We start from the raw sequence: 57,671 nt of genomic DNA on the forward strand, positions 1-57,671 counted from the left end.
AATTAATAGTTGAAAAATGGGAAGCACTCACCAGTCATATTGGGCGGAGAAGTTTTGCAACCAACTTTTATGGGAAAATTCCCACTCCTTTACTAATGCAGGCAACCGGACATACTACAGAGCAGATGTTTATGAAATATATTAATCCTGTTGATGAAAGCCATACTATCAGTTTGGGTAACTATTTTGACAAAACATATAAGGAAAGTTATTTTGGAGGCATGGCCGCCAGTTAACTCAATAATTGGAGGAAGCAATCTTCTTTAATTTAATATTTACAGCAATCTAATCAACGTTTTACTTGCAGACGGTTTAACATGTCTTATTGATTACTGATTTTTCAATATTATCATTTCTGGTTCACAGGTGTATATAAATTGAGAAGAATAAAACTATAACCCCACATGAAGTTTCATGCTGGGGACTGACAGGCTATCTTATTTTTTTAACCACTCTTAAGCCTTTTTCAAAACCTTCTTTTTCTTATCTATTCACGAGGCTTTCATTGTCATATAATTAGATTCTGGTAATAAATTTTAACATTAAAAAAACAAAATCTTTTCGTTACTACGAAAAACTAGTGATTTTATATGATTTCTGTTGTTCAATTTTATATCACCAGCAATCATAAAAATCACAGTTATGAATATTGAAAGAACAGAATTTATAGCCTGGATGGAGAAAATCATGGAAAGATTTGATCTACTGAAAGAGCAAATGATTAAGAACCAATCCAGATTTATAGAAGTAGACGGAGAGCAGCTTCTGGATAACCAGGATGTTTTACAGCTTTTAAAGATAAGTTCACGATCATTACAGAGGTATAGGACTGATAAAAAGCTGCCTTATTATACCATCAGCGGAAAGCTGTACTATAAGCTTTCGGATGTCCATCAATTGATCAGAGAATGTTTGAACTCTTGATAGTAACAAGACATCCACAGCCAAACCATTCATCACCATTCCAATCTTCAGGATTTTCTTAATTGAGCCCATACCTTGGTTCCATTAAATGAAATACAATGGAAAATGAATTGATAACCCCTCAGGAACCTAGTGAACTCAAACCGGCAACAGATACACTCCTTGTTCTGAACATTCATACCAATCAGATTGAGATGGTTAAAGGAATTGATAAAGAAGGTAATCTTCAAAAAGTTCCTCCACAAGAAAAAAGGATAATGAGCCGCTGATCAGAGTAGATAAGCACGGCGATCTATTCTCTAACTTCTTTTCCAATTTTTATCGGCAGCTTAAAAATCCCACGCATTTCAACTTTTTCAAAGTTTCGGAATATGATGCTGTTAATACTGCTAAGGATCTTCAAAAATATGTTGATCAGGCATCACCTGAAGAAAAAGAAAAGCTGAAGGACTACGAAGTTTTACCTCAACATAACAACAATCCCAAAAATAAAAATACAATGGACAACAACACAGACAATCAGGAATATCGTTTTCAGCCTGAGCAAATCGACTGGAAAACGATGGAAAAGTTCGGACTTAATCAGGAGAAGCTTGAAAAAATGAATGCGATGGATTCATTACTCAGAGGTTTTAAAACCAATACGTTAATCCCCATCACCATTAATCTGGGAACGGCAGTGAGCAAAATGGATGTTCGATTATCTCTTCAAACAGGAGATACAGGACAGGTTGCCGTTCACCTGCATGGAATCCGAAAAGAGCCCAACCTCAATAATACATTCTTAGGTCATCAGTTCACGGATGAAGACAAGAAGAATCTGAAAGAAAGCGGGAATATGGGTCGGGTAGTAGATCTTGTCAATCTTAAAACTGATGAAATCATTCCATCAGTGATCAGCCGTGACCGTTTAACCAATGAATTGGTAGCCTATAGAGCGGAGTACATGAAAATCCCTGATGAAATTAAAGGCATAAAACTCGATGAACATCAGAAACAAACCCTGCTGGAAGGAAGACCGCTTTATCTTGAAGGTATGACCTCTAAAAAAGGAGAACCTTTCGATGCCACCGTACAATTCAATGCGGATAAGCGGTATGTAGAATTTCTATTCAATACTAAACCGTCTCAGCTGCAAAGTCAACAACAGTCCCAGGAGCAAAAGACATCCAACCAGCAACCTCAGCATACGGATAAAGAAGCACCAAAGGTTTTCAGGGGAAAGGAGCTGGACGATTCACAGTATGAAAAATTCAAAGCCGGACAAACCATTTACATTGACGGACTTACCGATGCTAAAGGTAAAGCCTATCAGGGCTATATTACCTTTAACAAGGAAACTTCAAAAACCGACTTTTCATTCACTCATCCTAATAAGCTCAAAGAAGAGGCAAAACCTACAGTAGATCATAAAACTCAAACTGCGGTTAACACCCAAGGTAAAACCAATGAAGCTACTAAAAATCTGAAGGAGCCTTTAGAATCAAAACAGCAGCAGCCCGCCAATAAACAGCAGGAGGATCAACAAAAAAAGGTTAGAAAACCAAGAGGACAAAAACTATAATAAACATCTAAATCCATCATATGAAAGCAATCATCGCAGAAAAACCCAGCGTCGCAAGAGAAATTGCCCAATTGTTAGGAGCCCATGAAAAAAAAGATGGCTATCTGTCCGGTAATGGATACTGTGTCACCTGGGCATTAGGACATCTGATCGCGTTAGGAATGCCGGAAGATTATGGTATAAGAGGCTTTAACAGAGCCTCTTTGCCTATCTTTCCCAACCCTTTTATTCTAACTCCTAAAAAGCTAAAGAGAACAAAAGGCTATGAGTCTGATCCTTCCGCTTTAAAACAACTCAACACCATACAACAAGTCATCAGTCAATGCAGCAGTATTATTGTTGCCACCGATGCAGGAAGGGAAGGAGAGCTGATCTTCCGTTATATCTATCACTACCTACAATGCAACAAACCTTTTGAAAGACTCTGGATCAGTTCCCTGACAGAAAAAGCAATACAGGACGGTTTTAAAAACCTTCAGCCAGGCGATGCCTTTGAAGGTTTATATCAAGCAGCTAAAGCCAGAAGTGAAGCGGACTGGCTGGTAGGCATCAATGCCACCCAGGCATTAACCATCGCAGGAAACCAAGATGTATATTCTTTAGGCAGGGTGCAGACGCCAACCCTTGCTTTGATCTGTCAACGGTTTCTTCAGCATCAAAACTTCACCAAGCAAAAATACTTTCAGATCCAGCTCAGCCATAGAAAAGAATATACAGATTTCACCAGTGTTTCACTATTACAATGGGAAGAGAAAAAGCAGGCAGAACAAATCCAAAAATCCATAGAGCGGGAGGGAAGAGCTGTTGTAGAAGATGTATCCATTACAAAAGTACAGGAACAATCTCCATTACTTTTCGACCTCACAGAATTACAGAAAGAAGCCAACAGAAAACTGGGGCTTTCTGCTGATGAGGTTTTACAAACAGCCCAAAGCCTCTATGAGAAACAGTTCATCACTTACCCCAGAACCGGCAGTAAGTATATTCCTGAAGACTTATGGACTGATATACCTGAGCTGGTCAGAATACTGAATCAGACCGAACCCTTCAAAGCCGCCATAACCCATTTAAAATTCGGAAACTTCAACAAGAGGATTGTGAATGATCTAAAAGTTACCGATCATCACGGATTACTCATAACCACTAAAATACCTTCTGCACTTTGCACTACGGAAAAAGCCATTTACGAGATGATTGCTTACCGATTATTGGAATCCCTATCCCACACCTGTACAAAGCAAGTCACCCAAATCCAGATAAAAGTCCATCATTATGAATTCCAGATCAAAGGCTCTACAATCCTAGAGAAAGGCTGGCGAGCCATCAAAGGAATTCTCACTGACAATGAAAATTCCGATAATAAAAATGAAGTCCTTACTGAACTTCCGGAATTCAAAACCGGAGATGAGCTCAAAATATCAAAAACAGAATTATTAGAAAAAGTAACGCAACCTCCCAAGCTTTATACAGAGGCCGACCTTTTATCGGCGATGGAAAATGCAGGCCGATCTATTGAAAATAAAGAAGAACAGAAAGCACTATCCAATATCGGCATCGGAACCCCGGCTACCAGAGCTTCCATTATTGAAACCCTGCTCAGCAGAAACTATATCATCAGAAAAGGCAAAATACTGCATCCGACCGATAAAGGTTTACAAGTTTACAACCTTGTCAAAGACAAAAAAATAGCCAATGTCCAAATGACCGCAGAATGGGAAATGGCACTGGATAAAATTGAAAAGGGGGAAATAGACAAAGCCCAATTTATGAACGAGATCCAACATTATACAAATGAAATCACCAATGAACTCTTATCTCTTCATATTCCTCAGGAAAACATACCACAATTAAAATGTCCAAAATGCCAAAAGCATCATCTTATCATTAAAGAGAAAATCGTCAAATGTCCAGATGAGCAGTGCAACTGGATTTTATTCAGAATGATATGCGGAATACAAATCAGTAGTAAAGATCTTACGTTACTATTAACTCAAAACAAAACATCACTCATCAAAAACATGAAAAGCAAAAACGGTAAAAAGTTTGATGCTTACCTATTACTGAAGGATGATTTCAGTACATCATTTGAATTTATAAACAAGAATTAATTTAAAGAAAATAATAATGTAAAGAAGCAGCCAATAAGCTGCTTCTACATTTTACATTTTATCCAAGTCTAATCCCCTTTTTCGTGCTCGTGAGGTTTTAGCTTTGGATGCTTAGGTTGATTGGGAGGGGTTACCCTTCTTCTTCTGTCAGGTTCTCCATCTGGTTTTTTAGGCTTGGGGCCTGGCTTGATTGCTTCGATTGTATTCATAGTACAATAAAGATTAATTAATAATTATTTTGATATCAAAACAGATTAATACCAGATCAAAAGTAAATTTTTGGTCACCATTTTCATTACGGAAAGCCGTAACCGCTGGTTTCTGAAAAGATGGATAACGTATTTTTAGACAATCAATTTTGATTGCAATTACCTCCTTCTAGGAGCGCTTCTTGTATGTGGTCTAACATAAGTTCCATCTTTTCGCGTATAACCTTTAACATGTACTGATCCGCCTGAATTTGATTGAGAACTGTAACTAGAGGATGATCTTACTGATGGAGAAGAATACGATGAGGTTTTAGAATAGTCACTATAAGCTGTGTAGCTGGGCTTATAGGCCCACCCGTAATAATTTCCCCATTTAAGTTTGCTGTAATTTTTCTTACCAGCTTTTGAAGACAAGAAAACTTCCGTATCTTTAGGAATAGTGGTAACTGATTTGCTGCTGTCACTGCTGTAGTAAAGAGGCGTGTCTTCCTGTAGTCTAACAGTGTAATAGTTGGTACATGAAATAACGGAGAGAAGTAATACAAGATAAAGTAATGATTTTTTCATTGTAGTTAATTTTATATCTGCAAATCTAAATTAACTTTAAAGGAACTAATTACGGTTTTCCGTAGTCTTCTGAATCTTACAATTTTAGTTTTGTTAAAGCCGAAATTAACCTCTCTTTCTCCCCACTTCCCGTCGTCGAAAACCTTACCAACGGAATTCCATACTTCTCCAAAATCTCATTCTTCATATGATCTCTTTCAGCTTGTCGGCTTTCCGTTTTATGATATTCATAACCATCAACTTCAATAGCCAATACAGAATTTTTCCCCAACTTGTTATAAATCAGAAAATCAAGATGTGTGGCATGATGTCTAGCATATTTTTCTTCTTCAGTATTTAATTTGGAAAAATCTAACAGTAAATTTCTCAATGGATGGTGTAGAATGACGCCATACTTTGAAAATTGATCGTCGGACAAAACTTCCTTAATTAACGCATACATTAGATTCTCACTGTCGAAAACAGATTTCTTTTTTTGATCTGATAAAAGGGCTCTTCTTTTTTCTTCATATCCTTTGTACAGGTAATCAAAAATAGAATGTACTTCACTATTGATCGTGCTAAAATTATTGTAATCAATATAACGGATCAGATCTGAGATGTTGGTGTCGTTGTCACTTTCATTTCCGTTCACCAATAAAATCAGTTGATCTTTGGCTCTGGAAATGGCTACATTCAGTCGGTTCGGGTTGTCGGTGAATTCAGAGATTTCATTATCTACTGTAGAAAGAATGATCACATCATTTTCTCTTCCCTGAAATTTATCTACCGTGTCGGCTTTGACATCTGTTCCCTGAAATGTTCTTTGCAGTGCGATGGTCTGATTACGGTATGGGGTTACAATTCCGAGATTCATGCCTTCCAGCTTTTGCTGTGGAATGATTTCCTGAACAATCACATCAATCTGCCGCTGATTCTCTCTCTGCCGGGCATGGTTGCCTTTAGTTGTTTTATATACTAATAAAGGTTCTCTTTCCGTCTGTCCCTCCGAAAGTATGATTAACTGATCATTATAAAACTTACGGTTACAAAAATCAATGATTTTAGGATGACAGCGATAATGTTCCTTTAACAATGTTTTCGGTACTTCTGGAAATACTTCTATTATAGAAGAAAGGAGACTATGATTGGAATACCGATAAGATTCCGGAATATCATAGTTCTTAAAGATCTGATCCGTATTTTCTGCTGTTGCAGAATCCACTACATTGGGAAGCTGTTTTAAATCTCCTACAATGACAGCCTGCTTCGCGCAGGATAATGCGAGTACACCCGTTGCAAGATCCACCTGTGAAGATTCATCAACAATTACATAGTCGTAGACTACGTTTTCAGCAAGACTTCTTCTTAATGAGTAGGTAGTACTCATAATGACAGGATAATCTTTAATAAATTCTTCTGATTTAAAACGAAGATCCCATTCCGTATATTCTGAACGTTTTTCTCCTTTATATTTTTGGTAGAGTTTGTTTTTAAAGAGCTGCATAGATCCCTCAGTATATTCTTTCATTTTATCATGGAAGGAAAAATGCTGCAAGGTATTTTGCAGTTCTTGTTTTCTGAGCTCAAGCTCTGAAATTTTCACCCCATAGTATTTTGACTGAACAATCCTGATCATTTCTTCATACGATAAGCTATAAAAAATCTTATCTCTTACCCCATACAGAAAAGGAAATATCAATTTGCGCCACCAGTAAAATCTCTTCCCTGTTTTCTCATAGTCTTCCAACGTAACCCATAATGAAAGCAGCTGATCTGAACTGACATTCTTTTTAAAACGGATTTCAGTTGCCAAAGTGACATCATCTGTAAAATGCTGATGTTCTGTTTTGATCTTATCTATTTCGAGTGTAAGTAAAGCCAGTTCATTCTTTAGTTCCAACTTTTCAGCAAGCTCAGCAAAAAGAAGGGGAGTAGACTGAATAAGGGATTGTTCCTGTTCTTGCTCTAATCTAAAATCTGACAGATCAGGGATTTCAGTCTGAGCATCGATAAATTCTTTTTTATTTTGACTGCTTCCCAATAATGCTGCTATAAAATAAATTCCATTGCTCTCCAGTTTCTCAAAAACATTTTTTGTTGCCGAATTATTGCTTGAAACAACAGCCACACTCTGATTATTCATTACCGCATTGGCAATAATATTAAGAATAGTCTGTGTCTTTCCTGTTCCGGGAGGACCTTCAATAACACTTAACGGATTTGAAAACGCATGGTCAACTCCCGTTTTCTGACTCAGATTAAAACCAAAAGGAAAGATTTCAATAGGAGAGGCGTGATAATTCTTTTCGGGTTCTTTCCCATTAAGATAATTGTAAAGAATTGAAGTCTCAGGAATAAAACGAATACTCCCATAGCTATTGGCAAGAATGTTATTGCCTTCCTCTGTCTTCAAACCAACACTTTCTGCAATCGCCTTTAGATAAGAAAAAATATTTCCTGCTCTCTCACTCTGAATAGCAGATCTCAACATCTTAATTCTATGTTGGGGATAAGAATAGGCTTTCCCACTGTTCTTATACACCACGACACACTTATTACCCTCAAAATAATAAGAATCTATCTCATCAGTTCTGTTCTTATCATCAATATATATCGCTTGTTCTTTTAGTTTATGTATGGTAGATTTTTGCATAATAGCGGATTAAATTCCTGATATTAATTCTTTAAGTTTCTGCATATTGGGGTCTTTCTCTATAGGGTTTATATCGTTAAATGAGTTCTTAGAAAGGGTTTCGTTCAATATTTTTACCTTTTGGAGCATTGGTACAACGTATTTTAGAAAATGGTTAAAATGTTCAGAAACATCTGAATACTTTGTTGCAAGTTTATAACCAGGTTTACCAGAATGGCTTACAATAAATAGTCCTTCATATCTTAGGTCTCTGATTAATATTCTGACTCTTTCACTTTTGATATTAGGAAAAAAATTATTGAGATAAATAAGCAGTTCAGTTGTTGAGACTAAACGATTAGGATTTAGTTCTGACTGGAATCGTAGGTATTCTAGTAGTCTAGCTTTTTCTTTAGTTTTTTGAACATTGGTTGATTCTAAGAATTTCTGAATTAACTGATAGTTCATTCTCATGATTTGCCTGTCAAGTTCGGGTTTGCCCTCTATTTCTTTTGTTATATAGCTTTCGAAAGGAAAATATGAAATTGAAGTTCTTGCATGCAAGAGATTGAACAATTCAATATATTGGTGATCAAAATGACTTGTACAAAAGACCTTGCCCAAGCATCCTGAAATAAAATCTGCAATTTGTATGAGTTTTTCATCTTTATCATCAAAAATTTCAAAGCTTCTGTCCTGATTAAATAAATCACGGTTAATGCTTTTTTCCCTAACATAATCTTGCAGTTCCTGTTTAAATTCTTCTCCTACTTTATCAGCATTGATAAATAGCTTTCATAGATTTTGTTATATTTTTCTACAAATAATGACTGGAAATATTTATAAAAAGTTCTTTTGATTTTTAAACCTTCCCCGAAAAGTTTTGATTTATCGACTACCATGATATCAATAACGAAGTCCAATCTTTCAACAAATTCAATTAGAATATCTTTTCTCTTTTTAAAGTTTTTGTTTTTGATATTACTGGATTTAAGATTTTCTCCAAGTCTATATTTTATACAGATATCTTTCAATACTTTTCTTGCTTTTTCAATATCTGTATCTTTTATAATTACCGAGGTGTAAATAAAATGAGAAAAAGTTCCTTCTTTGGAAAGGTCAAGGTGTGCATTTCCAAATTCGTCGATAAAAATTTTGGCTGGAATCATCAGTTAAATTAAGTTTATAATCTGTCTGATAGTAAAGTTACGGAATACTATTTTGAAAAAAGATAGTTATTTTAATTCTACAGTCCTCTAATAATGTATTCACAAAAATCTTAATGTTTCGAATTTTTTGAAAAGTTACCTTTTAATTCGAACAACTGTCCAAATTAAAGAGTGATAAAGATTTTAAAATTTTATTTTCCTGTTGTTTCTTAGGTGGTTAATTTCATTGTGTTTCCAGGTGTTTTCTTGTTATCACGTTGATGTTGATCATCTTCTCTGGTTGATTTTGCAATTCTTTTTTAGACCTCTCTTAAGTACCATAGTACTAATGTCTTAAATTGTTATGTGTCATAGAATTAGTAAATTTTACCAAGTAAAACTGTAAATACAGTTAGTTTAATTCTATAAATATTGGTATTTTTAACAAAACTATTAACTATGTATATTTCTGGATTATCCATTAGAAATTTCCGTAATTTTAAATCAGCACATTTTAAATTTACTGAAGGAATAAATACAATAATAGGAGAAAATGGGTCAGGCAAAACCAATCTCTTTTATGCACTTCGAATACTTATTGATGATTCATTGCCAAGATATATTAATTTTAATTCAAACGATTTCAACCGGGGAATTGGCAATTGGGCGGGACATTGGATCGTTATAACGGTTTTTTTTGAAGGATTAGATGCAAGTGAAGAAGCACAAGCTTTGGCTGTACAATCAAGCGGATGTATGGATACTCCTTCTAAAGGTAGTTATTCGGTATATTTCCGACCTAAATATCAATTTAGAAAAGAGTTGTATGACTATTCGATTTTAGCTGAAAAAGATTCAGAAGGACTAGAGCTACTCTTAGATAAAATTACCATAGCCGATTATGAAGTAGTTTATTTAAGTCGTGGTTCTGGTGATTTTAGTGATGATGTAACCTACGAAAAATACGTTGGGAATTTTGATAAAATTAAGTTCCCAGATCCTGACGAAAAAGAAGAACTAGTCATAGGAACTTACTTACCACGTGAAATCAGTATCCATAATGAAGTCTCATGTACATTTATAAAGGCTCTAAGGGATGTTGAAGCTGATTTACGTTCTTATAGTAATAACCCACTAATTAATTTATTGAAAGGGAAAGAAAAAACAGTTGAAATTACTAAGCAGGACGAAATTATAACTAGTATCGACAATCTTAATGAAAAAATTAGTTCACTTGATGAGGTAATAGAAATTAAGAATGGCATTGATAAAAGTATAAAGAATGCTGTAGGGACAACATATGCTCCAAGCATTGATATTAAATCAGAGCTTCCAAATAAAATGGAAAAACTTTTCCAATCATTAAAGCTGTGGGTGGGTGATCCTGAAGATGATTATAAAGGTAGGGTTTGGGAACTTAGTTTAGGTGGAGCTAATTTAATATATTTGTCATTAAAGCTATTAGAATATGAAAGGGTCAAGACAGATCGAATAGCGAATTTTCTACTGATTGAAGAGCCGGAAGCACATATTCATACTCATATACAAAAAACTCTTTTTAATAACTTAAGCAAAAGTAATACTCAAATAATAATTTCTACTCATTCCACTCATATATCCTCAGCAAGTAAAATAAGTAGTGTAAATGTTATTTGTAGAGGAAAAAATGAAGCTTTGGTTTTTCAACCTTCTAATAATTTGTTACCTAATCAAATAAGAAGATTAGAACGATATCTAGACGCGGTTCGTAGTAATCTATTATTTGCAAAAGGAGTTATACTTGTAGAAGGTGATGCTGAACAAATATTAATACCAGCAATGTTTGAAGTTGTTTTTGGTCTTTCTTTAGACGAGATTGGAGTAAGTCTCATTAATATTGGCAGTACAGGTTTTGAAAATGTAGCAAATATTTTTCATGAAGAACGTATAAAGAAATATTGTGCAATATTAACAGATCAAGACATTTCTGTTGTAAAACTTCCCGATTCTCCAGAAAATGATACGCCAAATCAGAAACATTTCAGAGCATCACAAAAAAGTGGAGAAGAACGTAGAGTAATAATTACAGAGCTTTGTAAAGATAATGAGTATCTGGAAGCATTTTACGCAACTCATACTTTTGAAGTAGACTTACTCATGAATGAAAACAGTCCGGAATTTGTATCAGCACTTGATAAGATCTATCGTAAAGAATCAAATATAAAGTTGATAACTAAAAGATTAGAAAATCCTAATATTCAAGTTGCAGGATTGGAAGTTCTAAGATTAGCTAAAAAGTATGGTAAAGGCTGGTTCGCATTACTTATCACCGACGAGCTTTTATATAATACATATATTCCAAATTATATTTTAAAAGCCATTGCCTTCGCATCGCCACATATCAATTTGTCGTCGAAAGTTAAATCAATTATGTATCGTATTGAAAAGATAAAAAATGACAAATATTGTAAAACATACTATAATGCAGCTAAAAAGTTTGAAACTAAAGATAAAACAGATTTAGAAATTTTAGAGGCTTTTATAAAAACATTTCCTCAAGATCAACTAACCAAATTTCTTTCTTACTTATGATACTTGACAAATTAAATGATGAGCAGAAAGTTGCAGTTACGCAAAGTGGTAATGTTTTACTTACGGCTTGCCCAGGAAGTGGTAAGACAAGAGTGATCATTCATAAATTGGCTTATGAATTGGATCAGCTTGCAAATACAAGTAAGAAAAAAATTGCTGCAGTAACATTTACTGTTAGGGCTTCTGAAGAAATTTTTAAGCGGCTCAATGCTATGGGGATTAATAGTGATAAGATATGGTCAGGTACTCTTCATTCTTTTTGTTTAGAATGGATTTTAAGGCCTTATTCTTGTTATCTTCCTGAGTTGCAAAACGGATTTTCAATAGCAGACGAATCTTATTGTGATGAACTAATAAGCAGTTTAAAAGTCAAATATAAATTGAAGCCAATAGATCCTGTAAATATGCGTTTTGATAGAAATGGTAATTTCTTAGAAACAAAAATAATCCAGAAAAGGCTTTTAGAAGATTATCACTCAATTTTAAAAAGAAAAAAATTAATAGACTTTGAATTGATTTTATTTTACTCTTATAAAATCCTTCAGGATCTGCCAAGAATCCCACAGATATTATCTAAATTATTCAAAATTATTTGTATTGATGAATATCAGGACACTCAAGATTTACTATACGCTATCATCTCAACAATTGTTAGAGCAGGAAATGGTGAAACATCTGCTTTCTTTGTAGGAGATACTGATCAGGCTATTTACTCTTCGTTAGGAGGGGTAGCAAAAAATATCGAACAAATAAAAGAAGAGTTAAATGACCTTCCAATAGAACCTTTAACCTTAAAAGGAAATTACAGATCTAGTCAACGAATAATTGATTTCTACAGGCAGTTTCAAACGCAGTCTATAGATATAAAAGCGGTGGGAATTAATGCAAAAACAAAAGGTCTAATAACTCTTAATAATACTATTGATAAGGCAGGAATTGTTGAAGAGATATCCAAATTAATTCTGTTAAGTTTGGACAAGGGAATACCTGAGGACGAGATCTGTGTATTGGTACCTCAATGGTGGTTAATCACCTCAATTTCGAAAAAACTTAGGGCAGTACTACCGAATGTCAATTTTGATGCCTCGGGGCTAGCTCCAATGGCACGGAATCGGGAAAATATTTGGTTTAAACTCTCAAGATTATTTTTAACTCAGCCTAGCCCGAAACTATATTCTTTAAGATATAGATGGGCAGCAGAACTAATAGATAATTTCAGAATTCATACTTTTAGTGATTTAACTGAGGAATATAGAAATGAAAGAAGTTTTTTAAGACTCATAAACTCAATTAAATCAAATGAAATTGAAGGGATCGATTACCTAAAAGATTGTTTTGATCAATTTCTCAACATAGTAGGTATTGACTATAAAAAAAATCCAACATTGGTTGAAAGTTGGGAACTTTTCTTTACCAATATAAAAAAAAGATTAAATGATCCCGAGTATGTAATCCCTAGTGATATTCAGTCCTTCAAAAGTTTTTACAGAGAAATGACAGGTGTGGTAATAAATACATGCGTAGGAATTAAAGGTGAAGAATTTGAAACAGTTATTGCCTACGGTTTACTGAACGGTTACATTCCGCATTGGAACGAGATTTTTTCGGGAAATGCAAACGAGGCTTCAAAAAAATTATTATATGTTATTTGTTCCAGAGCAAAGACAAACTTGCATTTGATCAGTGAGACAGGGCGAACAACCAAGCGAGGAGATGCCTTGACTATAACCTCAGAATTAGAAGCTGTAAATTTTAAGTATGACAATGTTTAGTTATGATTTTCTCTTATTTTTATTCTTAAACTCTTTTTGTAGATGATCAATTTCTAATTCTATTTTTTTCAATTCTGTGATGTCCAATTTTGTAAATAGAAATAGAATATTGATGTCTAAAAAGTTGCACAGTTTCACAATATTTTCAATTGTTGGATTAGTTAATCCTCTTTCAATTCTACCTACATGATCTTTAGAGATATTTAATTCCAATCCTAATTGGAATTGTGATAATTCTTTTCTTAGTCTATAGACTTGAATTAATTTACCAATTTGAAACTTCAAATTCTCTACTTGCCATTTATACATGTAGTAAATTTTGATCTTTTAATTTTTTCTCATGAAGATATATATGTCGTCTATTGTTTTTTTATTATATTTGTAAAATAGGTTACAGATAATGTAACTTTGCGATACTTCAAAGAATAATAGAAGCTATTGCTTAGAATCTCGATTCGAAAACTGGTAATTTTTAACATGCGAGACGATAAGTATTAAGCTCACGACCTAGGCGTGGGCTCTCTTATCTGCATGTAAGGTATACCAGTACCCCGAATCGGATAATGTAGAGTACTCACGCCGTTTTTTTTCAATGCTGTTCGCTTTATTGCTACATAAAAAATCTAAGCCCGCTTCCTAAAAATAGTATCAGACACGATACAATAGGTATGTACAACCTATTGCGGCTTTAAAAGCTTACACGGGAACACAGATTTCATTCATATTAAATTCTTTCCGGTGCCTTGCGGTCACTGCTATAGAACCTCACCAGTCCTTTTTCATACTAAAGGGCATCAGGAAAGTCTTTATCTAAAAAATGAATCAAAAAACTACTCAACTTAAAATCAGAAGAAAGAAAAAAGCCCCTTCCCATAGTGTTTGGCGACCAACGGGAAAGAGCGTAGTTCAGTAATTAATCTTTAAAAATTAAAAACCTTTACAAATCTATGAAAAATTCCTATTACCATATAGGAGGCATTTTCTTTGGGCTCATGTTTACAGCCGTAAGCATTACAACAAAAGCCCAGACACGCACCATTTCCGGTACCGTAACTTCATCAGGCAAGCCCCTTTCAGGAGTCGTAATCTCCCAAGAGGGCAGTGATCAGGTAACCATGACCGGTAACAACGGAACCTACACCTTACAGGTTTCAGCAGAAAATACCATCCTATTGTTCAGACACCCTGATTATATAGAAGAAAAATTTAAACTCACTAATCAGACTGTCGTTAATATCAGCTTAGAACAAAAAGTAAAGGGAATCGAAGAAGTTATTCTCAACGCCGGCTACTACAAGGTTAAAGACAAAGAAAGAACCGGTAGCATCGCCAAAGTTTCAGCAAAAGATATAGAAAATCAGCCTGTCTCCAATGTCCTGTCAGCAGCACAGGGAAGAATGGGAGGAGTCAGTATCACCCAGAATTCAGGAACTCCCGGAGGTGGATTTGATATTCAGATCAGAGGCAGAAACAGCCTTCGGACCCGAAGCAATTCCGTAATTGATGGCAATCAGCCGCTCTATATTATTGATGGTGTTCCGGTAGGTACGGGAATGAGTTCCTCCTATGCAGGAAGTATCCTTCCCAATGCAGATATCAATCCGTTAAACAGTATAAATCCTAACGATATTGAAAGTTTCGAGATCCTGAAAGATGCGGACGCTACCGCCATCTATGGTTCAAGAGGTGCTAATGGAGTAGTGCTGGTGACCACCAAAAAAGGGAAAAAGGGAAAGGTAAAACTGACCCTGAACTCTTCCTATGGTCTGAGCCACGCCATTTCAAACCTCAAAATGATGAATACTGCTCAGTATCTTGATATGAGAAAGCAGGCATTTGCCAACAGCAATATCTCTGTCTATCCTGCTAACGCCTACGACATCAACGGAACATGGGATCCCAACCGTTATACCGATTGGAGAAAGGAACTGATTGGTCATTATGCGGCTTTGTCAAATACCCAGCTTTCACTCAGTGGGGGAAGTGAAAATACTAATTTCCTGCTCAGTCTCGGTCATAATGAACAAACCACGGTGTTTGGCAGGGATTTCAGGTACAGAACCAATACCGTTTCAGGAAATATCAGCCACAGGTCTGCTGATCGAAAATTCAGTTTCAACTCATCCAATATTTTTACCGCAACAGACAATAATCTGATTACCTCTGATGCAACAAGACAGTCCTATATACTGGCTCCTAATGCACCCGCTCTTTATGATGCGGAAGGTAACCTTAACTGGGAAAACAATACGTTTACGAATCCCGCAGCTGCCTTTGAGAATTCCTATTCCAATAACAATCTGCAATTCCTTAACAATATCAGTATGGAGTATGAAGTTTTTGAAAACTTTAAGCTCAAACTCAATGGAGGTTTAACCTATCAGACTTTTGAAGAATGGTCACTTCGTCCAAGTACGGCGTATAGCCCTTCTGCTGGGGCAACACCTCTCAATTCCATGTCTTCAAAATCCAACCAGAACAGACTGTCTATGGTGATAGAACCCCAGATAAGCTGGATGTACAGAGCAGGTAAACATAAATTTGATATCCTGGTGGGAGGTACCTATCAGAGAGATGTTTCAGATCGAGGTGAAATTCAGGGATCTGGTTTTGAGAGTAATGCCTTTATCTATAATATAGGTGCTGCAATCAATAAAGTCGTCCTTGACCAGATCAGTACAGAATACCGATACGGTGCTTTTTTCGGCAGAATCAACTATCAGTACGATAAAAAATATATCCTTAATCTTACAGGAAGAAGAGACGGCAGCAGCCGATTCGGTCCCAATAATAAATACGCCATGTTCGGTGCTGTTGGGGCAGCATGGTTGTTTTCAGAAGAAGAATTTATGAAGAACATCTCATGGCTCAGTTTTGGAAAGCTGAGAGGGAGTTATGGTTCATCGGGAAGTGATAATATCGGGGATTACCAATACCTTGATACCTTTGCTACGGCTAACCTCATTTATAACGGCAGCACCGGACTGGCTCCAACAAAACTCTACAATCCTGATTTCAGTTGGGAAAGAACCATCAAAACAGAAGCTGCTCTTGAACTAGGTTTGTTCAACAACAGACTTAACCTAATTGCTGCGTATTACCGAAACCGTTCAGGAAATCAACTGGTAGGCTATCAGCTTTCCTCAGTAACGGGATTCAGCAGTGTGCTGGCCAATCTGGATGCTGTTATTCAGAATAAAGGATTTGAATTTGAGGCCAGCGGAGAAATTATCAGGAAGAAAAATTTTTCATGGAAAAGTTCTTTCAATATCACCGTTCCCCGAAACAAGCTGATTTCCTTTCCTGGACTTGAAGGTTCATCCTATGCCAATACCTATGTGATCGGACAGCCTGTAAATATTGTTAAACTCTACCAGCTTCAAGGGGTAAATCCTACTACCTTGGTCTATGATTTTACCGATTTCAATGGCGACGGAAAGATCGCATCACCGGATGACAGGCAGGTGATCAGAAATCTTGGACAGCAGTTTTACGGAGGGCTAAGCAATGAGTTGCGCTACCGAAACTGGAACTTTTCATTTTTGTTGCAATTTGTAAAGCAGCAGAGCCGAAACTATAACTCAGCAATGTCTTCACCAGGTATTATGGCGAATCTCCCGGTAGAGGCATTGAATGTATGGTCGCCTTCAAATCCCAATGGCCTTTATATGCCATACCGCTCTACGTCAAATTCTTCGCACAGCCTTTTTCAAAATAGTGATGCCAGTGTTTCTGATGCTTCATTTATAAGGCTTAAGAATGTACAGCTTACCTATAATCTCTCTTTGGACTCAGGTCTTTTCAGGGAAGTAAAACTTTATTTTCAGGGGCAGAACCTCTGGACGTGGACGAAGTTTTTTGGAATTGATCCCGAGATGACCTCTTTTGGATTCCTGCCTCCTTTGAAAACGTATTCATTGGGCATTCAGCTAACGCTGTGATGAATGCTTAACGGCAACCAAAGACCGTCATATTATTTAACCCAATACAAAAACAATGAAATCAATATTCAATAGTATAATAATGGCAGTGCTCATCTATCTGATGAGTACCGCTATATCGTGTGAAAAAATGCTGGAAGTAGAGTTGCCTGACAATCAGATGTTGTCAGAAACCGTTTTCAGTGATACTCAGACTGCCAACGCCGTATTATCTGGACTGTATGCCGGATTGTGGGAATCATCACCTGTTACAGGTGATCAAAGCGGAAGGCTTTTGGGTCTTTATACTGATGACCTGACCTATTATGCAGTCAGTGCCACTAATGGACTGCCTGAATTATCCAATAATACACAGATTGATTCCAATCAGTTTGTCAGTTCGTTCTGGAATGCTGCGTATCAGAAAATATATGTCAGCAATTCCATACTCGAAGGGCTGGAAGGAGCAGATCATATTCCGGCAGCTGATAAAGCAAGGATAAAAGGGGAGACCCTGGTTATCCGCTCTTTGCTCTTTTTCTATGTTCAGCAGGTTTATGGAGATATTCCTTTTCCTGTGACCACCAATTATATGATCAATCAGAGCATTTCAAAAACACCTTCTGCAGAAGTGCTGATGAGAATTGAATCTGATGTGAAGGAAGCTATTGAACTGCTTTCTGATACATACCAAAATAATGAACGCATTTATATTAATAAAAAAGCAGCCCAGCTTCTTCTGGGCAAGATTCAGATGCAGCAGCTGAAATGGAGTGAGGCAGAAGCCACCTTGAAAACAGTTGTTCAGAGTCCGCTGTATCAGTTTCAAAATGATATCACCAAGGTATTTCTTAAAAACGGCAGCCATATTATCTGGCAGCTTAAGCCTAAGAACAATGGGGATGCGGTAAAGGAAGCAACGATTTACTATTTTGTCAATGCTGCTCCAACCTCTATGGCACTTTCCACATCTCTGGTCAGCTCGTTTCAGAATGACCTTCGCAAGCAATATTGGATGGGGGCCGTTACAGTAGGGGGCAACACCTGGTACAGAGCGGAAAAATACAAAGCAAGATCTTCCAACTCCACAGAAAACTCCATTGTCTTCAGACTGGAAGAGGCCTATTTGCTGTTGGCAGAGGCTCTGGCTCAACAAAATAAAATGTCAGAGGCCCTACCATTTATTAACCCGATCAAACTAAGGGCAGGACAGCCATTGCTAGGCAGTTCTGTTACACAACAGCAGCTTCTTGAGGAAATCCTTAATGAAAACAGAAAAGAGTTTTTTACAGAAATGGGACATCGATTTCTCGATTTGAAAAGAGCAGGAAAGCTTAATGAACTACAGCAGACCAAACCCAACTGGAAAGATCAACATAAAGTATGGCCTCTTCCGCAACAGGAACTGCTGCTCAATCCCCATCTGAATCCTCAAAATTTAGGGTATTAATGAGAGTGTATTGTTTAATTATTCTGCTGTTTTCTCTGCATTACTCTAATGCACAGAGGTCGATTAAGGAATTGGACCAGTGGATGTCGCATTTCTCAACGATGATAGGTCAGATGAAGGTATCCGAAGATCAGCGATTCGTTTTGCTGACTAAAATGTACGCAAATAATTCTGATTCAGTTCTTGTGTTTGACCACCAATCAGCAGTCATTCCATCCGATACCATTTTAAAAAAAAGCAACATCAGTTTTCTGAACAATTATACGGTCTTTGCTTCAGGACCGGGCAGGGCTGAATTAATTGAGCTGAAATCCAAAAAAAGAGAAATTTATGATAGTGTACAGCGATGCAGTGTCAATGAAACCCTGAAGCAATATGTCATACTGGGTACTGATAAAAACCTGAAAATCTATAATGCCAAAGGAAAAGTGCTTCACCATGAGGTGGCAACATTGAACTATACTATTTCGGAGCAGGGACAGGTTTATATTCTTGCTGAAAGTGGAGGATTTCGTAAAATATTGAAATGGAATGGAAGCACTATGAAACTGCTTTATTCCGCTGCAACTAACATTGTTGCGATGGATCTTTTAGAATCAGAGAGATTTATTGTTGTAAAGGAAAAAGAAAAAGCAGATTCCAATGGAAAGATCAGGATAAGATTGTTGAGAGTATCAGACGGGCAGCAGTTTTATAACAACCGGATCAGTCTCGGAGAAGCCCAAAGCATGAAAGTAACTGAAGCTGGTCATTCTGAAACTTTTTTGATTGATATTTCCGTGAGGAACCTCCCCGAGAAAATTGGAAAACTTGAAATATGGTATGGAGGAGACAAATATCTGCGCAATAAGGACCAAGGGCTGATTGAGCATCAGTATATGGTATGGAATGTTAAAAATAATCAAGCTCATTCAATCCCTCCCAAATCGATGCAGGTTTATGTAGCGACAGACAATCCACGTTATTTTTGGACCTATAATGCCAGGGAGGACAATGATTACCGCGGATTTAGAAGCCTGAATGTATATCGATATGATCTTTTAGAAAACAGATCTGAACTTGTTTTTGAGAATGCTTCAGAAATGGTGATAGGAAAGGATGGTCGTTACACCATTGGATTTCTGATGTATAAGAATCAATGGATGGTCTACGATCATCTGCTAGAGCAGACAAAAATGATCGATTATAATGGAATACTAAACTATCCGATCTTTATGCCGGATGGTAGTTTGCTCTTTACAGCAGGAGACCGAGTGATCAATTATCATCTGGAAACAGGTGTGTTAAAAACAGGATTCAAACAAGAGAACAGCAAAATCAGCTTTTATGAATACAGTGGAAAAATGATTCATCAGATGGAATCTTTTAAGATAACACGACGAAGTATTGAAATGTCACAGCCGTTGATGCTGCATATCAGGAGAGAAAATCATAATGATTCCGGATATTATTCTTTTTATAAAGGTAAACTCAAAGAAATAATGCCGTACACCAGCAACAGGATCAAAATGTTCTCATATAAGGGCAGGCATGATTTAATGTATTCGATCGAAGAAAACTACAATCTGTCTCCACGGCTGTACAGCAAAAGCAAGTCATCAGGTCAAAAGAAGGTACTTTATACAACCAACCTTCATGATAAAGAAGCGATAGACCTGCAGCAGGATGTTATTTCATACACCAACAGTGAGGGTAAGGACCTGAAAGGAGTTCTATATTATCCCATTAAATTTGACAGGACAAAAAAATATCCTTTGGTGGTACAGGTATACAGTATTCAGCATGATGAGTTCAACAAATACCTGTATCCCGCCTGGGGACCCAGTGGATTCAATATTCGACTGCTTCTTGAGAACGGTTATATGGTTTTCCAGCCAGATATTATTTCTGATAACAGGGGTCCGGGAATTTCGGCGCTTGATTGTGTTCATTCCGGATTAGATGCGATTCGGGAAAATGAAAATATTGACTTCAGGCGCATGGGATTGACAGGACACTCATTTGGTGGTTATGAGACCAACTTTATCGCTACCCATTCAGAAAGGTTCGCAGCCTATGTCTCGGGAGCGAGTCTTAGTGATATTATGAATACTTACTTTTCATTTAATGAACTGTTTAAAATAGCAGACTATTCAAGATTTGAAACCGGGCAGTTTTCAATGGGAGTTCCTTTTTCAGAGGATAAGGATCTGTATTATAAAAATAATCCCATCAATTTTATTGAGAAAGTCAATGCACCTGTATTGCTTTGGGCAGGTAAGAAAGACACGAATATTCCGCCAACGCAAACCATGAGCTTTTATATGGGATTATTAAGAAACAGAAAAAAGGTGGTGGCACTAATGTATGCAGATCAGGAACACACCTTCAAGAAAAGTTCCGAAGACATCAGGGATCTTAATACTAAAATCTTGGAATGGTGGGACTATCACCTGAAAAGCCGGAAAGATATAGAATGGATCGATAAAGAAATGAAAAGGGACGCAGAATAGCGTCCCTCATTTAGTTCATACTTTATACAATGCACTAAGGAATTTTATAAAGTGGTGTTCCACACATCGTGCCTGAACCGATTCTATGCAGTTCAACGCTGGTATCCAGTGCCCATTCACAGACATCACCGGAAACGATATTGCTGCATTCCTGATCAGCATCCTCACATTGGAACTGACCACCACCTAAGCTAACAATTCTGTAAGCCGGCTCTAAAGCTCGTGTACTCTTCTTTGCCAACATGGTGGCAAAAGCTGACCCTGTTCCCAGTGCTACCAGGATGACAGGAAAAAGAATTTTTTTCATAATAAAAAAATATTTGATTTGCTGCCTACTCTGAAACACGGTTTTCGGCTTCCCCGTTTTTAAAATGTTTTTTCAGGGGCTGGGTAAGTTTATATTTTACCAGCTGATTTCCAACAATTGCGTACAAATGCTCATCGGTGACTCTAAAATCTGACATGGTATTATTTTTAATATTGTCGATGTACATGCTGCCAATATATTCCTGAGATTCGGTATTATAGATGTCAATAACTTTGCTTTCCTTCCATCTGCTTAAAGATTCATGTCTTCCTCTTAATTGAGCAGGGTTAAATAACAGACCTCTGTATACGATCGCATGCCCGTTAACTTTTAGTGCAGGTTTAGACATTTTAGATTTTCCATTGGATAGCGATGTTACTTTAATCTGTGCGATTTTAGTCGTATCAATAGTTCTCCATCTGTGAATAAGCTGCATTGAATGGTTCATGACAAGAAACTGGTTTCTATAACTGTAGATATAGTTGACAGTCGGTCTTATAGGATCAGATGAAAGATAGCCGTCGGAATCAAAAAAACCATCCAACTGCTTTTCAAGTAAATCAGGATGCAGTGTCACCTGATTTTTGCCATTGTGATTGATTAAAATAGTTCCCAGCGTTAAATTCCTGGTTTGAGATGAGAGGGTGCGAATGGCAATTTTATTACTGTCAATAATTTCAAGCTGGCTAAAGAATGCATCGTTAAAACTGATTACTTTGTTTTTTGCATCACCTAATTTGCCTTTTAATATGATGGGTACATTTCCATCATAGATATAAAAATGGTGATCTTTAACTTTAATCTCTATTTTTTTAAATGGATATTTGCTGAGTTCCAGATCAATCTTTGTATTTACAGCTTTTTTTAAAAGTGAATCAACTGCTAATAAATTTTGAGGGAGGCTTCGGTTAGCTAAGTAAAGCTCTTCATTTTTAGCACCAGCAAAATAAAATGAATGGTTCTCCAGATCCATACTTTTTACTTTTAAAATAGGATGCATCAGAAACCTTCTTGTAAAATTGTTTTCCTGTTTTATAATGTATTCTGACTTAAAAAACAAAACAATGACAAGAATACAACTCAAAATATTGGAAATTCCTAAGATCAATGCCGTTTTACGGTGAGTCTTATGATTTGCTCTTCCGATGATAAGAACAGATAGACCTCCTATAACTACACAAAGAATATTAAAAATCAGATGTTCAGTCCATCCCATTTTTTCCAAGATTCCTCCACATGAACAAGGAACAAAGTCACTGTAATTTAGAATGAGAAATATATAGATCGTAAATGCTGACATTAAGGCAGTTGATAAGTATAATCCGATTAATCTACTGCTTGGAAAAATCAATAACAGTACAATAATTAATTCTACAATAATAACAGCATAAGAAATAATACCTGCATATGCGCTAAGTAATGGCGACTGTGCAATCTGAACTTGAAAGTTTTCAAAATCAAGCAATTTGCTCACACTTGCATACACAAACAACAGAATAAAAAAGCAGGAAACAGTTTTGATAAAGATAGCTTGTACGTTTTTCATGGCATGTCATTATTGGGTTTAACAGACCTGAACCAATCTCCATTTAATCTTCCATCCGCAATATTCAGGCATCGGTTCACCCTTAAAGAGGGTTACAGTTGTTTTGAAATTCCCCATACTTTCCCAGATGCCACTCTTTGGACATGGTAAGCCTGTAACAACTGATATGGAGGTATGAGGAATCATAATTTTATTTGAAGTTTTTAATCTTTGGCTAGCCGCCAATTATCACCGTCTCTGACAGGAGGATCTTTTGTTCCAGGATCTTCAATGACTTCTACGGATTTAGCAGAATCCTGTTTCATTACTAAGCCATTTATTGTGGGCTCTGATTTTTCAATATATTCACTATTTGAAATCATATCTTCATCTCGATGGGTGCAGTTTTGTAGACAAACTGCTGCGATGATTATGCTAAAAAAAGGGATAAACTTTTTCATTTTGATAATTTTAATTGGGTTATCCCGGCCGGATTATATTAGAATTCTGATGTCAAAATTATCCGGCTTATGAGCTAAAAAAAACTGTTATATGGCTCTATTTTTAAATTGTTACGTCTCAATTTTAAAATTAATACATGAGAATATCAGAATGTAAGTGGCTGTATTTGCATGTTTTACATGGTTTTTGCCTTTCCGTTATTTAATTCATTAATATTTGATTTATTTAAAACATAAATGTTTATTTTTGAGATGGTGAGGTTCTAAATATCAGTCTATGAAAAAGTTTTATTGCTTTCTCATCTTATTTCCTGTTTTTTCACAATTTTTATTTTCACAAAAGAAAGAGGAAAAAACTTTCAGTGAAATTAGAAAGCCTTATGAAAAAATGGCAATAGATGACATTCATGCAATGCCTTATGTAAAACTGTACATTGAGAAAGCAAAAAAAGAAAATAATTTTTCAAAGCTGATTCAAGGGTATAGAGATGCAAGACAGTTTGACTATAAAAACAAGATGAAGTATGCTGACAGTGCGCTTACTGTCAGTTTGCAGCATGGAAGCCAAGATGACATCAGTAAAGAATATTTAAGCAAGGGAATCATCTATTATTTTTATCAAAAAAAATTTAAGCTGGCTTTAAATGAATATATTAAAGCCTATACGCATTCAAAAGGCTCAAAAGATGAGTACCATAGGTATAAAGTCATTTATCATTTAGGAATTGTAAAAAGTCATTTGGGCTATTATGATGACGCCATGAAGCATTTTCTTGAATGTACTTCGTTTTACAGGTCAAAGCTTAATGAAAACCATCATGAAAATGAACAGTTTAACTATGAGAAGGCGTATCTCAACTGCTTACATCAATTGACTGTCCTCAACAGATATCTGCATCATTTTGCCAAGAGTGATAGTTTAAGCAATTTAGGTTATCGGCTAACTGCCAATAATAGTGATTTTGTACTTGAAAAAAGCTATTTCCTAAAATGCATCGGAATTTCCAGATTTCATCATAAAGATTATGTTGGTGCTCAGGATCACTTGCAAAAATCTTTACCCAATATTCTAAAGAGAAATGATTTCGCCTGGGCTTCTGTAGTATATTATTACCTGGGTAAAACATATGAAGCACAGGATAATGTAAATAGGGCTGTAGGATGTTATAACAAAATAGATTCTATTTTCAATAAACATGATTTTATACTTCCAGAGGTCTATAAGAGTTATCACTATCTTATCGATCATTATAAAGATAAAGACCTCGAAAAGCAACTGTACTATACCAATCAGCTTTTAAAAGCTGACAGTTTAATCAGTAAAGATTTTCCCTATTTATCCTTGAAACTTCATAAAGATTTTGACCGACGTACACTGATGGATGCAAAAGAAGAAATCGAGAGATCCAGTACTAAAAAAATAGTATTGGCTCAGATACTTATTGCTTCAGGAAGTGTAGTTCTTGGTTTTTTTGTTGTCCGGTATCGAAGAGATCAAAAGATAAAAAAACAATATCAGCTTCTTCAAAAGAGAATTGCTGAAGGAAAATATAATATGAATGATATTTTAAGAGAAGAAATGATAGAGCTGCCTGTAAGAAAGACTTCTCTTACCCCGGAAATGGCTTTAGAAATAAAAGAAAAGCTTCAGAAGTTTGAGCAGGAGCAGCATTTCAAAAAGAAAGGGATTACGCAGAAAAGTATTGCTTTAAAGCTGGGAACCAATTCCCACTATCTTTCGGTTTATATCAATGAACAAAAAGGGGTAAATTTTAATAAATACATGGCTGAACTGAGAATTAATTATATCACTAATCTACTAAATACCAACAGTAAATATTTAAATTATACTATCGAGGCTTTGGCTGATGAATGCGGTATAGCGGCACGCCAGAACTTTTCAAATCTGTTCTTTGATATCAATGGGATCAGACCTACCGATTATATAAAGAATCGGAAAAAGGAACTGGGTATTAGTTGATTAAGTCGTGCTTTAGGTAATTTTTGTAAATTTCTTAAAAAAGGACATGGTAACAAAAACTATTTTTAAAAGAACTTCGAAGTTATTGGAGGATCTGGACCTAAAGATTAACGAAGTCAATGCTGACGGAAATGATCTGATCAAAATTTCAGAAAAGGCATTACTTATTATTGATGAGTCGATAAGGAAATTAAAACTTTTGGTTTCCAACCATCATTTTGATCATATTGCTGAAGAAGTATTCTTTTTTAAAAAACTGAAACCGCAGTTTATCTCAAAATTTATTTATTATTCTGCAGTACTGGATATTGAATCTCATAAACCGGCTGCCGGAAATAAGACTTTAAAAAAATATTATGAAGCAGAACAGGAAAAATTGAAAGACTTTTATTTGGAGCATTCTGAATTTTACAGTTACTATAAACGGGAAGCAACCTATCTTGATCATAAAATATTTGTTCGCAATTCCTACGACCTAAAAATGAAGTTATCATCCGGATTTTATAATTATGATCCGAGTTTTACAACTTCCCACGATCATATGATCGCCAGATTTATTTCCAATCAGCAGTTTGATCAGTATTTAAAAAAGCAAATTGAAAATTCAAATGATAACTTTACAGCAAAAGTATTTTCTCCTTTGAGCTGGTCGGGATCAAAGGTCGGTCTTATAGAGCTTATCTATGCACTTTATCAGATGCGTTGTTTTAACGGTGGTAATATAGAGTTAAGCGAAGTCATAAAATTTACAGAAAAGTCATTGGATTGCGATTTAGGTAACTTTCATAAAACCATCTTTGAAATCCGTAACCGAAAACAGGGACCAACCAAATTCCTTCAATTGGTGAGTGACAATTTGAATCAATATTTTATGAACAGTGATGCTGAGTAACATAAATACAAACAGAAACCTCAAATCGTATGGTATTTGAGGTTTCATTCTTTAGTCCGATTTCAATAAATGCTGTAAATCAGGATCATTTTTTATTCGATCCATTTCATCTGTGATGATATTGAGAATATCTGACTTAATTTCTCTGTAATTATCCTGAATCTGCCTGGTCATAGAATCATTCCCGTCTTCATCAATAAAGGATCGGATCGGTGGTATCTGCTGAAAGCTTTCCATTTCTTCAGAAAGCTTAACATTGTCCACCACAATCTCGGAATGAAAAATCTTCTGATGAATCCTTTCATTAAAGTTATCAGATACAGCGCCGACAAAAAATCCCTGGGTCAGGGTAGAGATCTTCGAAGCAGGTATCAAACTGTCCAATTGGGTAGAAATGGAGGTGGAAGTATCGTTCCTATTGATGGATATACTTTGTCTTTTTTGCAGTATTTTTCCAAAACGTTCGGATAAGGTTTTAGCTGTTTCCCCCACTACCTGTCCGCTGAAAATATTGCCGACCGTATTCTGAATGACTTTACTTTCCTTATCTCCATAGTCTCTTGTCAACTGAGAAAAATCCTGGAACCCTAGACATACGGAAACTTTATTACTTCTGGCGGTAGCAATTAAATTATCCAGGCCTCTGAAATAAATGGTAGGCAACTCATCAATAATCACCGAACTCTTCAACTGTCCTTTTTTATTAATTAACTTAACAATTCTCGAATTGTATAGCCCAAGAGCAGCAGAATAAATATTCTGACGATCAGGATTATTTCCTACACACAGAATTTTAGGCTCATTGGGATTATTGATATCCAAAGAAAAATCGTCTCCGGTCATTACCCAATACAATTGTGGTGAGATCATTCTAGACAAAGGAATCTTTGCGGAAGCGATTTGCCCCTGCAATTGATCCTGGGCGCCTCCTTGCCATGCATCCATAAAAGGAGATAGGTAATTCTCTAATTCAGAGTAAGAGGTTAATATCGTAAAGACCTCTTCATATTTTTTGTTCAACAGCTCTATAGCGTGTGGAAAAGTGCAGTATTTACCGTTTTCATAAATTTTAAGAAACCATATGATGGCAGCTAGCAGTATGATAGGACTCTCAACAAAGAAATCGCCCTGTTTTTGTATCCAGCTTCTGTTCAGGTTTAACATAATGGTATAGGCAGCTTCATATGCATCCGATATATCCGTCATAAAATCGGGATTTAAAGGATTACATCGATGGCTTTTTCCGGGGTCGTCAAAATTGATGATATAGAATTTCGGCTTTACGGTATAAGCATCAGAATGATTGAGAAGATGGTTGTACGCAATAGTAGACAAATCATCGAATTTAAAATCATATATATACATGGAAAATCCTTTTTCAATATGTTGTTTGATATAGTTGTTGACAACAGCATAGGATTTTCCTGAGCCTGGAGTTCCTAAGACAATAGTGGCTCGAAAAGGATTCACCACATTAATCCATCCCTGATGCCACTTCCCTTGATAATAGAATTGTGTAGGAAGGTTAACAGAATATTCATTATAGCGTAATTGGGTTTCCTGCTGAAAGCTTTCATTCTCATTGTTAAAAACATCAGTCATTAAGTTTGTTTTGAGTAAACGGCCTATCCAGACTCCTGCCTGCATCAGGAAGATGTATCCGGAACAGGTAGATAGAATATAAAGCAGAGCTGAAAAGCTGGTATCAAGTTGTAAAATAATTGCGTTTAAAAAGAATAAGACAAAACCAATAGAAAAACCAATACTAATTTTTTTCCAAGTGATCTTTTCATTTTTGACTCCCTTTGTTCCGAGGCAACTCAAAGCCAGTAAAACTATTGCGAACAGCTTAGAATAAATAGGTTGAGAAAAAAGGCCTGCGGTCTTATTAAAATTATAAAGAATCTTATTGATGAGTTCCAGTGTCCATTGTTGATGTGCAAAAAATCCATAACAAAACCAGTACAGATGCATTAGTACCAAAATAATGCTTACCGTTCGCATAAATGCCATGATTTTGGCAAGCCCTCTTAAATCGTCTTCACCCTGCATATCACATTTTAGAAGCATAAATACAGGATCATGTTTTCTCAACTATAAATGCGCCGTTGCAGGCATGCGTTGTCTGCCTTTGGCTCTTTGAGCATCGTTATAAGACCGTTTTTACAAAAGAAGATTATTTTTTATCTTCTTTTTCTTTGTCTCTTTTTCATTTGTGATTCAAAAATTTGTTCCTCTTGATCCTCATGAGGACCTGAAGACAATAACCCGCTAAAAAATCCGTCAAATACTTCGTAGCTGTTATTGTTGAAGAAATGTTCTGAAGATTTTTCAAGCGATATATCATTGTTAGAACTATTATATGAATTGGTTTTAGGCTTTGTTTCTACCTCATTCCACAGTGTATTGAATGAGTTGGCTGATAGTTCTTTACTCAGCTGTGAGCCATTCCAAACAGATTTTGAGTTATGGTCTATAAATGTGATTCCGTAGATCCTTCCCTCATCATTCTTTCGTATGACCGTAGCGATTCCCTGTTCCAAAAGTTGAGACTTAAAAGAAGCTTCCGATTTACTCGTGCTGAGAGCGGTTTCAATAGTTCTTTTAAGAATGAATTTTGAAGGATTATTTTTCATTTTTACTTTAGATTTTTCAATAAGCACCTGAATATTTTCTACTCCTGCATGCTTACCAAAAAGGGATGATTTAAAAGGATTGCTTATTTTTTTTCCATTTTTATCCGTTGCAAAATAGACCATTCCTTTTCTCATTTTTCCATGCAGTTCTCCAGTAACCTCTTCACAGGAAATATTAAATTGAGAGAGTAAAGCGTTATATGCACCTATACTTTGAATGCTGTAGGTTTGAGGTATATGTCGTAGTATCGAGGATAATTGTGTTTTGATATTCCCCTTAGTATAATCTATAGGTTTAAAAATAGAGTTTTGATTTAAATTTCTATTCTCACCAGCAACTTTTAAGTTGTATTGTCTTTCCAGTTTTCTGCAGGCTTCCATTGATCGGGAATGATCATATCGGTCTGATATTTTCTTTCCGTCGATCTGGACACAGGTGGTGACGATATGAATGTGCGTTCTATCAATATCCGTATGTTTAAAGACAACATAGGGTTGGTTGCCATAACCCATTTCCTGCATATATTGCTGAGCCATTTCCCGATAATCTTTGTCATTAACCTTATCTTCAGGATCAGGATTAAGTGAGATATGTATTACCGGTTTTTCAGTTTTGTTATTTGCAATCAAGTAGGGTTCAAAGTAGTGATGAAAAAATTTAACCGAATAAGGTCGATCCCACAAATCAGGAATCTTATTAGTGAATAAAACCGTTCCTTTTTCGTTGTCCACCTTCTGTTGATTGTAGGTAAGAGCACCCCATAGGTTTTCACCTTTTCCAATTTTAGCGATCATTTTTCAGAATTTTTTTGAATATGGTTTTGTTCAAATTCTTTGGTGAGTTCTATAATCTGCTTACCAATTAAAGCTAGTTCTCTGGTATGATTTTCCAGTTTAAAGAGATAGAAAGACGCTTTTTTCTCCGTGAAGTTTCGGTATAAAATTTTTACAATCTGATTATAATTGTTTCCAATCGACTGGAATTGGTAGAAGAATTTGGTCAATTGGGTATGATAATCTATTGTTGAAATATCAACTTTTACAATTTTTAATTCTTTCTGAAATAAAATTGTTGTAATAAATTTCGCTTTGTTACTCATTCCGGAAGCCTCATATAAATTTAAAAACTTTATATTTTCCTCATCCGTAAGTCTAAATACATGCCTGTTTTTACTTGGATTAAGCTTGGGCTTACGCCCGCCTTTGCTTTTTTTATTTACGTCCATCGCATTTAATTTAATATTAGTAAAATCACGACTTTGGAGTGGTTTTTAAAGCCCCAGCCAGGGCAAGTTGTTTTGAGGCACGAAAAAAGTTATGAGGCACTCAAAACATAACTTGCTCCTTTCGGGTGAAAGGAAATTTCAGTAATAAAGTAGATGTAATACTGATCGCATTCATAAAGTTCAATTTCCCAAGACCTCCTTAGTCTTCTGAAACAAAGTAAACCACAATCATTTGTAGGGACAATATTAGAAAGAAAGTCAAAGACAGTCACTTAAAGCCAAAAACGACCATTAAGAATATTTCGAAGAAGAAATCGTATTCATTTGTATCAGATTGAGGGCGGGATTTCCTGACTGCAGATCTGATAGAAATCCTGAATAGTGGAAATCCAGCATGCCAGCCTTCCGGAATTCCAGCCGTCAAGATAGTCTCTGTGAAAGATAGTCTTCAGGAAAGCAATTTTTCAGGATTGCAGGATAAATGGCATTCAGCCAGAGCTGATTGAAGTCAATACAGCTTTAGGGAATTCCGTCCAGTAGCACTGAAAGCAGTATAGGGAACCTGATATATGTATTGCCCAGTGGCTGTCAATCAGTCTTTCTTCCCAATTATGTATAACCAAAATCAAGCAAAATGAAAACAAAGAACCAACCCACAATTATTGCATTTTCCACTCAAAAAGGAGGGGTAGGAAAAAGTACATTTACCACACTTATGGCAAGTCTCCTTCATTACCGGATGGGGTATCAGGTCGCTGTATTTGACTGTGACTTTCCTCAGTACAGTTTACTCCAGATGAGAGAGCGGGATTTAAAAATGGTGATGCAGAATGAGATTTTAAAAAAGATCGCTCACAAACAATTTACGAGTATTAATAAAAAAGCGTATCCCATTTTCCAGAGTAAAGCCGATCAGGTTTTAGAGGATATAGATACTTATGTTGAAGGATCTGAAACAATTCCTGATGTTATATTTTTAGATCTACCGGGAACTGTGAATACCGCCGGGATTTTAAAAACTTTGACGAAAGTCCATTATATTTTTTCACCCATTACTGCGGATCGTGTTGTGCTGGAAAGTACGTTAAGTTTCACCGATGTTCTAACCAATGTGTTGATGAAAGAAACTCAAACGAGAATCCGGGCAGTCCATCTTTTCTGGAATCAGGTGGATGGAAGAGAACGGACGTTGCTCTACAAAAACTACAGTAAAGTGATTTCAGATTTAGGGCTGCCACTTATGGAAACAAGCATTACAGACAGTAAAAGATTTAGAAAGGAAGGAGAGGCTATTACAAAGACTGTTTTCCGATCGACTTTACTGCCTGCAGATCCTAAATTGTTAGCTCAGTGCAGGCTGGATCAATTTGTAGAAGAATTTTTAGGAATTGTAAAACTATAAGAGTATGGAATATGAAAAAAATAACAATGATGATAGGGGGATCGATGAACAATATCTGATGTCCATTATGGCAGGAAGTCCTAAGAAGGAAGTTATTTCAAAAACTGATGATCCTCCAAAGGAGAAGGGTGAAGCAAAAAATAAGTTGAAGAATAAAAAAACATCAGATTTAAGTTATGTTGAGCAGTTTCTTACTCATCATACAATGACTAAGCGGGGTGATAAAAGTATCTATATCCGTCCTGAATATCACGAGCGCCTCTCGCGTATTATTCAAATCATTGCCGATGACCAGATTTCTCTGTATGCTTATCTGGATAATATACTGGCGTATCATTTCGAAATGTTTGAAAAGGAAATCACTGATGATTTCAATAAAAAATACCGTCCCATCTTTTAATCTATCATCTTATGGAACAAATGATCATCATCGGCTTATTAGTCATTCTTGTTTTAGTTCTTGTAGACAAAAAAATTTCAATCAGTATCCGTGGAAAAGATAATGTTACTAAAACTAAGGATTTACCATCTATTATGGGAGATACGAAACCAAGAGAAAGACAAGAATCGCCAATCGAATCTAATGAGAGACAATATGAATCTAATTTAACAGCGCAGGATAATTTTGAATCAGAAACCGAAGACGAATATGACAATGTTGCCGGGGCTAAAAATCTCGATGATATTTTAGTCAGAAACGATGAGTTGGAGCAGGAGAATGAAGATTGGAAATATGAGAACTCTACTATTGAAAGCGGGTTTGCTACAGGGGTTACCTTTCAGGAATTAAGTACTGTGGGTCAGTTGCTTCAAGAGCAGGTTTTGGAGCCTGGCTTACAACAACAAGCAGTTGCTATAATTCAAAAAATTCATGGGACCGAGCTTTTTGATCTTTTGGAGAATTCGTTGGGGGAGGCTTCGAAGCGTATTTCAAATTTGTTAAGTCAGAGCATTTCGAATGATGTTGAAGGCATATCTTCCAGTTACAAAGATGGTGTTGAAGGTTTCGATATTGGGGAGTTTGTTTAGGCAAATTCCCCTTTTGTTATTAATAAATTTCAACTAAGATCTGTTATCAAACAATTCATGCAGTTTTTTCTGCAGAACCTTTTTGTCGGGAAGCTGCATTTTGTATTCAGAAACCATTGTCGGAGAAAGACTTCTACTCAGCGCATATTCTACTACTTCGCTGTCTTTGTCTTTACAAAGCAGTACGCCGATGCTTGGATTTTCGTTCTGACGTTTAACATCCCTGTCCAGCGCTTCCAGATAAAAGTTAAGTTGACCCAGATGTTCGGGTTTGAATTTATCTGCTTTCAGTTCGAAAGCGACAAGGCATTGCAGCCCCCTGTGGAAGAATAAGAGATCGATATAAAAATCAGAATTTCCGACCTGTACTTTGTACTCTTCGCTGATAAAAAGAAAATCCCGTCCTAACTCCAGGATAAAATTTTTCATCTGCTCAATTAAACCTTTTTGGAGATCATTTTCATTGAATGTTTCAGGCAGATTTAAAAAGTCAAATACATAGCTGTCTTTAAATGTATTGACTATATCAGCGTTAGTTTCTCTCAACACTGTTGAGAGTTTTGAATTTCCAATCATTGTTCTTTCAAAAAGGCTGCTGGATATCTGTCTCTCTAACTCCCGGAAGCTATAATTTTCCTGTTTGGTCAACTTGATATAAAATTCCCTTTCTTCGATTGATTTACATCTGGAGAATATGGACAGATTATGAGACCAGCTGATTTCTCTCAACAGTGTTGAGATTTTGGGAAATTCCTTGTAAGTCTCATAAAACTGCTTCATTCTCCAAAGATTCTTATCCGAAAAACCTTTTAGTTCAGGTTCATGAGTCTGGATAAACTGAGAAAGTTCTTTAACCACAGATTGTCCCCATTCACTCAGCTCTACCTTTTTGCTGATATACTCACCAATATTCCAGTATAGATCGATGAGTTCCTCATTGACTTTTCTTATCGCATTGTTACGAGACTGTTTGATGAGCTCAATAATATCTGTGAACCTTTTATCCATGATTTCTCTTTTTTGAAATTCCTTGCAAATTTACAATTATTTATACAGGAATTCTGACTGGCGCACGGTTCTTTAACAGCCAAAAGAGTCCATCCACTGCCATTCCTGTTATTGAGTACCTAGACTCGGACATCTTTGTCATCAAGCCCGTAAAGTGCGGGTTTCATAATCAAAAATCTATTCATTATGAAAAAACAAAGAAAAAAATTGCTGTACGCAATTTTAACATTCGTAACAATTAATTCGGTATTTGGTCAAGGCAATGGTTCAGCCGGAATCAATGAGGCTACACAGATGGTCACTTCTTATTTTGAACCCGCTACACAATTAATTTACGCCATCGGTGCAGTCGTCGGACTCATCGGAGGCGTAAAAGTCTATAACAAGTTCAGCAGCGGTGACCCTGATACCAGTAAAACTGCTGCCAGCTGGTTTGGAGCATGTATCTTCTTAATTGTTGCCGCAACCATTCTTCGCTCATTCTTCCTTTAAATGACGACTATGAATACCTATCATATCAATAAAGGAATAGGAAGGACGGTAGAGTTCAAGGGACTTAAAGCGCAATACCTCTTTATCTTCAGTGGAGGACTCTTAGGAATATTGATCTGTATCATGGTTATGTATATGGCAGGCGTCAATACCTATCTGTGTTTAATTCTCGGAGGATTCAGCAGTGGACTTCTTACCTGGCAGACTTTCGCACTGAATAGAAAATACGGGGAACATGGTCTGATGAAATTAGGCGCACACAAGAAGCATCCAAAATACATCATCAGTCGAAAGAGTATTTATCGGTATCTGAAAATTAACCGTAAAAGAACAAACATATGAGAAATTCTTCCAAAGCAGCAACCTTGGAAAGTAAATTTCCACTGCTTGCGATTGAAAATGATTGTATCATTTCAAAAGACGCTGATGTTACGGTTTGCTTTAAGGTCAGACTCCCCGAACTGTTTACTGTCGCTTCCGCTGAGTATGAAGCCATGCATTCCGCTTGGTTTAAAGCGATTAAAACACTCCCGGATTTCACCATCGTTCACAAACAGGACTGGTTTATGAAAGAAAACTACAATCCTGATTTGTCACAAGAAGACCAGAGTTTTCTTTCCAAATCATTTGAAAGGCATTTCAATGAGAGGCCCTTTTTAAATCATTACTGCTACCTGTTTATCACAAAAACAAGTAAGGAGAGAATGCGGATGCAGAGCAACTTTTCATCACTCTGTAAAGGAAAACTGATTCCAAAAGAGATTAAAGACAAAGAAATCATTGGTCGTTTTCTTGAAGCGGTCGATCAGCTGGAGCGGATTATGAATGACAGTAGTTATATCCATCTGGAAAGGATGACAGAAGATGAGATAGCAGGAACTTCCGAGAGGTCAGGACTACTGGAACAGTATCTGACTCTATCCCGTGAAACCCATCCGTCATTGCAGGACATCAAATTAGGCTCAGAAGAAATGAGAATTGGTAACAACCGGATTAGTATGCATACCTTATCGGATACGGAGGATTTGCCAGGTACTGTTTCATCACACAGCCGTTATGAAAAGTTAAGCACCGATCGCACCGACTGCCTTCTGTCATTTGCTTCTCCGGTGGGACTTCTGCTAAGCTGTAATCATATTTATAATCAATATTTATTTATTGACAACAGTGATGAGAACCTCCGCCAGTTTGAAAAATCTGCAAGGAATATGCATTCGCTTGCGAGATACAGTAGAGCGAATCAGATCAATAAGGAATGGATTGAAAAGTATTTAAATGAAGCACATTCTTATGGTCTGCAATCTGTTCGTGCTCATTTTAATGTGATGTCATGGTCTGACAATCCTAATGAGCTCAAACAATTAAAAAATGATACAGGTAGTGCGCTAGCCTTGATGGAATGTAAGCCCCGTCATAATACCACGGATACAGCTACTTTATATTGGGCAGGAATTCCCGGTAATGCAGGCGATTTTCCTAGTGAAGAGAGTTTTTACACATTCATAGAACCTGCTTTGTGTTTTTTCACAGAAGAGACCAACTATCAGGATTCACCATCACCTTTTGGGATCAAGATGGCTGATCGCCTGACTGGAAAGCCTATTCATTTGGATATTTCAGATTTGCCGATGAAACAGGGGATTATTACGAATAGAAATAAGTTTATCCTTGGTCCATCGGGCAGTGGTAAATCATTCTTCACCAACCATATGGTGCGACAGTATTATGAGCAGGGAGCGCATGTCCTTCTTGTAGATACCGGAAATTCCTACCAGGGATTATGTGAACTCATTAAAGGTAAAACCAAAGGAGAGGACGGGGTTTATTTTACTTATACCGAGGACAATCCGATCGCTTTCAATCCATTCTATACTGATGACGGCGTTTTTGACATTGAAAAAAGGGAGAGTATAAAAACCTTGATTCTGACTCTTTGGAAAAGAGATGACGAACCACCAACCCGTTCAGAGGAAGTGGCACTCTCCAATGCAGTCAGCGGATATATCGAAAGAATTAAAACCGATGACCAGCATCCTTCTTTCAACGGATTCTATGAGTACGTCAAAGATGATTATCAGAAAGTATTGGAGCAAAAGAAAGTCAGGGAAAAAGACTTTGATATTGCCAACTTTCTCAATGTGTTGGAACCTTATTACAGAGGAGGGGAGTATGACTATCTGCTCAATTCAGAAAAGCAGCTGGACTTGTTATCCAAGCGTTTCATTGTCTTTGAAATCGATGCCATTAAAGATCATAAAATTCTATTTCCTATTGTAACCATTATCATAATGGAGGTCTTTATCAATAAGATGCGAAGACTCAAAGGAATCAGAAAACTCATCCTTATCGAAGAAGCCTGGAAAGCCATTGCCAAGGAGGGGATGGCTGAGTATATCAAGTACCTGTTCAAGACCGTCAGGAAATTCTTCGGAGAAGCCATTGTAGTAACTCAGGAAGTCGATGATATCATTCAGTCACCGATTGTGAAAGAAAGTATCATTAATAATTCGGATTGTAAGATTCTTCTTGACCAAAGGAAGTATATGAACAAGTTCGATGATATTCAGGCGATGCTGGGATTGACTGATAAAGAAAAGTCCCAGGTGCTGTCGATCAATATGAATAATGATCCACGAAGACTTTACAAGGAAGTTTGGATTGGACTGGGTGGAACGCACTCTGCAGTCTATGCCACTGAAGTTTCAACACAAGAATATCTGGCATATACTACAGAAGAAACGGAAAAGATGGAAGTGATGAATCTTGCATCGGAACTTGACGGCAATGTCGAACATGCCATCAAGAGGATTTCTCTTAAGAGAATCAAATCGAATAGAAAAGACCATTAAATCATTTAAAAATGTACAACAATGAAAAATTTAATCATTAAAACCTTAATGGTAGCATTCTTTGCTACCGTAACCTATACAAAAGCACAATTTGTCGTAACAGACCCTGCAAACCTAGCTTCGGGAATTTTGAACTCAGCCAATGAAATTGTACAGACTTCTTCAACGGTATCTAACGTTGTTAAGAACTTCAATGAAGTTAAGAAAGTATATGAACAGGGTAAAGAGTATTATGACCAGCTGAAAGCCATCAATAATCTGGTCAAAGATGCCAGAAAGGTTCAGCAGACCGTCCTTTTAGTGGGTGATGTTTCTGAGATGTATGTCAACAATTTCGGTAAAATGCTGAATGACCCCAATTTTAATGCTCAGGAATTAGCTTCCATTGCCACTGGTTATTCTGCGCTTCTTACGGAGAGCACGGAGCTATTGAAAGAACTCAAAGAGATCATCACTTCTAACGGTCTTTCTCTGAATGATAAAGAAAGGATGGATGTTGTTAACCGGGTTTATAAAGAGGTCAAAGCGTATCATAATCTGGTACGATACTATACCAATAAAAATATTTCGGTCAGTTATCTCAGAGCAAAAAAACAGAACAATACCCAAAGGGTGCTGGATCTTTACGGAACCTCCAATCAAAAATACTGGTAAGATGGAACCGAATAACTTACACGAAGTACTTCGTTCCGTTTATGAGGAAATGATGCCGATGTGCGCCGATATGGCTGCTGTGGCAAAAGGAGCCGCCGGATTAGGTGCTTTATTCTATGTAGCACTAAAAGTCTGGCAGTCTTTGAGCCGTGCCGAATCGATCGATTTGTTTCCCATGCTGAGACCTTTTGCCATAGGCATCTGCATTATGTTTTTTACCACATTGGTTTTAGGAAGTCTTAATGGGGTAATGAGTCCGATTGTTCAGGGAAGCCATTCAATGCTGGAAAATCAAGTGTTGGATATGAATGAACTGCAGCAGAAAAAGGATCTTTTAGAACGAGAAGCGATGCTCAGGAATCCGGAGATGGCTTACCTTATTTCAAATGAAGAATTTGATAAAAAGCTGGAAGAGCTCGGATGGTCACCATCGGATTTGGTCACGATGTCCGGAATGTATATTGAACGGGAAATGTTTGCCATCAAGAAAGATATCAGAGATGGTTTTCGTGAATTTCTTGAAATTCTGTTTCAATCGGCAGCCTTAGTTATTGATACCATCAGAACCTTCTTTCTGATTGTCCTTTCAATATTAGGACCTATTGCATTTGCCATTTCTGTATGGGATGGTTTTCAGACGACGTTGAGCCAATGGCTGACAAGATACATCAGTGTTTACCTATGGCTTCCTGTTGCTGATATTTTCAGTGCCATTCTTGCCAAGATACAAACCTTGATCTTGGAACGGGATATCGAAATGCTCGCAGATCCCACCTTTATTCCTGATACCTCCAATACGGTATACATCATCTATATGGTGATTGGGATCATAGGTTATTTTACAGTGCCAACCGTTACAGGCTGGGTAATTCAGGCAGGAGGCGCCGGCAACTTTATGCGCAATGTTAACCAGACTGCTACGAAGTCGGGCAATGTTGCGGGAGCAGCAGTAGGTTCGGCTACAGGTAATATTTCGGGAAGATTATTAAAATAAAAATTACTGTTCTATGGAATTTAAAACGTTAAGAAATATTGAGAGCAGCTTCAAGCAGATCCGCTTGTTTACATTTGTTTTTGCCGTGTTGTGTTTTGGAGTGGTAGGTGTAGCTGTCTTTAAATCCTACCAGTTTGCCGAGAAGCAGCGTCAGAAGATATATGTACTGGACAACGGCAAATCATTGATGGTAGCGCTATCTCAGGATATGTCGATCAACAGGCCTGTAGAAGCAAGAGAGCATGTCAGACGATTTCACGAATTATTCTTCACCATTGCCCCAGATAAGAATGCTATTGAAAGTAATGTCAAAAGGGCTTTCAATTTGGCTGATCAATCCGCATTCAATTACTATAAAGACCTTCAGGAAAAAGGTTACTATAACAGAATTATTTCAGGTAATATCCAGCAGAGAGTTGAGGTAGACAGTGTCGTTGCCAACTTTGATAGTTACCCCTATGACGTAAAAACTTATGCAAGACAATTCATTATCAGATCCAGTAACCTTACCATCAGGAATTTAATTACCAACTGTTCATTGGTTAATTCTGTACGGTCTGACAGCAATCCTCAGGGATTTATCATTGAAAAATTCAACGTGCTTGAAAATAGAGATGTCGAAACGGTTGAACGCTAATATGACCAGAATGAAAAAACTAAGAGAGAAAATCGGACGATATATTTTGAGGATAGAAGATCATTGGAACGCTATTTCTGTAGGGAAACAGCGATTGATGACCAAGGTTTTCTTTGGTGTTTATGTTTTGATAACCGTCATCGTTATTGTCAATATATGTGTTACTACAGGTCAAAGAAGTAATACCATGTCTATCAATCATATTGACGGCATTTCTAAGAAACCTACCGAAAAAGGATCGAAGCATAATGAAATAGTAAACTCATCCACTAAAAAATAGAATATGAAAGATTCAGAAAAAATTAGAGTGACAGAAAATGATCTCTCCCAAAATTCTAACGGAGTGAATGATCATCCCAAGGCTCAATGGGAAAGATTAAAGAAACCTTTCATCTACTTTTTGATGGCTGCTGTATGTGCATCTTGCTTTTATCTGATCTTTAAGCCCAAAACCGATCATACCATTATTGAAGAGGCTGGCTTTAATACAGCTATTCCACAGGCAAAAGACGGTCAATTGCAGTCTGATAAGCAAAAGGCTTATGAGCAGCAGTTATTAGAGAAAAAGAATGAAGAAAAGAGAAATTCAATAACAACTTTATCAGATTACTGGAATGACCAGAACGGTGTAAACTATAGTAGCAACCCACCTTCTTTAACATCCACTAGAAGTGTACTTCAGCAATCCGATCAGAATGCTCTGAACAGTTATCGAAATGCACAGCAGACCTTAAGCTCATTCTATAATCGGGATAATCAGGAGGTCAATAATCTAAGGAAAGAAATTTCAAGGTTAAAGAATGAGTCAATGCAAAATCGTGCTGCTCCTTCGGGTCTGGGAATGAGCGACCAGTTAGAGCTCATGGAAAAATCGTATCAAATGGCTGCTAAGTATCTTCCAACGACGCCAAAGCAGGAAAAACCAGCAGAAAAAGAGGAGGTCGAAAAATCAACGGAAAAGAAGGTTAAACTGACTTCAGCAATACCGGTACGTTCCAATGTTGTTTCCTCATTATACAGAGACCAGTCGGATAGTGCTTTTATCGCAGGTTTGAATCAGAATAGATTTTATGACGGTCAAAATGATTCAGAAAACTCGGTTCAAACAAAAAACGCAATAAGAGGTGTGGTCTATGAAACTAAGACTTTGGTCAATGAAAGTACATTATCTATAAGGCTTTCAGAAGCGATGAAAGTCGGAAGAACTGAAATTCCCGCTGGGAGCTTACTGATTGCAGTAAACAAATTTCAGGGTGGGAGGCTTCAGTTAAAAATATCTTCCATTCAATCTCAAGGTAATATCTATCCTGTAGAAATCAATGTTTATGACACCGACGGTCAGATGGGATTGTATGTTCCTTATTCAGCGGAGCAGAATGCGGTAAGCGATATTGTAGCGAAAATGAGCCATACTTCAGGCACTAATATTATGATGACTCAATCAGCAGGACAACAGATTGCAGCTGATCTGAGCAGGGGAGTAGTACAGGGACTGTCGGGTTATTTTCAGAAGAGAGTCAGACAATTGAAAGTAACTGTAAAAGCTGGCCATCAAGTCTTCCTCTTAGCCAAAAATAACTAATCAAAAAAAATAAAAATGAATACACAAAAGAGTCATTATATTCTCATTATGCTATTACTTCTATTAGTAAACAAGACATTTGGGCAGGATTCTGTGACAACTTATATTTCCTTGGAACAGGCAAAATTGGACCCTTTCCGGATTAACGTCACCTACAATAAAACCAGTCATCTGATATTTCCTACATCAATACGATATGTTGACCTGGGAAGTGATCTTTTGGTTGCCAATAAAGCAGATCTTATAGGAAACGTTCTTCGGGTTAAGTCAGCTGTCAGGGATTTTGAAGAGGAAACTAATTTTTCGGTTATTACCGAAGATGGAAAATTTTACAGTTTTGATGCATCCTACAGTTCTTATCCGGAAATACTCAGCTATGATTTAGTAAAACTTCAGAGAGGTATTGAACGGCAGTATGCTACTGATGTATTATTTGAAGATCTTAAAGGAAGCTCAACTTCTCTAACCTGGCTCATTATGGAAAATCTTTACAGGAAAAGCAACAGAACTATTAAACATATTGTTTCAAAAAGCTATGGAATTGAGTTTTCAGTCAGAGCACTGCACGTTAATGACAGCAAGTTTTATTTCACATTGCAGGTTAAGAATCAAAGTAATGTGGGGTATGCTATTGAATGGGTCAATTTTAAAATTGTCGATAAAAAGAACTTAAAGCGAACGGTCGTTCAGGATAAGATTTTAGAGAAGGTTCGCACCTATTTCCCGGAAACGACCGTAGCTAATCATTCAGACAGTAAAGGGATTTATATGCTTGATCAGTTTACGCTCTTAAAAGATCAGGTTTTGGAGATTGAAATTCTGGAAAAGAATGGGGGAAGGCATCTGAAAGTACAGCTTGAAAATGAAGATCTGGTTCATGCAAGATTGATACATAGTTTAACCATTAAAACGGAGTAAGATGCACAAAATATTTTTAACAGTCATCTTCATGATGATAATGGGTAGCAAAATATTTGCTCAACAGATGATTCCTAAGCAAATTGGTATTGAATTTACCTATTCGGTATTTCCAAAATCTCCAGAAAAGCAAAATTATATGTTTAGTACGGGGCTTGTTTCTTACTCGAAGAATGGTAATTACTTCTTTGGACTAACAGAATTTAGCAGAAAATATTATAAATACACTAGCTGCGATATTCCGATAGATACATTCCTGCTGAGCAGTGGGTACAGTTTTTATGTTTGGGGAGACTTCATGCGAAATGTCAATCTTAATCTGGGAATTGGAGGTCTTGTTGGTTATGAACAGGTTAATAGAGGCAATGAATTGCTATATGACGGTTCAATGTTAACAGCAACGGATAATTTTATTTACGGATCAAATGGTAAGCTATCTATTGAAAGCTATCTGACTGAGCATTTAGTTTTCCTGGTCAACGGGCAACTTCGCTTTTTGAAAAATAGTCAAATGGTTAATTTTCACTCTCTGCTGGGGGTAGGAATAAGATATAATTTCTAAAAATAATGAAAAATGAAAAATATAATTAATACAGCTAAAATACAACTAAAGTGTTTCTTGCTACTATTTGTGATTGGACTATTTGTACAATCATGTGAGAAAGATGATTTGGAAATTCAGCAGAATTATCCTTTTAAGGTGTCGGTTATGCCTGTTCCTAAGGATATCGCTAAAGATGAGTATGTGGAGATCCGTATCAAAATTATTCCTGAAGGTAATTTTGCTGACACCAAATATTATCTTCGATATTTTCAGTTTGAGGGAGCAGGAAAGCTGCAGTATTATAACACTCAACCTTACTTTCCTAATGATATTTATCCTCTTTATGAGAAAGAGTTCAGATTGTATTATACTTCAACCTCTGAAGTTTCACAATCATTTACGGTATGGCTCTTAGACAGTTTTGGAAATGAGGAGAAAATTGAATTTCAATTCAACAACAAAAAGCTAAACGGATAAATACTATTTCTTTAGCTTACATATATATATTTCCACTTCAAATAAAACCATCTAATTTGAGAAGCATTGTTTAGTATTTGCGGAAAGATGGTTGGCCCCCTAAAGGACAAGCATCTTTCCGTGACGCCACAAGAATCCAGACCGGGAACCGGCTCTGGATTCTTATTTTTAGAAATTTAAGTCCCTTATAAAATACCTTCATCGGAGAAAGAGAAGGAGTCGGTTGACGTTATTATACAATGATCAAGCAGGTTAATATTTAATAGTTGGGCAGCCTCCTTTATTTTTTGTGTGATGCCTATGTCTTCGCGAGAAGGTGTAAGGTTTCCGGAAGGATGGTTATGGGCTATAATAAATGATACGGCATAAAGCTCCCTGCATGATGATTCTGATGTCAACAAGAGAAGAGGTAATTCCAGATTCTGATATTTTTTGTATTCCTAAGACCTTGTTAGCCTGATTCATATACATTGAGTAAAATGACTCTCTGTAGTCGATCTGATCTGCATCAAAATGTTCCCGGAAAATATCTGTAGCATCCTGGGAGTTCAGTACTTTTTTTTCAGTATTTCCTTTTCTTGTGTAGATCAATTTGATCTCATTTACGATATTATATTTCATTGTTATTGCTCTGAGTACGGCAGAGCCTTTTGTTTCCCGTACTTAAGTTAAAAAAGCATTTTATTTAAAACATTATTTAAAACATTATTTAAAACATCTTTGAAATGTTATGTATCTTTTTTAGATCAAAAGCCTTTTCAATCTCTTCTCCGTCCTATTTCTTAAAAGCTTTTCAGGCTTCGCTGAATATTTTTCAAAAGAAAAACCGGAAAAAAGAAAGCAGATATGAAGTGTTGACAATGAAAAAAGCCAAAAGGAAACGGAATAATTGGAGGGTACCTTCAGGGAGGAAACCGTTTATGCCGTAGTCTTTTGGCTGAATAAGCGATGGCTGGCAACAATACCTTAGCTGCCTTTTTACCGGTTATTTTTGAAAATGTTATAACTCTCAATAAAAATCCAGTGGGGTCAATGAATATAAAGTCTTGTTATAAAAATAAGGTATTGAAATATAAGATCTAGGGTGGGTGCTATTTGGACATGATTTGCCAAATAAAATCACTAAGTATAAGTGATTAACTATGTAATTTTTTCAGGACAATCAAATTGTACTGATTTTCCAATATAAATGATAGGAACTTATCAAAATGCGCAACGGTGTTTCGTATATAATTTAAAAGACAGTAACCTGTTATAAATTTTGGTGGTTTAAAAGTATTTTGCTTAAACCTGAAAGATATGTCATTTACTGCCAAACAGATGCTTTTACTTTCTAACGACACCTTCTTTAAATTATGTATTCAATTTTATGTTCCAAAACAAAAACGTGAATATGGAAAGATTACAAATAAGTACAATGACAACAGAAGAAACAATCGAGCTCCTTAAAACTGATGGCGTGGACATTACTCTTGAGGAAGCAAAAATGATTTTAGTATTTTTATATTTAATTGCCGGTCTTGTAACTAGTGAAAAATTCAATTTTGAAATAATACTAGTAGATTAACTTCTTTAATAAATCTTGTTTTTACTATTAAGTTGATTACAAACCTTGTAAATACTTTTTCGATATCTTTAGGTGAAAATTTTTAAACTAATTATTATGAGTAATGTTGCTTTATATATTCGTGTATCAACTGATGAGCAGGCAGATAGAGGTTACTCTCAACGTGATCAGGAAGAACGCTTAAAAAGGTATTGCGAAACTAATAATCTTAAAATTGATAATGTTTTTTTTGAAGATCATTCAGCAAAAAATTTTAATCGTCCGTCATGGAATGATCTTTTAATTTATCTAAAGAAAAAAAAATCTAAAATTGATAAAGTCTTATTTACTAAATGGGACCGTTTTAGCAGGAATGCAGGTGATGCATATCAAATGATAAGTATCCTTAAGAAACTGGGAGTAGAAGCCCAGGCTATAGAACAGCCATTGGATCTTTTCATACCAGAAAATAAAATGATGTTAGCAATTTATCTTGCTGCACCAGAGGTAGAGAATGACAGACGAGCATTGAATACATTTCATGGGATGCGAAGAGCTCAAAAGGAAGGAAGGTGGATGGCTAGCGCTCCTTTCGGATACACAAATAAAATTACAGAAGATGGCAAATATAAGTTTATAGAGCCTAAAGAACCCGAAGCTTCAATAATACGCTATTTCTTTAATGAAATAGCAAAAGGAATTGAAGCTCCTGAAACTATACGTCGACAGCTTTCAGAAAAAGGAGTAAAGATTTTGAGTAATCAAGCCTTTCATGTTGCGATAAGAAATCCAGTGTATTGTGGTAAAATATTTATAAAGAAATACCGGGATGAAGAAGCTCACTATGTAAAATCTTTACATGCTCCTCTTATAAGTGAGACACTATTTAATAAAGTTCAGTTAATTTTAGAAGGCAATAAAAGGAAAAACCGAAAGTATATAAAATTTAGTTCTGCTGACGTTTTTCCATTAAGAGGTTTTTTGATTTGTCCAAAATGTGGAAAAAATTTAACTGCCAGCGGTTCAAAAGGAAGTCAGAGAGTATATTATTACTATCATTGTAAATCATCTTGTGGATTTAGGCAAAGTGCTGAACTTACCAATAATCTTTTTGTTGAGGAATTAAAGAAATATGAGTTTCTTCCTTCAGTTCAAAAAATCTTACAAAATATTCTACTAACAGCCTATAAAAAGTATAATAACAAAGCTGATGATAGAAGAAAAAGAATAATTTCTGAAATAGAGACTTATAATGCTAAGATAGCTCTTGCACGAGAAAAATTATTAGCGGAAAAGATTGAGGATGACGATTATATGATCATTAAAGCACAGTCTAAACAAAAAATTGAAATTCTTGAAAATGAACTTCATGCTTGTTTAGTTGCGACTCGTAATCCCAAAAAAGTTGATGATCGCTTAAACAAGGCTCTATCAGTTATATCTAACTTATCATTATTATACCAATCAAGTAGTGTAGAAGCAAAAAGAAAAATAATTAGTTCGATATATCCAGAAAATCTTGAATTTACAGGAATTGAATATCGAACTACCAGAGTAAATTCAGTATTAAGAAGTATATCTCTTGTAACCAATGCGTTAGGTGATGCAAATAATAAAAAAAATGATAAGAAAACAGCTTATCCCTGTCTGGTAGCCCCACCAGGGATCGAACCTGGATCTAAAGTTTAGGAAACTTTTATTCTATCCATTGAACTATGAGGCCTGTTTTAAATGAAACTTTGTCCTGTATTCTTTAAAATTTTTTTAACGCAAAGACAAAATTCAATGTATTGTTAATAAGGAAGCTAAGAAAGCGACAATGTCGCTGATGAAGCTATGCATTGGCTTGTAAAGAATCAACGAAGTTGATTACCTCTTTGCTCCCTTTAGAATATAAATTTATAAATTAAACCTTTTCGTAAAAATGTAAGCAGTACAAAATATTTTTTCAGATTTTGACTGAGTCAAATAATCTTCCAAAAGCTTTATTTACAAAGGTATATGGGTAAAAGAATCTGCCCTTTAGGGGCAGATCCAATAGATAAATACATCTCATTTTTTTAATTAGACAACAATAAAAAGCACAGCCGACAATGCTGTGCTTAAATTTTTATTTCAAATTTAATTGCAATTTCAATAGTAGTAAGAAAAGCAAATAAAGTTTCCACTTCGATGTTTATTACATAGTAAATGTAGTAATAATTTTAATACGAAATATAAATTTAATGTTAAAATTCACAAGTTATCCACAATTTGTTGTGGATAAGTCTAGACTAGGGGTAAAATCTTCTTCTTTATTTGACAGAATAAAAGAATGATCTTAGTTCATCTGCAAATATGTGAGGTAATTCCAGGGGAACAAAATGACCACCTTCATTCATCTTTTTAAAGCTGGTTACATTCACGAAACGTTCTGCCCATTCTTTCGGAAACTGAGCTTCACGGGGAAATACGAGCACGCCGGCCGGAACATTACTCTTTTGATGAACATGTGTTCCGCTCCATAAGGCTGCTGCATCTTCTTTGTACATTCTCGCAGAAGATCCTATCGTTTGGGTTACCCAGTAAATCATAATATTGGTAAGCATTTCATCCCTTCCTCCAAACGCAGTTTCTATTAATTCCGGTGGTGCTCCGGCGTTGATAAAGCTAATGATCCAGCCCGCAAGCCCTACAGGAGAATCATTTAGTCCATAAGCAAGAGACTGGGGTTTTGTAGATTGAACCATTGCATACGCTCCTTCGCTATACCACCAGTGTTGGACAAACTGCGCGAACTGTTTTTCATCTTCACTCATTGTTGCCGGGTCTTCTTGTCCGGTTGGATATCCAACATCCGTAAGATGAACCGCTTCCATGACATCAGGGTATTTTGAAATCAATGCTTTTACGACTCCCATGCCTATATCACCTCCGGCAGCACAGAATTTTTCATATCCTAGCACTTCAGTCATCAGCTTTTTCCAAAGATCAGCAACTCTTGCACTGCTGACCGCAGTTTTATCGGAAAAGCCAAACCCGGGAATAGAAGGGATGATCAGATCAAAACTCTGTTCGCCTTCGGTAAGCAAAGGAATAATTTTATGAAAACGGTAATAGCTGTCCGGCCAGCCATGGGTAAGAATCAAAGGTTTGGGATTGGAACCTTTGCCCCTGATGTATTGAAAATGAATCAGAATTCCGTCTATGCGGGTTGTATACTGTGGATGTTGATTTAACTGCTGCTCATGCATTTTCCAGTTGTAATCATTTACCCAGTAGTTGGTAAGCTCTTTCAGGTAAGTTTCATTGGTGCCGTAGTTCCAGCCAGAGTCTTTGGGTTCTTCGGGCCATCGGGTGTTTTGGATACGGTTTTTCAGGTCGGTTATTACCGATTCGGGAATGTTAACAGTAAATGGTTCCATATTAATATATTATATTGGTGTAAAGCGATTGTTTTGAAAGTTACTGATAATAAGATCGTTATCAAAGTTATAAACTTTCTCTTTTAATAAGTGTTGTCAAAATCATAATTTTTTTGATTTTTTAATGATGAAAAAAGTGTAACTTTATTTCATTAAAATCTCGTAATACATATTACTGATTCAGGAATCATTCTGAAACCTGAAAATCTTAGGTTCAATTTTCTGAACCCAATACACTTATTATATCATATCTAAAAAAGCAAAGGCAATACGCCATTTGTAGTATCAACAGTCATCAGCGGCTAATCTGCTGTTGATTATTGATATTTAATATTAAAAAAAATCATTATGAATACTTATAAAATTGCCGTTATCGGCGGAACGGGAAAATCCGGTCAATATCTGGTTAAAAACCTTTTGGAAAAGGGATATTCCCTTAAACTTTTAGTAAGACATCCTGAAAATTTTACCATTCAAAATTCCTTAATTGAGGTGGTGAAAGGAGATGTAAGATATGAAGCAGCTGTCCGTTCATTAATTGAAGGAACTGATATTGTAATGAGCACTCTGGGGCAGCCCAAAGGAGAGAAATCTATTTTCAGTGATGCTGCGAAAAATATCATCGGAGCGATGAATCATCATGGGATCAGTCGTTATATGGTAACCACAGGTTTGAGTGTGAATACACTATTTGATCAAAAAAATGAAAGAGTGAAAATGGCGACCGACTGGATGTACCAGAATTATCCGGAAACAACTGCTGATAAGCAAAAAGAGTACGAAATTCTTATGGAAAGCAATTTGGACTGGACTTTGGTAAGATTGCCACTCATCCATCTTACAGAAGAAAGTTTTAAAACTGAAACAAGTCTTACTGACTGTCAAGGAGAAAATATCAGCGCTTCAGATCTGGCTGAGTTTTTGGCTTCTCAGATTGAAAATTCTGAGTATATCAGGAAAAGTCCATTTTTGTATAATCTGAAAGAGTAACTATTTTATTAATAAACAGAAGCAGTTGTCTCAGAAATGTCATTCTGAACATAGATTAAAGGTCTGCGAACATAGTTCTGAAATGTAGTGAAGAATCTCATATATTGGTTATCAATGAGATTCTTCCTTCGTCAGAAATCGAAGATTCGACGTAGTCAATGACAAAGTTCAAACTATTTGAATTCTGAGACGGCTGTTTCTGTTTTAATATCTTTTATTTTTTACGGCCGTACATCAAAATACGTTTAAATGCATAGATAGCCGGATACTTTGTAAATCTTTGTGCGATGCGTGATTTAAATTCGGTAATGAAACTTTCTTTTTGATTTCCTTCCAGACGTTCCAGATACGGCAATAATGCAGTTCCTGAAATAAATTCATATAAAGCCTCATGATCATCTGCAATAATAGGATATACCTTCTGGAAAATTTCTATATCCTGAATTCCGTTATCAAACAAAATCTGAGCATACTCATCCATCGAAAGCACCGGTGAATCACGGTTGAAATGATTTAACTGTGATGCATAAGGTTCTTCATCTGCCATTTCCGTAAGGATTTGATTGAGGATATTCTCTTTCTGAACAGGCATCTGAATAGCGAGCTGTCCTTTGGGGGATAGCAGTCCGATGATCTTAGGAAATAAAGTTTCATGATCGTCCGTCCATTGCAGCGCTGCATTACTGAAAACAAGATCCCATTGTTGATCAGACTGTGCTGTTTCTTCAATGCTCTGAAGCTTAAAGTGTAAATGATCATTTTCAAATTTTTTCGATTTTTCAAGCATTTCTGCTGATGAATCAATTCCTAAAAATGTAGAACCTGTCAGTTTTTCGGTTAAAATGGAAGTTTGTTCTCCGGTACCACAGCCTAAGTCAATGGCTTTTATATTGTTTTCAGGCTTGATTAACGCGGCTAAATCATAAAAGGGTTTGTAGCGTACATCTTTGTATTGATCGTATAGTTCGGGATTCCAGGGCATAAAAATAATTTTGAAGTGATATATAAAGGTAAAGAATCTATTTTAAAACAGGTGTCAAAATGCGGCCCGTTATTATTTAAATCAGCATAAAAAAAGCGACTGTTACTAAAACGGTCGCTTTTAATTTTATTGTTCAAGTTTTTCCTTGATGTATTTTGCGGTGTAAGACTTTTTATTTTTTGTCAGGTCTTCAGGAGTTCCTGCAAATACAACTTCACCACCGTGTTTTCCTGCTTCCGGACCAATATCAATGATGTAATCGGCACATTTGATGATATCCGGCTGGTGTTCAATAACAATCACAGAATGGCCTAGGTCAATCAATGCCTGCAGTGATTTCAACAGCTTCTGAATATCATGGAAATGCAGTCCTGTGGAAGGTTCATCAAAGATAAACAAGGTTTTATCCGTCGTTACCCCTTTTACAAGAAATGAAGCCAGTTTTACACGCTGTGCCTCACCACCGGAAAGGGTAGAAGAGCTTTGTCCGAGCTGCAGATATCCTAAACCTACTTCCTGAAGAGGTCTCAGTTTCGTTACAATCTTTTCTTCATTATTATCTTTAAAAAATTCCAGCGCTTCATTTACGGTCATATGAAGAATATCCGAGATGTTTTTCTCATCAAATTTCACCTCAAGAATCTCGTTTTTGAATCGTGTGCCTTTACAAACTTCGCATTCAAGCTCGATGTCTGCCATGAACTGCATAGAAACATTGATCACACCTTCTCCTTTACATTCATCACATCTTCCGCCATCTACGTTGAAGGAGAAATGTTTAGGTTTGTAACCCATCATTTTCGCTACTTTCTGCTTGGCAAAAAGATCACGAATGTCATCATAAGCCTTCAGATAGGTTACCGGATTTGAACGGGATGATTTTCCGATCGGATTCTGATCAATCAATTCAATGTTTTTGATCAGTTTTTTCGGGAATTCTACAGAATCATAGTCTCCTTTTTTACCACCCATTCCAAGCTGGATCTGAATGTCATTCGTAAGGATTTCTTTCATCAGAGTAGATTTTCCGCTTCCTGAAACTCCGGAAATAACAACCAGGCTTTCCAGTGGAACATCTACATCTATATTTTTAAGGTTGTTCTGACGGGCTCCTTTAATATGAATCCATTCTTTTCCTTTTCTTCGTTTCTTCGGAACTTCAATTTCCAGCCTTCCCGTAAGGTATTCTGAAGTAAGGGTGTTGGCTTTTTTCAGATCTTTATAATCTCCTGCAAATACCAGTTCACCGCCAAGGTAACCGGCTTCCGGACCAATATCAATAATATAATCCGCAGCTCTCATTACATCTTCATCGTGTTCTACCACAATTACGGTATTTCCAAGGTCACGAAGATTTTTCAATACTTCAATCAGGTTTTCTGTATCTTTGGAGTGAAGACCGATAGAAGGCTCATCCAGGATATAAATGGAACCTACCAAAGAACTCCCTAAGCTGGTTGCTAAGTTGATTCTCTGACTTTCGCCTCCTGAAAGTGTATTGGAAGTTCTGTTTAATGTTAAATAGCCTAATCCTACTTTTAATAAAAATTCCAGACGGGTTGTAATTTCATAGATCAGCCTTTTAGCCACCTCTTTGTCATGATCTGAAAGCTTTAGTCCATTGATTACCGGAGCCAGCTCATCCAAAGGAAGTTCTATCATCGACTGGATATTATGTCCGTCAACTTTTACCCAGCTTGTTTCTTCACGCAGTCTCAATCCTTCACACGTAGGACAAAGGGTTTTTCCTCTGTAGCGTGAAAGCATTACTCTGTACTGGATTTTATATAAATTTTCTTCAAGCATTTTGAAGAAATTATTGATGGATGGGAAACTGCTTTTTCCGTCACCTTTCCAAAGGAAATTTTTCTGCTCTTTTGTTAATTGGTGATACGGTTTGTGAATAGGGAAGTCACCTGCTTTTTTGATGAAATCTTTTTTCCACTCACTCATGGTTTCACCTCTCCAGCTTACAACGGCATCTTCGTAGATGGATAATGTTTTATTGGGAACTACAAGATCTTCGTCTATTCCGATTACTTTCCCGTATCCTTCACATGCAGGACATGCTCCGTATGGATTATTAAAGCTGAAAAAATGAACATTCGGTTCAAGAAATTCAATTCCGTCCAGTTCAAACTTATTGGAGAATTCCTTTACTTTTTCAGTATCTGTATTTTTCAATGAACAGTAGCCGCGCCCTTCATAAAATGCCATCTGAATAGAATCCGCAAGTCTCTGCAAAAAGCTTTCGTCTTCTTCATAAGAGAAACGGTCAATGACAAGATTGATCGTCATTCCTTTTTCAGGAGCAAATCCAAAGCTTTCAAGATCTTCGATTCCTGCTAAGTTTCCGTTGATTTCAAGTCTTGTGAAACCTGCAAGTTTTAAGACATTCAGTGTTTCTTTAAAATTGTCAGCATCGTATTCCAAAGGAGCCGTCAATAAGAAAGACGTATCTTTTTTAGATGCTTTGATAAAATCTACCACATCAGAAACCGAATCTTTTTTCACTTCTTCACCCGAAACAGGAGAAAACGTTTTCCCGATTCTGGCAAAAAGAAGTTTCATATAATCGTAGATCTCCGTAGAGGTTCCTACCGTAGAACGCGGATTGGAAGAAATTACTTTCTGCTGGATCGCAATAGACGGCGCAAGCCCTTTAATGTCATCTACTTTCGGTTTTTCTAATTTCCCCAAAAACTGACGCGCATAAGAACTTAAACTTTCAACATATCTTCTCTGCCCTTCAGCATAAATGGTATCAAAGGCCAGAGATGACTTACCGCTTCCTGAAACGCCTGTAATAACAATCAGTTTATTCTTCGGGATCAGGACATCTATATGTTTCAGATTGTTAAGATGTGCATTCTTAACAAAAATCTGTTTTTTTATGTCTATTTCTGTTGTATTAGCCATATTTTGTTTATTCATAAAAGTGACTGTACAGCATAAGGCTGCCAGTATAATGGTGTTTTGCCACAGAATATTCCAAGGCTGTCATCAATTGAATTTTTCCTCTATTCTTAAATCTGTCTGATATTTTTAGTTAAAAAATACAGTTGAAACAGAATAGTTTCATCATAAAATTAAGACCCACAAAATTACGAATTTTTAGTGAAAATTTTATGCATATATTATTGTTAAAAATTATTATTATAAATGGTAAATCAGGGGAATAAAATGGGAAAATAATCATCGGAAAATGATAAAATGAAGCTGATTTTGTGATTTATTCTTGTTTTACCGTTTATTTTACTGTACTTTATATAGTTTTAGAAAATATGTTAAATTTTTTTATGAAACTATTGTTTTGTATTTTAAAATTATTTAAAATTGTACCCTTAAATATGTACTAAGAAATGAGAAAATTATTCAGAGATCTGGTTACACATTTAATGAAGAAAAGATAGAATTACTCCCTCACACAGATGCAGCATTACGCTGCATCTTTTTTTATGACAACTATCATTTGCCTGTCTTGGTGAACTCCCTTACTTTTGGAATCTGTTATAAAAGAAAACTACGGAAACGATTATGATCAAAAAGATAGGAAGTGCTTTTTTTCTGGGATCTTTACTTTGGGTACATGCACAGGAGAAGACAACAGATATTGAAAGCATTGAATTTCAGGGAAAATTTATCTCTACACCTTATAAAAGTGCCAATCAGAATATCAGCGTTATCAGCAGAGAAGATATTGTAAATTCTCCGGCTAAAAGTATAGACGAAATTCTTCAGCAGGTACCCGGTATGGATATCAGAAGGAGAGGAGCCAATGGGGTGCAGAGTGATATCGGTTTCCGGGGAAGTTCTTTTGAGCAGGTTCTTCTGCTTCTGAACGGAATCAGGATGAATGACTCCCAGACCGGACATAACAATATGAATATTCCGGTTGATCTGGATGAGGTAGAAAAGATTGAAATTATAAAAGGGCCTGCTGCCAGACGTTTCGGGCAGAATGCTTATGCCGGTGTTATCAATATTATTACTAAAACTGTTCCCGGAAAGAAAGTGAAGATCAGTGCAGAAGGGGGAGATTTCAGTACGTATGGTCTTGGCTTCAATGCACAGATAGGAAATGAAAAGTTTACCAATTCCCTTCAGGCCAATTCTGCTTCTTCAGAAGGTTATATGTTTAATACTGATTATGAGATCAGAAATGTTTTTTATCAGGGAAAACTGAATATTAAAAACGGAGATGTGAGAGTACAGGCAGGTTTTTCGGAAAAGAAATTCGGGGCCAATGGTTTTTATGCTTCCAAAGATGCAACAAAGCAGTATGAAGAGACACAGGCATCTATTGTAAGTGTAGCTCACCAACAGACGTTTGGGAAACTAAAGCTTAATTCAAATGTATACTGGAGAAGAGGTCAGGATATGTATCTTTATAACAGATGGGATCCTGATTTTTACAGAAATATGCACATTGGAAATAACGTAGGCGGTGAAGTAAATTCCAGCTACCAATGGGGGTTGGGTACAACCGGAATTGGAGTAGAGCTTAGAAAAGAATTTTTGGTGAGCAGTAATCTGGGTGATAGAAACCGCTTTGTATCTCAGGTTTTCTTTGAACATCATTTTTCATTACTGGATAAAAAACTGAACATCAGTCCGGGAATTTCATGGGCTAACTACTCTAAAGAAGGAAATTTCTTTTATCCTGGTCTGGATGTCGGCTATAACTTTACTCCTAATAGTAAAATCTACGGAAATATTGCAAAAGTACATCGTATACCTACCTTCACCGAACTTTTTTATATAAGTAAAACAGAACAGGGAAATCCGGACTTACAGCCTGAAAATGCGCTTTCATCCGAGGTAGGATATCAATATCAAAATAACAGAATTTTAGCTAAAATAAGCGGGTTTTTAAGGAATTCCAGCAATTCTATTGACTGGGTTAAAAATGACCCGGGTGACAAAGTATGGTTTGCCCAAAATGTAGGAGATATCAAAACCAAAGGAATAGAAGCAGAGTGGAGTCATAGGCCGGTAGACTGGTTTAAATACACGGTTGGGTATACTTATATCGACAGCAAATATGAAGAGAAAAATGGATTGGTTTCGAGATACATTCTTGACAACCTGAGACATCAGTTTATTTCCAAATTAGAGGTGAAATTCCTGAAAAACTTTACCAACGAGCTTGTTTACCGTTATAATGAAAGAGTAAATCTGGGAACTTATAATCTTGTTGATGAAAAGCTGAGTTTTGCTAAAAAGGACTACTCAGTATATGTTTTGATTAACAATATTACCAATACAAACTACACGGAAGCATTTGGAGTAGCAATGCCGCAAAGGTGGTTCCACATTGGGTTTTCTTACACAATTAATATTAAGTAGGTGTTAATTTAATATTAATGAAAGTTAATATTAACAAATTGTTAAAAAATATACATTTGCAAAAATTTTTTATGAAACGTCTTATAGGCTTAGGTTTACTACTTGGTATTTCTTTTTTTAAAGCACAGGAACATATTTCCAGCTTCAATGCAGTGACTCTGACCTATAAGTTTCATCCGAAATTTTTCCTTTATGCAGAAGGACAGATGCGTGGTAATGAAGATTATACCTACCCTGATTATTATGAGATAAAAGGGGGAATAGGGTATAATCTTACCAAAGATCACAAGCCTTTCATAGGATTGGGAAGATATGTCAACTATAAAGACCATAGTTTAAGCAGAGAGGAGTTCAGGGTATGGCTTCAGGATGTGATTGATATTAAAAAAGGCATCGTGAAGTTTGAAAACCGTTTTCGTGTTGAGAAAAGCTGGTTCTATGAGCCTAAAACAGATCTTACTTCCCAGAGAATGCGCTACAGATACCGTCTGAATGTAAGTGTTCCTTTAAATTCCAAAACCATTAAAAAAGGAACTGTCTTCGCTAATGCGTATGACGAAATCTTCTTTGTGAGCCCAATGAAGCCTAGTTTTGCCAGAAACAGAGTGTATGGCGGGTTTGGCTATCAGATTGATGATTACTTTGGAATCGTGAGCGGATATCTTTGGCAGCGTGAATTTGAAGCAAAAGGGAATAAAAATTTACATTTTATTTATCTTGCCTTAAACATCAACATTGATGGAACGAACCATCACACGAAGACCTACGATTTCCCGGGTGCAGATTAATTCTTATTTAAACCTGACTGAAAATTTAATAAATCCAGCTTAGAATTAAGGTAGTGATCGCTGAGTAATGCCCGGTATTTTTCAATCAGCAAGGATACAGCACTTACCTCATGCTCAATATATTTGTCTTTGTTGAAGTAGATGTATTCGGAATCTACAAATTCCTGTAAAAAGTTTTTATCTTCATCACTTAAGGCTTCCTTATACGCTGAGTTTTCAAGAAGTTCCCTGGTCTTTTGTTTAAAAGGTTCTTCTGCTTTTAATAACTTGGCTCTATGTTTACGGATTTCTTCAAAGGGTAAAGTGACCGCCATAAACTGTAGATATACTGTAAACTCATTAAGACTTTTCTGATAATCGTCAAATTCTCTGTCTATAACTGCCAGTTTCTTATACTTGGCAAGCAGGTCTTTTTTCAGGTCCTCATCAGAAATATGGTAATAATGCCGAAAGATAGCTTTGTCATTTTCAAGAAGTTCTTTCTGTACCTTTTTCAGTTCATTTTCAAGATCAGGAATAAGATTTCTGGCATCTTTTGCTTTGTATAGACTGCCATCAAACCTGAAGGTTTTTATTTCTTTCGGATAAGAAGCCAGGTATTGCAGTGTCTGAATATCACTCTCTATTCCGGATTTTTCGTAGACTAAAGATACTTTTTTGTCACTGAAAAGTTCAGAAACATCATGAGACGAGGAGCCTGAAATTACAGTTTCAATATTTTCTACAATAGGATTATGCCTTTCGTAATATCCGTTAAAATCTGAACTGAAAGTTTTATAGTTGTTATCGTCCAGATAGAGTTGTATAAAACTTTCATCATCTATCACTTCTCCTACATTTTTTACACTGCGTAAAGTAAGGAATTTCGACGTCATGGTTTCGCAGATAGTATCAAAACCACTGATGATCTCTTTTGCATACCTGTGGTCTGCAGGTGTATTTCTGGTTTCGTTTGTTTTAATCCTTTCAATTCTTTTTAGGATATCCGGATGTGAAGTCCATTGGTCTTCAATTTCTATTCTGGATTTATTATATCGGGTAAGATCTTCGGCATCTATTTTAGGAAGCCCGTTTACGTAAGGATGATTGTTTCTTTCGCATAAGATTTTCATTAAAGAGATCTGATTTTTATAAAGATTCTTTGGAAGATATTTTTGCTGGCTTTCAACATAAAAATTAAAAGAATAATTAAAAGCAGCATCACTTAATTCCAGTCTTAAGAGAGATGAAGCCTGCTCTTCAGGATTGGTAATAAAGGTTGAAATAGCATCTGCATGGTATTCCATTTCTCTTTGGAGAGAAGCATGATTTTTGAAAAGAAAATTCGATATGCTTTTAAGAACAGATTGAAATGCATTGATGAAACTGACCGATATCAGACCAAAAATTTTAAAAACAGCATTGCCTCCTGAAAATTCCAATATGAAATTTTCGTACTCTTTATTATTGTAAACCGTTTCAAAGATTATTTTTTCAGCCTGATTGACGTAGCCGCCCACCTTCATGCTTTTTTGAGAAAAATGTCCAAACTCATGGGCTAAAATGGTTCTTAATTCTCCCACACTGGTTGAATTGATAAGTCCAACCCCGATCGTCAGATTTTTCTTTACCGGCAAAAACATACTCCAGAAAATGGAATTGTAGCTTACGCTGGCATTC

General features: G+C 36.3%; 49 protein-coding genes, 1 tRNA gene and 1 pseudogene (2 of these 51 cut by a window edge). 31 read left to right on the top strand and 20 right to left on the bottom strand.

Translation table 11 applies throughout. The annotated features are described in order from the left end of the window. From FN817_RS03225 to FN817_RS03240, 5 genes are all read left to right on the top strand, one after another. Positions 1-236: the final stretch of a tyrosine-type recombinase/integrase gene (locus FN817_RS03225; RefSeq protein ID WP_142716688.1), read on the top strand. 1,021 nt of this gene lie to the left of the window's left edge; the window shows 236 of its 1,257 coding nt (coding positions 1,022-1,257); its start codon lies beyond the left edge, outside the window; it ends in the stop codon at positions 234-236. A gap of 406 nt (positions 237-642) precedes the next feature. Further along, positions 643-924 (top strand): helix-turn-helix domain-containing protein, encoded by a 282-nt coding sequence (locus FN817_RS03230; protein WP_142716689.1) that lies wholly within the window; start codon positions 643-645, stop codon positions 922-924. A 98-nt stretch (positions 925-1,022) separates the two neighbouring features. Further along, a complete protein-coding gene (locus FN817_RS23355; protein ID WP_228451461.1) occupies positions 1,023-1,193 on the top strand; it encodes a hypothetical protein in 171 nt (56 codons plus the stop codon). Between the two features lie 230 nt (positions 1,194-1,423). Then, positions 1,424-2,488: a DUF3945 domain-containing protein gene (locus FN817_RS03235; protein ID WP_228451462.1), complete on the top strand. Its 1,065-nt coding sequence runs from the start codon at positions 1,424-1,426 to the stop codon at positions 2,486-2,488. A 20-nt stretch (positions 2,489-2,508) separates the two neighbouring features. Continuing rightward, entirely contained in the window at positions 2,509-4,596 is a 2,088-nt protein-coding gene (locus tag FN817_RS03240) for a type IA DNA topoisomerase (protein ID WP_142716690.1), read from the top strand. Positions 4,597-4,664: 68 nt separating this feature from the next. On the opposite strand, the gene FN817_RS23035 is transcribed toward FN817_RS03240, so the two are convergent. The 5 genes from FN817_RS23035 to FN817_RS03260 all read right to left on the bottom strand — a co-directional run bounded on the left by FN817_RS23035 (position 4,665) and on the right by FN817_RS03260 (position 9,155). After that, positions 4,665-4,805 carry a hypothetical protein gene (locus tag FN817_RS23035; RefSeq protein WP_002980963.1) on the bottom strand — a complete coding sequence of 47 codons (141 nt, stop codon included), beginning with the start codon at positions 4,803-4,805 and terminating at the stop codon, positions 4,665-4,667. Between the two features lie 159 nt (positions 4,806-4,964). After that, positions 4,965-5,372 (bottom strand): hypothetical protein, encoded by a 408-nt coding sequence (locus FN817_RS03245; protein WP_002980961.1) that lies wholly within the window; start codon positions 5,370-5,372, stop codon positions 4,965-4,967. 76 nt (positions 5,373-5,448) lie between these two features. Next, positions 5,449-8,007: an AAA domain-containing protein gene (locus FN817_RS03250; protein WP_142716691.1), complete on the bottom strand. Its 2,559-nt coding sequence runs from the start codon at positions 8,005-8,007 to the stop codon at positions 5,449-5,451. A gap of 9 nt (positions 8,008-8,016) precedes the next feature. Further along, entirely contained in the window at positions 8,017-8,550 is a 534-nt protein-coding gene (locus FN817_RS03255) for a hypothetical protein (protein ID WP_167498803.1), read from the bottom strand. A gap of 203 nt (positions 8,551-8,753) precedes the next feature. Further along, positions 8,754-9,155: a DUF3800 domain-containing protein gene (locus tag FN817_RS03260; protein WP_142716692.1), complete on the bottom strand. Its 402-nt coding sequence runs from the start codon at positions 9,153-9,155 to the stop codon at positions 8,754-8,756. A gap of 438 nt (positions 9,156-9,593) precedes the next feature. Between FN817_RS03260 and FN817_RS03265 the strand changes: the two genes are divergently transcribed. Continuing rightward, positions 9,594-11,705 carry an ATP-dependent nuclease gene (locus tag FN817_RS03265; protein ID WP_142716693.1) on the top strand — a complete coding sequence of 704 codons (2,112 nt, stop codon included), beginning with the start codon at positions 9,594-9,596 and terminating at the stop codon, positions 11,703-11,705. Continuing rightward, positions 11,702-13,477: a UvrD-helicase domain-containing protein gene (locus tag FN817_RS03270; protein ID WP_142716694.1), complete on the top strand. Its 1,776-nt coding sequence runs from the start codon at positions 11,702-11,704 to the stop codon at positions 13,475-13,477. Before FN817_RS03265 ends, FN817_RS03270 begins: the two co-directional genes overlap by 4 nt. Here FN817_RS03270 and FN817_RS03275 read toward each other — a convergent pair whose 3' ends face one another. Further along, complete coding sequence (locus FN817_RS03275; protein ID WP_002980955.1) at positions 13,478-13,786, bottom strand: helix-turn-helix domain-containing protein; 309 nt, start codon at positions 13,784-13,786, stop codon at positions 13,478-13,480. It abuts the gene before it with no gap. Positions 13,787-14,424: 638 nt separating this feature from the next. Between FN817_RS03275 and FN817_RS03280 the strand changes: the two genes are divergently transcribed. Genes FN817_RS03280 through FN817_RS03290 form a run of 3 tightly spaced genes read left to right on the top strand, consistent with a single transcriptional unit; the run spans position 14,425 to position 21,339 of the window. Then, the gene (locus FN817_RS03280) at positions 14,425-17,418 is read left to right on the top strand and encodes a SusC/RagA family TonB-linked outer membrane protein (RefSeq protein WP_142716695.1); all 2,994 of its coding nucleotides are present in this window, start codon (positions 14,425-14,427) and stop codon (positions 17,416-17,418) included. A 55-nt stretch (positions 17,419-17,473) separates the two neighbouring features. After that, positions 17,474-18,847: a RagB/SusD family nutrient uptake outer membrane protein gene (locus FN817_RS03285; protein WP_142716696.1), complete on the top strand. Its 1,374-nt coding sequence runs from the start codon at positions 17,474-17,476 to the stop codon at positions 18,845-18,847. Beyond that, entirely contained in the window at positions 18,781-21,339 is a 2,559-nt protein-coding gene (locus tag FN817_RS03290) for an alpha/beta hydrolase family protein (RefSeq protein WP_228451463.1), read from the top strand. The genes FN817_RS03285 and FN817_RS03290 overlap by 67 nt, the downstream gene beginning before the upstream one ends. 34 nt (positions 21,340-21,373) lie before the next feature. Here the strand turns inward: FN817_RS03290 and FN817_RS03295 are convergent, their stop codons facing one another. Genes FN817_RS03295 through FN817_RS03305 form a run of 4 tightly spaced genes read right to left on the bottom strand, consistent with a single transcriptional unit; the run spans position 21,374 to position 23,632 of the window. Beyond that, on the bottom strand, positions 21,374-21,646 hold the full coding sequence (locus FN817_RS03295; protein ID WP_007846410.1) for a hypothetical protein: 273 nt from the start codon (positions 21,644-21,646) through the stop codon (positions 21,374-21,376). 25 nt (positions 21,647-21,671) lie between these two features. Then, positions 21,672-23,192 carry a DoxX family protein gene (locus tag FN817_RS03300; protein ID WP_142716698.1) on the bottom strand — a complete coding sequence of 507 codons (1,521 nt, stop codon included), beginning with the start codon at positions 23,190-23,192 and terminating at the stop codon, positions 21,672-21,674. Positions 23,193-23,210: 18 nt separating this feature from the next. Next, on the bottom strand, positions 23,211-23,378 hold the full coding sequence (locus FN817_RS23040) for a hypothetical protein (RefSeq protein ID WP_156121964.1): 168 nt from the start codon (positions 23,376-23,378) through the stop codon (positions 23,211-23,213). A 17-nt stretch (positions 23,379-23,395) separates the two neighbouring features. Next, positions 23,396-23,632: a hypothetical protein gene (locus tag FN817_RS03305; protein ID WP_079240900.1), complete on the bottom strand. Its 237-nt coding sequence runs from the start codon at positions 23,630-23,632 to the stop codon at positions 23,396-23,398. 277 nt (positions 23,633-23,909) lie between these two features. Here FN817_RS03305 and FN817_RS03310 point away from each other — a divergent pair, with 277 nt between their 5' ends. Then, complete coding sequence (locus FN817_RS03310) at positions 23,910-25,613, top strand: helix-turn-helix domain-containing protein (protein WP_142716699.1); 1,704 nt, start codon at positions 23,910-23,912, stop codon at positions 25,611-25,613. 46 nt (positions 25,614-25,659) lie between these two features. Next, a complete protein-coding gene (locus FN817_RS03315) occupies positions 25,660-26,505 on the top strand; it encodes an RteC domain-containing protein (RefSeq protein WP_142716700.1) in 846 nt (281 codons plus the stop codon). A gap of 51 nt (positions 26,506-26,556) precedes the next feature. Here FN817_RS03315 and mobC read toward each other — a convergent pair whose 3' ends face one another. From mobC to mobA, 3 genes are all read right to left on the bottom strand, one after another. After that, a complete protein-coding gene (mobC, locus tag FN817_RS03320) occupies positions 26,557-28,557 on the bottom strand; it encodes a conjugal transfer protein MobC (RefSeq protein WP_142717051.1) in 2,001 nt (666 codons plus the stop codon). Positions 28,558-28,688: 131 nt separating this feature from the next. After that, positions 28,689-29,936, bottom strand: a complete 1,248-nt coding sequence (gene mobB, locus FN817_RS03325; protein ID WP_142716701.1) for a conjugal transfer protein MobB — start codon at positions 29,934-29,936, stop codon at positions 28,689-28,691. Beyond that, entirely contained in the window at positions 29,933-30,367 is a 435-nt protein-coding gene (gene mobA, locus FN817_RS03330) for a conjugal transfer protein MobA (RefSeq protein WP_142716702.1), read from the bottom strand. Before mobA ends, mobB begins: the two co-directional genes overlap by 4 nt. Before the next feature lie 634 nt (positions 30,368-31,001). On the opposite strand from mobA, the gene FN817_RS03335 reads away from it, so the two are divergent. The 3 genes from FN817_RS03335 to FN817_RS03345 are packed head-to-tail and all read left to right on the top strand — an operon-like array spanning position 31,002 to position 32,798. Next, positions 31,002-31,769, top strand: coding sequence for a ParA family protein (locus FN817_RS03335; RefSeq protein WP_142716703.1), 768 nt, complete (start codon positions 31,002-31,004; stop codon positions 31,767-31,769). A gap of 4 nt (positions 31,770-31,773) precedes the next feature. Then, entirely contained in the window at positions 31,774-32,169 is a 396-nt protein-coding gene (locus FN817_RS03340) for a DUF3408 domain-containing protein (protein ID WP_034692228.1), read from the top strand. Between the two features lie 11 nt (positions 32,170-32,180). Beyond that, positions 32,181-32,798, top strand: coding sequence for a hypothetical protein (locus FN817_RS03345; protein WP_142716704.1), 618 nt, complete (start codon positions 32,181-32,183; stop codon positions 32,796-32,798). 33 nt (positions 32,799-32,831) lie between these two features. Here FN817_RS03345 and FN817_RS03350 read toward each other — a convergent pair whose 3' ends face one another. Continuing rightward, positions 32,832-33,806, bottom strand: a complete 975-nt coding sequence (locus FN817_RS03350) for a PDDEXK nuclease domain-containing protein (RefSeq protein WP_142716705.1) — start codon at positions 33,804-33,806, stop codon at positions 32,832-32,834. A 186-nt stretch (positions 33,807-33,992) separates the two neighbouring features. Here FN817_RS03350 and FN817_RS03355 point away from each other — a divergent pair, with 186 nt between their 5' ends. The 11 genes from FN817_RS03355 to FN817_RS03405 all read left to right on the top strand — a co-directional run bounded on the left by FN817_RS03355 (position 33,993) and on the right by FN817_RS03405 (position 42,953). Next, on the top strand, positions 33,993-34,298 hold the full coding sequence (locus tag FN817_RS03355) for a DUF4134 domain-containing protein (protein ID WP_034692230.1): 306 nt from the start codon (positions 33,993-33,995) through the stop codon (positions 34,296-34,298). Positions 34,299-34,307: 9 nt separating this feature from the next. Beyond that, a complete protein-coding gene (locus FN817_RS03360; RefSeq protein WP_034692366.1) occupies positions 34,308-34,640 on the top strand; it encodes a DUF4133 domain-containing protein in 333 nt (110 codons plus the stop codon). Beyond that, complete coding sequence (locus FN817_RS03365) at positions 34,637-37,147, top strand: TraG family conjugative transposon ATPase (RefSeq protein ID WP_142716706.1); 2,511 nt, start codon at positions 34,637-34,639, stop codon at positions 37,145-37,147. The genes FN817_RS03360 and FN817_RS03365 overlap by 4 nt, the downstream gene beginning before the upstream one ends. Positions 37,148-37,168: 21 nt before the next feature. Then, a complete protein-coding gene (locus tag FN817_RS03370) occupies positions 37,169-37,801 on the top strand; it encodes a DUF4141 domain-containing protein (protein WP_142716707.1) in 633 nt (210 codons plus the stop codon). A 1-nt stretch (position 37,802) separates the two neighbouring features. Beyond that, positions 37,803-38,795, top strand: a complete 993-nt coding sequence (gene traJ / locus FN817_RS03375; protein WP_142716708.1) for a conjugative transposon protein TraJ — start codon at positions 37,803-37,805, stop codon at positions 38,793-38,795. Positions 38,796-38,808: 13 nt separating this feature from the next. Beyond that, positions 38,809-39,432 (top strand): conjugative transposon protein TraK, encoded by a 624-nt coding sequence (traK, locus tag FN817_RS03380; protein ID WP_142716709.1) that lies wholly within the window; start codon positions 38,809-38,811, stop codon positions 39,430-39,432. 10 nt (positions 39,433-39,442) lie between these two features. Continuing rightward, the gene (locus FN817_RS03385) at positions 39,443-39,712 is read left to right on the top strand and encodes a hypothetical protein (protein WP_228451464.1); all 270 of its coding nucleotides are present in this window, start codon (positions 39,443-39,445) and stop codon (positions 39,710-39,712) included. A gap of 3 nt (positions 39,713-39,715) precedes the next feature. Further along, on the top strand, positions 39,716-41,014 hold the full coding sequence (gene traM / locus FN817_RS03390; RefSeq protein WP_142716711.1) for a conjugative transposon protein TraM: 1,299 nt from the start codon (positions 39,716-39,718) through the stop codon (positions 41,012-41,014). 15 nt (positions 41,015-41,029) lie between these two features. Then, positions 41,030-41,932 carry a conjugative transposon protein TraN gene (gene traN, locus FN817_RS03395; RefSeq protein ID WP_142716712.1) on the top strand — a complete coding sequence of 301 codons (903 nt, stop codon included), beginning with the start codon at positions 41,030-41,032 and terminating at the stop codon, positions 41,930-41,932. A 67-nt stretch (positions 41,933-41,999) separates the two neighbouring features. Then, positions 42,000-42,494, top strand: a complete 495-nt coding sequence (locus FN817_RS03400) for a conjugal transfer protein TraO (protein ID WP_228451465.1) — start codon at positions 42,000-42,002, stop codon at positions 42,492-42,494. Between the two features lie 12 nt (positions 42,495-42,506). Next, positions 42,507-42,953, top strand: a complete 447-nt coding sequence (locus FN817_RS03405) for a DUF3872 domain-containing protein (protein WP_142716714.1) — start codon at positions 42,507-42,509, stop codon at positions 42,951-42,953. 185 nt (positions 42,954-43,138) lie between these two features. Here the strand turns inward: FN817_RS03405 and FN817_RS03410 are convergent. Then, positions 43,139-43,574 (bottom strand): annotated as a pseudogene (locus FN817_RS03410) (JAB domain-containing protein). 772 nt (positions 43,575-44,346) lie between these two features. Here FN817_RS03410 and FN817_RS23045 point away from each other — a divergent pair. After that, positions 44,347-44,520, top strand: coding sequence for a hypothetical protein (locus FN817_RS23045; protein WP_167498790.1), 174 nt, complete (start codon positions 44,347-44,349; stop codon positions 44,518-44,520). Between the two features lie 96 nt (positions 44,521-44,616). After that, a complete protein-coding gene (locus tag FN817_RS23560; protein WP_142717052.1) occupies positions 44,617-46,188 on the top strand; it encodes a recombinase family protein in 1,572 nt (523 codons plus the stop codon). Here the strand turns inward: FN817_RS23560 and FN817_RS03420 are convergent. Continuing rightward, a tRNA-Arg gene (locus FN817_RS03420) sits at positions 46,148-46,222 on the bottom strand. The genes FN817_RS23560 and FN817_RS03420 overlap by 41 nt on opposite strands. A gap of 571 nt (positions 46,223-46,793) precedes the next feature. Then, the gene (locus FN817_RS03425; protein ID WP_142716715.1) at positions 46,794-47,903 is read right to left on the bottom strand and encodes an epoxide hydrolase family protein; all 1,110 of its coding nucleotides are present in this window, start codon (positions 47,901-47,903) and stop codon (positions 46,794-46,796) included. A gap of 348 nt (positions 47,904-48,251) precedes the next feature. Here FN817_RS03425 and FN817_RS03430 point away from each other — a divergent pair, with 348 nt between their 5' ends. Beyond that, entirely contained in the window at positions 48,252-48,893 is a 642-nt protein-coding gene (locus FN817_RS03430; protein WP_142716716.1) for an NAD(P)-dependent oxidoreductase, read from the top strand. Between the two features lie 214 nt (positions 48,894-49,107). On the opposite strand, the gene FN817_RS03435 is transcribed toward FN817_RS03430, so the two are convergent. Further along, positions 49,108-49,875: a methyltransferase domain-containing protein gene (locus tag FN817_RS03435; protein ID WP_142716717.1), complete on the bottom strand. Its 768-nt coding sequence runs from the start codon at positions 49,873-49,875 to the stop codon at positions 49,108-49,110. Positions 49,876-50,001: 126 nt separating this feature from the next. Beyond that, on the bottom strand, positions 50,002-52,794 hold the full coding sequence (uvrA, locus tag FN817_RS03440; protein ID WP_142716718.1) for an excinuclease ABC subunit UvrA: 2,793 nt from the start codon (positions 52,792-52,794) through the stop codon (positions 50,002-50,004). 618 nt (positions 52,795-53,412) lie between these two features. Here uvrA and FN817_RS03445 point away from each other — a divergent pair. Beyond that, positions 53,413-55,224 (top strand): TonB-dependent receptor plug domain-containing protein, encoded by a 1,812-nt coding sequence (locus FN817_RS03445; RefSeq protein WP_142716719.1) that lies wholly within the window; start codon positions 53,413-53,415, stop codon positions 55,222-55,224. Between the two features lie 71 nt (positions 55,225-55,295). Continuing rightward, complete coding sequence (locus FN817_RS03450) at positions 55,296-56,012, top strand: DUF2490 domain-containing protein (RefSeq protein WP_142716720.1); 717 nt, start codon at positions 55,296-55,298, stop codon at positions 56,010-56,012. Here the strand turns inward: FN817_RS03450 and FN817_RS03455 are convergent. Further along, on the bottom strand, positions 56,009-57,671 hold the 3' portion of the coding sequence (locus FN817_RS03455) for a M48 family metallopeptidase (protein ID WP_142716721.1). It continues 386 nt past the right edge of the window; only the last 1,663 of its 2,049 coding nucleotides appear in the window; the start codon falls outside the window, past its right edge; the stop codon is at positions 56,009-56,011. The two genes, FN817_RS03450 and FN817_RS03455, sit on opposite strands and share 4 nt — an antisense overlap.

Origin of the sequence: Chryseobacterium rhizoplanae (assembly GCF_900182655.1) — a bacterium.
GTDB classification, from domain to species: Bacteria; Bacteroidota; Bacteroidia; order Flavobacteriales; family Weeksellaceae; genus Chryseobacterium; species Chryseobacterium rhizoplanae.

Coding starts and splice junctions, on each gene's coding strand:
- traK (WP_142716709.1), top strand. CDS start 38,809: ATGGAATTTAAAACGTTAAGAAATATTGAGAGCAGCTTCAAGCAGATC.
- FN817_RS03240 (WP_142716690.1), top strand. CDS start 2,509: ATGAAAGCAATCATCGCAGAAAAACCCAGCGTCGCAAGAGAAATTGCC.
- FN817_RS03280 (WP_142716695.1), top strand. CDS start 14,425: ATGAAAAATTCCTATTACCATATAGGAGGCATTTTCTTTGGGCTCATG.
- FN817_RS03305 (WP_079240900.1), bottom strand. CDS start 23,632: ATGAAAAAGTTTATCCCTTTTTTTAGCATAATCATCGCAGCAGTTTGT.
- FN817_RS03435 (WP_142716717.1), bottom strand. CDS start 49,875: ATGCCCTGGAATCCCGAACTATACGATCAATACAAAGATGTACGCTAC.
- FN817_RS03450 (WP_142716720.1), top strand. CDS start 55,296: ATGAAACGTCTTATAGGCTTAGGTTTACTACTTGGTATTTCTTTTTTT.
- traJ (WP_142716708.1), top strand. CDS start 37,803: ATGGAACCGAATAACTTACACGAAGTACTTCGTTCCGTTTATGAGGAA.
- FN817_RS03370 (WP_142716707.1), top strand. CDS start 37,169: ATGAAAAATTTAATCATTAAAACCTTAATGGTAGCATTCTTTGCTACC.
- FN817_RS23355 (WP_228451461.1), top strand. CDS start 1,023: ATGGAAAATGAATTGATAACCCCTCAGGAACCTAGTGAACTCAAACCG.
- FN817_RS03285 (WP_142716696.1), top strand. CDS start 17,474: ATGAAATCAATATTCAATAGTATAATAATGGCAGTGCTCATCTATCTG.
- FN817_RS03315 (WP_142716700.1), top strand. CDS start 25,660: ATGGTAACAAAAACTATTTTTAAAAGAACTTCGAAGTTATTGGAGGAT.
- FN817_RS03365 (WP_142716706.1), top strand. CDS start 34,637: ATGAGAAATTCTTCCAAAGCAGCAACCTTGGAAAGTAAATTTCCACTG.
- FN817_RS03360 (WP_034692366.1), top strand. CDS start 34,308: ATGAATACCTATCATATCAATAAAGGAATAGGAAGGACGGTAGAGTTC.
- uvrA (WP_142716718.1), bottom strand. CDS start 52,794: ATGGCTAATACAACAGAAATAGACATAAAAAAACAGATTTTTGTTAAG.
- FN817_RS23040 (WP_156121964.1), bottom strand. CDS start 23,378: ATGATTCCTCATACCTCCATATCAGTTGTTACAGGCTTACCATGTCCA.
- FN817_RS03385 (WP_228451464.1), top strand. CDS start 39,443: ATGAAAAAACTAAGAGAGAAAATCGGACGATATATTTTGAGGATAGAA.
- FN817_RS03335 (WP_142716703.1), top strand. CDS start 31,002: ATGAAAACAAAGAACCAACCCACAATTATTGCATTTTCCACTCAAAAA.
- FN817_RS03265 (WP_142716693.1), top strand. CDS start 9,594: ATGTATATTTCTGGATTATCCATTAGAAATTTCCGTAATTTTAAATCA.
- FN817_RS03295 (WP_007846410.1), bottom strand. CDS start 21,646: ATGAAAAAAATTCTTTTTCCTGTCATCCTGGTAGCACTGGGAACAGGG.
- FN817_RS03275 (WP_002980955.1), bottom strand. CDS start 13,786: ATGTATAAATGGCAAGTAGAGAATTTGAAGTTTCAAATTGGTAAATTA.
- traN (WP_142716712.1), top strand. CDS start 41,030: ATGAATACACAAAAGAGTCATTATATTCTCATTATGCTATTACTTCTA.
- FN817_RS03355 (WP_034692230.1), top strand. CDS start 33,993: ATGAAAAAACAAAGAAAAAAATTGCTGTACGCAATTTTAACATTCGTA.
- FN817_RS03310 (WP_142716699.1), top strand. CDS start 23,910: ATGAAAAAGTTTTATTGCTTTCTCATCTTATTTCCTGTTTTTTCACAA.
- FN817_RS03250 (WP_142716691.1), bottom strand. CDS start 8,007: ATGCAAAAATCTACCATACATAAACTAAAAGAACAAGCGATATATATT.
- FN817_RS03290 (WP_228451463.1), top strand. CDS start 18,781: ATGGCCTCTTCCGCAACAGGAACTGCTGCTCAATCCCCATCTGAATCC.
- FN817_RS03350 (WP_142716705.1), bottom strand. CDS start 33,806: ATGGATAAAAGGTTCACAGATATTATTGAGCTCATCAAACAGTCTCGT.
- mobB (WP_142716701.1), bottom strand. CDS start 29,936: ATGATCGCTAAAATTGGAAAAGGTGAAAACCTATGGGGTGCTCTTACC.
- mobC (WP_142717051.1), bottom strand. CDS start 28,557: ATGCAGGGTGAAGACGATTTAAGAGGGCTTGCCAAAATCATGGCATTT.
- FN817_RS03400 (WP_228451465.1), top strand. CDS start 42,000: ATGATTCCTAAGCAAATTGGTATTGAATTTACCTATTCGGTATTTCCA.
- FN817_RS23560 (WP_142717052.1), top strand. CDS start 44,617: ATGAGTAATGTTGCTTTATATATTCGTGTATCAACTGATGAGCAGGCA.
- mobA (WP_142716702.1), bottom strand. CDS start 30,367: ATGGACGTAAATAAAAAAAGCAAAGGCGGGCGTAAGCCCAAGCTTAAT.
- FN817_RS03235 (WP_228451462.1), top strand. CDS start 1,424: ATGGACAACAACACAGACAATCAGGAATATCGTTTTCAGCCTGAGCAA.
- FN817_RS03425 (WP_142716715.1), bottom strand. CDS start 47,903: ATGGAACCATTTACTGTTAACATTCCCGAATCGGTAATAACCGACCTG.
- FN817_RS03405 (WP_142716714.1), top strand. CDS start 42,507: ATGAAAAATATAATTAATACAGCTAAAATACAACTAAAGTGTTTCTTG.
- FN817_RS03270 (WP_142716694.1), top strand. CDS start 11,702: ATGATACTTGACAAATTAAATGATGAGCAGAAAGTTGCAGTTACGCAA.
- FN817_RS03245 (WP_002980961.1), bottom strand. CDS start 5,372: ATGAAAAAATCATTACTTTATCTTGTATTACTTCTCTCCGTTATTTCA.
- FN817_RS03340 (WP_034692228.1), top strand. CDS start 31,774: ATGGAATATGAAAAAAATAACAATGATGATAGGGGGATCGATGAACAA.
- FN817_RS03300 (WP_142716698.1), bottom strand. CDS start 23,192: ATGAAAAACGTACAAGCTATCTTTATCAAAACTGTTTCCTGCTTTTTT.
- FN817_RS03430 (WP_142716716.1), top strand. CDS start 48,252: ATGAATACTTATAAAATTGCCGTTATCGGCGGAACGGGAAAATCCGGT.
- FN817_RS03260 (WP_142716692.1), bottom strand. CDS start 9,155: ATGATTCCAGCCAAAATTTTTATCGACGAATTTGGAAATGCACACCTT.
- FN817_RS23035 (WP_002980963.1), bottom strand. CDS start 4,805: ATGAATACAATCGAAGCAATCAAGCCAGGCCCCAAGCCTAAAAAACCA.
- FN817_RS03345 (WP_142716704.1), top strand. CDS start 32,181: ATGGAACAAATGATCATCATCGGCTTATTAGTCATTCTTGTTTTAGTT.
- traM (WP_142716711.1), top strand. CDS start 39,716: ATGAAAGATTCAGAAAAAATTAGAGTGACAGAAAATGATCTCTCCCAA.
- FN817_RS03230 (WP_142716689.1), top strand. CDS start 643: ATGAATATTGAAAGAACAGAATTTATAGCCTGGATGGAGAAAATCATG.
- FN817_RS03445 (WP_142716719.1), top strand. CDS start 53,413: ATGATCAAAAAGATAGGAAGTGCTTTTTTTCTGGGATCTTTACTTTGG.
- FN817_RS23045 (WP_167498790.1), top strand. CDS start 44,347: ATGGAAAGATTACAAATAAGTACAATGACAACAGAAGAAACAATCGAG.